The sequence below is a fragment of the Rhizobium sp. SJZ105 genome (genome assembly GCF_007828365.1).
GTDB lineage: Bacteria > Pseudomonadota > Alphaproteobacteria > Rhizobiales > Rhizobiaceae > Agrobacterium > Agrobacterium tumefaciens.
The window spans coordinates 173,014-221,568 of the sequence record NZ_VIUP01000007.1 but is presented as its reverse complement, the minus strand read 5'-3'; the positions used below and the strand labels follow the sequence as shown (position 1 = coordinate 221,568).

At 56.9% G+C, this 48,555-nt stretch carries 47 protein-coding genes and 1 other RNA gene (1 of these 48 only partly in view); 24 read left to right on the top strand and 24 right to left on the bottom strand.

Translation table 11 applies throughout. The features are described 5' to 3' along the window. Positions 1-201: 201 nt before the first annotated feature. A complete protein-coding gene (locus FB593_RS20280) occupies positions 202-2,127 on the top strand; it encodes a hypothetical protein (RefSeq protein WP_145166866.1) in 1,926 nt (641 codons plus the stop codon). A gap of 96 nt (positions 2,128-2,223) precedes the next feature. On the opposite strand, the gene FB593_RS20275 is transcribed toward FB593_RS20280, so the two are convergent. The 4 genes from FB593_RS20275 to FB593_RS20260 all read right to left on the bottom strand — a co-directional run bounded on the left by FB593_RS20275 (position 2,224) and on the right by FB593_RS20260 (position 6,078). Beyond that, complete coding sequence (locus tag FB593_RS20275; protein ID WP_145166865.1) at positions 2,224-2,970, bottom strand: hypothetical protein; 747 nt, start codon at positions 2,968-2,970, stop codon at positions 2,224-2,226. 636 nt (positions 2,971-3,606) lie between these two features. Next, positions 3,607-4,965, bottom strand: a complete 1,359-nt coding sequence (locus tag FB593_RS20270; protein WP_145166864.1) for a hypothetical protein — start codon at positions 4,963-4,965, stop codon at positions 3,607-3,609. Between the two features lie 61 nt (positions 4,966-5,026). Next, positions 5,027-5,359: a zinc ribbon domain-containing protein gene (locus tag FB593_RS20265; protein ID WP_137086399.1), complete on the bottom strand. Its 333-nt coding sequence runs from the start codon at positions 5,357-5,359 to the stop codon at positions 5,027-5,029. Positions 5,360-5,370: 11 nt separating this feature from the next. Next, positions 5,371-6,078, bottom strand: a complete 708-nt coding sequence (locus FB593_RS20260; RefSeq protein WP_145166863.1) for an FmdB family zinc ribbon protein — start codon at positions 6,076-6,078, stop codon at positions 5,371-5,373. Between the two features lie 80 nt (positions 6,079-6,158). Here FB593_RS20260 and FB593_RS20255 point away from each other — a divergent pair, with 80 nt between their 5' ends. Then, positions 6,159-6,482 (top strand): helix-turn-helix domain-containing protein, encoded by a 324-nt coding sequence (locus FB593_RS20255; RefSeq protein ID WP_145166862.1) that lies wholly within the window; start codon positions 6,159-6,161, stop codon positions 6,480-6,482. A 49-nt stretch (positions 6,483-6,531) separates the two neighbouring features. On the opposite strand, the gene FB593_RS20250 is transcribed toward FB593_RS20255, so the two are convergent. From FB593_RS20250 to FB593_RS20235, 4 genes are all read right to left on the bottom strand, one after another. Further along, positions 6,532-8,373 (bottom strand): DUF6538 domain-containing protein, encoded by a 1,842-nt coding sequence (locus FB593_RS20250; RefSeq protein ID WP_145166861.1) that lies wholly within the window; start codon positions 8,371-8,373, stop codon positions 6,532-6,534. A gap of 68 nt (positions 8,374-8,441) precedes the next feature. Continuing rightward, positions 8,442-8,600, bottom strand: a non-coding RNA gene (gene ssrS, locus FB593_RS20245) — 6S RNA. A gap of 78 nt (positions 8,601-8,678) precedes the next feature. Continuing rightward, a complete protein-coding gene (locus FB593_RS20240; RefSeq protein WP_003511406.1) occupies positions 8,679-9,056 on the bottom strand; it encodes a cell division protein ZapA in 378 nt (125 codons plus the stop codon). An 11-nt stretch (positions 9,057-9,067) separates the two neighbouring features. Then, positions 9,068-9,340: a DUF4164 domain-containing protein gene (locus tag FB593_RS20235; RefSeq protein WP_003511407.1), complete on the bottom strand. Its 273-nt coding sequence runs from the start codon at positions 9,338-9,340 to the stop codon at positions 9,068-9,070. Between the two features lie 324 nt (positions 9,341-9,664). On the opposite strand from FB593_RS20235, the gene tkt reads away from it, so the two are divergent. Both tkt and gap read left to right on the top strand, forming a co-directional pair. Next, positions 9,665-11,647, top strand: coding sequence for a transketolase (gene tkt, locus FB593_RS20230; protein ID WP_019564906.1), 1,983 nt, complete (start codon positions 9,665-9,667; stop codon positions 11,645-11,647). A 62-nt stretch (positions 11,648-11,709) separates the two neighbouring features. Then, positions 11,710-12,720, top strand: a complete 1,011-nt coding sequence (gap, locus tag FB593_RS20225; RefSeq protein ID WP_003511409.1) for a type I glyceraldehyde-3-phosphate dehydrogenase — start codon at positions 11,710-11,712, stop codon at positions 12,718-12,720. 200 nt (positions 12,721-12,920) lie between these two features. Here the strand turns inward: gap and FB593_RS20220 are convergent, their stop codons facing one another. Further along, positions 12,921-13,187, bottom strand: coding sequence for a hypothetical protein (locus tag FB593_RS20220; protein ID WP_003511410.1), 267 nt, complete (start codon positions 13,185-13,187; stop codon positions 12,921-12,923). Positions 13,188-13,573: 386 nt separating this feature from the next. On the opposite strand from FB593_RS20220, the gene FB593_RS20210 reads away from it, so the two are divergent. The 3 genes from FB593_RS20210 to FB593_RS20200 all read left to right on the top strand — a co-directional run bounded on the left by FB593_RS20210 (position 13,574) and on the right by FB593_RS20200 (position 17,926). Then, positions 13,574-15,439: a potassium/proton antiporter gene (locus FB593_RS20210; RefSeq protein WP_026330715.1), complete on the top strand. Its 1,866-nt coding sequence runs from the start codon at positions 13,574-13,576 to the stop codon at positions 15,437-15,439. A 68-nt stretch (positions 15,440-15,507) separates the two neighbouring features. After that, complete coding sequence (locus FB593_RS20205; RefSeq protein WP_003511413.1) at positions 15,508-16,710, top strand: phosphoglycerate kinase; 1,203 nt, start codon at positions 15,508-15,510, stop codon at positions 16,708-16,710. Positions 16,711-16,900: 190 nt separating this feature from the next. Then, the gene (locus FB593_RS20200; RefSeq protein WP_003511414.1) at positions 16,901-17,926 is read left to right on the top strand and encodes a class I fructose-bisphosphate aldolase; all 1,026 of its coding nucleotides are present in this window, start codon (positions 16,901-16,903) and stop codon (positions 17,924-17,926) included. A gap of 56 nt (positions 17,927-17,982) precedes the next feature. Here the strand turns inward: FB593_RS20200 and FB593_RS27580 are convergent, their stop codons facing one another. Beyond that, positions 17,983-18,138: a hypothetical protein gene (locus FB593_RS27580; RefSeq protein WP_013761835.1), complete on the bottom strand. Its 156-nt coding sequence runs from the start codon at positions 18,136-18,138 to the stop codon at positions 17,983-17,985. Between the two features lie 136 nt (positions 18,139-18,274). Between FB593_RS27580 and FB593_RS20195 the strand changes: the two genes are divergently transcribed. From FB593_RS20195 to FB593_RS20185, 3 genes are all read left to right on the top strand, one after another. Beyond that, on the top strand, positions 18,275-19,564 hold the full coding sequence (locus FB593_RS20195; RefSeq protein ID WP_003511417.1) for an MFS transporter: 1,290 nt from the start codon (positions 18,275-18,277) through the stop codon (positions 19,562-19,564). Next, complete coding sequence (locus tag FB593_RS20190; RefSeq protein WP_003511418.1) at positions 19,561-19,752, top strand: DUF1192 domain-containing protein; 192 nt, start codon at positions 19,561-19,563, stop codon at positions 19,750-19,752. The genes FB593_RS20195 and FB593_RS20190 overlap by 4 nt, the downstream gene beginning before the upstream one ends. A gap of 405 nt (positions 19,753-20,157) precedes the next feature. Next, positions 20,158-20,673: a DUF1465 family protein gene (locus tag FB593_RS20185; RefSeq protein ID WP_003511419.1), complete on the top strand. Its 516-nt coding sequence runs from the start codon at positions 20,158-20,160 to the stop codon at positions 20,671-20,673. A gap of 151 nt (positions 20,674-20,824) precedes the next feature. Here FB593_RS20185 and rpmE read toward each other — a convergent pair whose 3' ends face one another. Beyond that, positions 20,825-21,046: a 50S ribosomal protein L31 gene (gene rpmE, locus FB593_RS20180; RefSeq protein WP_003506183.1), complete on the bottom strand. Its 222-nt coding sequence runs from the start codon at positions 21,044-21,046 to the stop codon at positions 20,825-20,827. Between the two features lie 261 nt (positions 21,047-21,307). Here rpmE and FB593_RS20175 point away from each other — a divergent pair, with 261 nt between their 5' ends. Continuing rightward, positions 21,308-23,107, top strand: coding sequence for an ABC transporter transmembrane domain-containing protein (locus tag FB593_RS20175; protein ID WP_065704434.1), 1,800 nt, complete (start codon positions 21,308-21,310; stop codon positions 23,105-23,107). Positions 23,108-23,118: 11 nt separating this feature from the next. On the opposite strand, the gene FB593_RS20170 is transcribed toward FB593_RS20175, so the two are convergent. The 6 genes from FB593_RS20170 to FB593_RS20145 form a co-directional block, all read right to left on the bottom strand. Further along, positions 23,119-24,765: an FAD-binding dehydrogenase gene (locus FB593_RS20170; RefSeq protein WP_065704436.1), complete on the bottom strand. Its 1,647-nt coding sequence runs from the start codon at positions 24,763-24,765 to the stop codon at positions 23,119-23,121. Positions 24,766-24,854: 89 nt separating this feature from the next. Continuing rightward, positions 24,855-25,886, bottom strand: a complete 1,032-nt coding sequence (locus FB593_RS20165; RefSeq protein ID WP_035199659.1) for a peptidoglycan -binding protein — start codon at positions 25,884-25,886, stop codon at positions 24,855-24,857. Positions 25,887-25,888: 2 nt separating this feature from the next. Next, positions 25,889-26,908: a hypothetical protein gene (locus FB593_RS20160; RefSeq protein ID WP_035199661.1), complete on the bottom strand. Its 1,020-nt coding sequence runs from the start codon at positions 26,906-26,908 to the stop codon at positions 25,889-25,891. Positions 26,909-27,108: 200 nt separating this feature from the next. Continuing rightward, positions 27,109-27,909 (bottom strand): inositol monophosphatase family protein, encoded by an 801-nt coding sequence (locus FB593_RS20155; RefSeq protein ID WP_003511424.1) that lies wholly within the window; start codon positions 27,907-27,909, stop codon positions 27,109-27,111. A gap of 164 nt (positions 27,910-28,073) precedes the next feature. Next, complete coding sequence (locus FB593_RS20150) at positions 28,074-29,174, bottom strand: tetratricopeptide repeat protein (RefSeq protein ID WP_019564913.1); 1,101 nt, start codon at positions 29,172-29,174, stop codon at positions 28,074-28,076. Between the two features lie 8 nt (positions 29,175-29,182). Next, positions 29,183-29,836 (bottom strand): thiamine phosphate synthase, encoded by a 654-nt coding sequence (locus tag FB593_RS20145; protein WP_003511427.1) that lies wholly within the window; start codon positions 29,834-29,836, stop codon positions 29,183-29,185. Between the two features lie 103 nt (positions 29,837-29,939). On the opposite strand from FB593_RS20145, the gene FB593_RS20140 reads away from it, so the two are divergent. Beyond that, on the top strand, positions 29,940-30,704 hold the full coding sequence (locus tag FB593_RS20140; RefSeq protein ID WP_003511429.1) for a sulfite exporter TauE/SafE family protein: 765 nt from the start codon (positions 29,940-29,942) through the stop codon (positions 30,702-30,704). Between the two features lie 100 nt (positions 30,705-30,804). Here FB593_RS20140 and FB593_RS20135 read toward each other — a convergent pair whose 3' ends face one another. After that, a complete protein-coding gene (locus FB593_RS20135; protein ID WP_003511430.1) occupies positions 30,805-30,981 on the bottom strand; it encodes a YdcH family protein in 177 nt (58 codons plus the stop codon). Positions 30,982-31,217: 236 nt separating this feature from the next. On the opposite strand from FB593_RS20135, the gene FB593_RS20130 reads away from it, so the two are divergent. The 5 genes from FB593_RS20130 to FB593_RS20110 all read left to right on the top strand — a co-directional run bounded on the left by FB593_RS20130 (position 31,218) and on the right by FB593_RS20110 (position 34,129). Further along, positions 31,218-31,421, top strand: a complete 204-nt coding sequence (locus FB593_RS20130; protein WP_003511431.1) for a YdcH family protein — start codon at positions 31,218-31,220, stop codon at positions 31,419-31,421. Between the two features lie 154 nt (positions 31,422-31,575). Continuing rightward, complete coding sequence (gene purE / locus FB593_RS20125; RefSeq protein ID WP_034501985.1) at positions 31,576-32,043, top strand: 5-(carboxyamino)imidazole ribonucleotide mutase; 468 nt, start codon at positions 31,576-31,578, stop codon at positions 32,041-32,043. A gap of 11 nt (positions 32,044-32,054) precedes the next feature. After that, positions 32,055-33,143, top strand: a complete 1,089-nt coding sequence (locus FB593_RS20120) for a 5-(carboxyamino)imidazole ribonucleotide synthase (RefSeq protein ID WP_035199671.1) — start codon at positions 32,055-32,057, stop codon at positions 33,141-33,143. A 139-nt stretch (positions 33,144-33,282) separates the two neighbouring features. Next, positions 33,283-33,408 (top strand): type B 50S ribosomal protein L36, encoded by a 126-nt coding sequence (ykgO, locus tag FB593_RS20115; protein WP_003497670.1) that lies wholly within the window; start codon positions 33,283-33,285, stop codon positions 33,406-33,408. A gap of 100 nt (positions 33,409-33,508) precedes the next feature. Continuing rightward, the gene (locus FB593_RS20110; RefSeq protein WP_003511434.1) at positions 33,509-34,129 is read left to right on the top strand and encodes a tetratricopeptide repeat protein; all 621 of its coding nucleotides are present in this window, start codon (positions 33,509-33,511) and stop codon (positions 34,127-34,129) included. 69 nt (positions 34,130-34,198) lie between these two features. Here the strand turns inward: FB593_RS20110 and FB593_RS20105 are convergent, their stop codons facing one another. The 3 genes from FB593_RS20105 to FB593_RS20095 form a co-directional block, all read right to left on the bottom strand. Continuing rightward, positions 34,199-34,456 (bottom strand): DUF2312 domain-containing protein, encoded by a 258-nt coding sequence (locus tag FB593_RS20105; protein ID WP_006314683.1) that lies wholly within the window; start codon positions 34,454-34,456, stop codon positions 34,199-34,201. Between the two features lie 151 nt (positions 34,457-34,607). Then, positions 34,608-34,913: a DUF1244 domain-containing protein gene (locus FB593_RS20100; protein WP_035199673.1), complete on the bottom strand. Its 306-nt coding sequence runs from the start codon at positions 34,911-34,913 to the stop codon at positions 34,608-34,610. A 15-nt stretch (positions 34,914-34,928) separates the two neighbouring features. Next, positions 34,929-35,717 (bottom strand): N-formylglutamate amidohydrolase, encoded by a 789-nt coding sequence (locus FB593_RS20095; protein WP_035199675.1) that lies wholly within the window; start codon positions 35,715-35,717, stop codon positions 34,929-34,931. Between the two features lie 273 nt (positions 35,718-35,990). Here FB593_RS20095 and FB593_RS20090 point away from each other — a divergent pair, with 273 nt between their 5' ends. Next, positions 35,991-36,395 (top strand): DUF1036 domain-containing protein, encoded by a 405-nt coding sequence (locus tag FB593_RS20090; RefSeq protein ID WP_370647635.1) that lies wholly within the window; start codon positions 35,991-35,993, stop codon positions 36,393-36,395. Next, entirely contained in the window at positions 36,395-37,834 is a 1,440-nt protein-coding gene (gene pyk, locus FB593_RS20085; RefSeq protein WP_003511440.1) for a pyruvate kinase, read from the top strand. The genes FB593_RS20090 and pyk overlap by 1 nt, the downstream gene beginning before the upstream one ends. Before the next feature lie 85 nt (positions 37,835-37,919). Here the strand turns inward: pyk and FB593_RS20080 are convergent, their stop codons facing one another. Together FB593_RS20080 and FB593_RS20075 are read right to left on the bottom strand one after the other, a co-directional pair. After that, positions 37,920-39,827, bottom strand: a complete 1,908-nt coding sequence (locus FB593_RS20080; protein WP_003511441.1) for a DUF882 domain-containing protein — start codon at positions 39,825-39,827, stop codon at positions 37,920-37,922. 176 nt (positions 39,828-40,003) lie between these two features. Then, positions 40,004-41,548: a sigma-54-dependent transcriptional regulator gene (locus tag FB593_RS20075; protein ID WP_035199677.1), complete on the bottom strand. Its 1,545-nt coding sequence runs from the start codon at positions 41,546-41,548 to the stop codon at positions 40,004-40,006. A gap of 169 nt (positions 41,549-41,717) precedes the next feature. On the opposite strand from FB593_RS20075, the gene FB593_RS20070 reads away from it, so the two are divergent. After that, positions 41,718-43,568 (top strand): M3 family oligoendopeptidase, encoded by a 1,851-nt coding sequence (locus FB593_RS20070; protein ID WP_035199679.1) that lies wholly within the window; start codon positions 41,718-41,720, stop codon positions 43,566-43,568. A 42-nt stretch (positions 43,569-43,610) separates the two neighbouring features. Beyond that, the gene (locus tag FB593_RS20065) at positions 43,611-44,246 is read left to right on the top strand and encodes an aminotransferase class IV family protein (protein ID WP_035199681.1); all 636 of its coding nucleotides are present in this window, start codon (positions 43,611-43,613) and stop codon (positions 44,244-44,246) included. Here FB593_RS20065 and FB593_RS20060 read toward each other — a convergent pair. Beyond that, positions 44,243-45,151, bottom strand: a complete 909-nt coding sequence (locus tag FB593_RS20060; protein WP_003511446.1) for a sensor domain-containing diguanylate cyclase — start codon at positions 45,149-45,151, stop codon at positions 44,243-44,245. The two genes, FB593_RS20065 and FB593_RS20060, sit on opposite strands and share 4 nt — an antisense overlap. Positions 45,152-45,474: 323 nt before the next feature. Here FB593_RS20060 and FB593_RS20055 point away from each other — a divergent pair, with 323 nt between their 5' ends. The 3 genes from FB593_RS20055 to FB593_RS20045 all read left to right on the top strand — a co-directional run. After that, positions 45,475-46,920 (top strand): homospermidine synthase, encoded by a 1,446-nt coding sequence (locus tag FB593_RS20055; protein WP_019564920.1) that lies wholly within the window; start codon positions 45,475-45,477, stop codon positions 46,918-46,920. A gap of 148 nt (positions 46,921-47,068) precedes the next feature. Further along, positions 47,069-47,443 (top strand): outer membrane lipoprotein Omp10, encoded by a 375-nt coding sequence (gene omp10 / locus FB593_RS20050; RefSeq protein ID WP_003511448.1) that lies wholly within the window; start codon positions 47,069-47,071, stop codon positions 47,441-47,443. 217 nt (positions 47,444-47,660) lie between these two features. Beyond that, a protein-coding gene (locus FB593_RS20045; RefSeq protein ID WP_035199683.1) for a 5'-nucleotidase C-terminal domain-containing protein crosses the window boundary here: on the top strand, positions 47,661-48,555 show its 5' portion. It continues 1,037 nt past the right edge of the window; only the first 895 of its 1,932 coding nucleotides appear in the window; its start codon is at positions 47,661-47,663; its stop codon lies off the right edge, out of view.

Genomic DNA, 48,555 nt, shown 5'->3' with positions numbered 1-48,555 from the left:
TTGTTCTGGTATTAATGTCAGCACTAATGCTGGTTCGAATGCCAGAACATCGCCTGATTTTCCCGATCAGCAAAAACAGCTCACCGGACGCTCACGATTGAAAAGACGATCAAACTGAAATCTTCCCTTCAGATCGTTCAAAGCATCCTGCTTTCGTTGTTTCCCGATGACATCATTTCCGATAGCCATCTCTACTATAACATGACCTATACGCGAGAGATTGCCGACCTGCTTTCGACATTTGACGATGATGAAGCCTTCGTTCCATCTCAAAAGCTTCTCGAACTGTCTCAATTCATGAAATCAGCTGACTACGAGGTAGTTATTCGTGGATCGTCATTGAAAGCTTACAAGGACGCGCTGAAGGATAATCCTGAGACGGTCAAGGATATGAAGCTCCGCTTTCAAGTGATCATGCAGCCTTCCGTTCTATCGGGCTACAAATCCGTCACCATTATGAGCGCTGGTTTCGAACAATCTGAGATGTACTTCGCGTGGCATAAGAAGGTCGATTTCGTTGAAAATGAAGAAATGAAGCCTTTTCTTCGTTCTCTGCCAGAGGATCAAAAAGGGTTGGTTCATATCCTTTACCTATCCGACGAACTGGACACATGGGCGGACTATAAGAGGCTGGGCTATCAGGATTTTCTAAACCGTGTCGCCATGGCTTTTGATGCTGCCTTTCCGAATACGCCGCACATCTACTGTGTAAAGAAAGCCAAGGATGAGGAAGGCAACGCAACCACGCCTTATACGTGGCTCCACGATCAAACCGGCTTGTCGCAGCGCTTAGACCCTTCTGCAAAGGGCATTAACGGCTTCCAGCACTACAATGTCGCCATCCATCTCACTCCGATCAATCCGCCAACTTACGTCTACAACTTCAAGCGTGAGTTTTTCGAGATGCAATCCGATGACGTGAAGATGGCAGTTTCCTATGCCGCACAATACCAGTTCGCCTCCAGAACCAGCTACCGCGATTATTCCAGCACCAGCCACGTCACCATCATCGTGCTTGATCAGCGGTCAGCCATGGCGCTGCACGAGATGTTTGGTGAGGCATGTGCAGGCGAACCAGAGTTCTTCGACATCGGCTTAGAAGAGCTTCAGAGCGAGAAGCCAAAAGCGATGACCGCCAACGAAAGAAGTCAAAAAAGGAACAAGAAAAACAAAATGGAAAGCAACGAAGCGAAAAACCAGTACCAGTACGAAAACTTCCTCATTCGTCAATGGAGCCGCGCCAATTGCGAAGAGCCGATTATCGTTTCTGCGTCATGGCAGGAACTGGTCATGACCATGCAGCACTACTCCAAAAACATCGTGCTGAAGTCGAAATCAGCATGCGCTCAATTGCGAGAAGGCTATTTCATCGATCCAAGCAATCACAAGCTTGTCAGCAACATCCAGACGACGAAGCTCATTCAAATGGATGTGGACAAAGCTAAATGCGACCCGAGCGAACTAAGCGCATTCCTCAAGAAGAACAAGCTCTCGCACATCATCGCCAATAGCTTCAGCAGTCAGCCACTGGACCAGCGCTTCCATCTGTTCATTCCGCTCAATCGGGCTGTGAATGGTGATGACTATCAGAAGATATTCCGCCTCATCAGTGCTGATATCTATCAAAAGTTTGTTGACGCATATGAAATCGATCCAAGTTTCAAGAGCATCAACAAGCGGATTAGCATGCCGTGTGTATCGAATTTCAAAGGTGATCTGTTCATCGACGGGACTGTGTGGACAGACATGATGACGTACAAGGTGTCGTTTCTCGATGTGGAAAGATATCTCAACCGCGTTCAGATCGAATTCGGCTATTCCACGGAAGATGCGGTTTCTTCAGGCAAGATCGCAGACAAGGAAACTGTCGAAGACATCCTGCAAAAATGGTCGATTGCTCCCGGCTTGGGTAAAGGCAGTACGCATTTCTATCAGGCTGGCGTTGATCTGAGGAAGTCTGGGTGTTCCTATGGTGAAGTCATCCAAATCCTAACGGCGAATCGCCACATGTTTGGGCATGGGCAAGACAGAGACGCTGTTCGGGTTGCAGATCATGTCTTCAAGAACAGCAAGACGATTGGGAGCGCGAACGACAACAGTGCCTGTCCCATCGTCCAATCAGCATAGTCAGCCGCGATTAGGTAGTATAGCCAAAACAGCCGTGGGTGTCTCATACCCCCTGCTGCACTTCGCGCTTATTTTCACATGGGTGTCCTGCTGTTTTTATGCGTTCAGGTTTTCCGAAGGAACTTCAGCATCCTCAGTTGCCGAAACCCCAAAATTGAGCGGTGGCAACATATGTACCAGCTTCGGGAACGCCGAATAAATCAGTGCCACTACATCATTCAATCGCTGACGAGCTTCCTCGGTGAGCGGCACTTTGAGCAGCTTCTTTTCAAACGTCGCGACGTAATCATCGCCCCGAACATTCCCGATTATGAATTGCTGCCCGCCATCGATATCGATTGCATGTAATTTGACCTGCTCCAGTGAACCGACTGCTTCAGCTCTATGACCGGCGGCATGGCGGGCGACATTGTAGTGTGGAAACGCCCGTTCCAATTCCCCCGAAGCCTTTCGCAGGTTCTCCGAGAGAGAACCCGCCTTGATGGTTTCGGTGAAGCGCATATTGGTTTTGATGTGCAGCAAGGCTTTACCAACATGAAACAACGTCATGGCTGCGTCTCTGCCTGCCATGTTCTGCCACTGCTGGAGCAGGTGCATGTTATTGTTGAAAACCAGCGTGTTGGGTTCGCTTGTTCGCAGGACGCTCTCGCGAAGGTCGTGTACGTGCCGGTGCAGCGCGACAGCAGACGCGTAGTCGTTCACATACGAACTGAGATTTTGGAGATTGAGCAGAGTAATCATTGACCGTTGCTGCTCTTCCTCAGTGGGAAGTGTTGCAACGAACTCTTTGAGTTCAGCGGCGTCATAAACACCGGGCGTACCGGGCACAAAGCTATGATTCATATTCAATCCCTGTCATTTCGAGATGCAGCCCGTTGTGCGAGCCGATTCACAAGGAATAATAAAAAGGGCAATTACGCCGAAATCCCGGCATGTTTTCCCGGCTCAAATCATATGCCATTATCGGCACAATCGCCGTGTTCTTGGCTCTAACCGAGGCTTTCTCTATTACGGGCTTGGATGCAGAGCGCTTTCCAAATCGCTTATTGAGTTGAACAAGACCAACCGAGCGATTGAGGAAAGCCACGCCAAGGATGTTCGTGATTGATCAACTGGACGCCCTGAGCGGAGAGAGGACGAATACAGCGCGTAGGCATTTTATGGAGAATCGTATGAGTTTAAATGCTCCTAACCGTTGGAAGCAAAAGATCGCCATTTCCGTCGATCAACAATACAGCACGACAGCCGCAAAGCTTTTCGGAACGCCCGCGATACCTACTCAAGGTCGACACAACTTCATATGGGCACGATTCACGTCTCATCGTGGAGACGATGAAAGAGTAGTTTGGAATTTGTCCACCCTGCTCAACGACCTTCCAGAAGACGCTTGGTACATCGACTGGAAAAACTCACGATATTAATCAGCAATCGGTAATCTACCGCATTCAATCGCCATGTTTGCTTTTGGTGTATGGAAGCTTATCTGAAGCGTGGGTCCTGCGGCACTATCAGCCCACCAGCCGTATTTTTCTTTCCAATGACTTCGCGCTTTTTCAATCTCGCGTTTTCGATACCGGGCGGAAAAATAGATGCCAGCATTCGGCACGCCTTCCAGTGTTCATAATTCATTTCTGTCATCCCTGTCAGAACAACAGCCATTGTAAACAGCGTGTTCAACTCGTGCGCTCTTCGAGAAACGGCTTGTTTATCAATCCTTGGATCGCGCTTTAAAATTTCCGCCTCATCCTTCAGGAAATCCGCCTCGGCTTTTTCCATCTCTTGTCGCGACAAATAAGCCGGGAACTGATTTTCTCTGGCTTTGAAGCACGCAAGGAGCAAATCGTGGGCTTCGTAAAGGTCCAGCAACGCCGCGACATTGATGTTGTCGTATTCGGTCATCCCCGCGCCGGTTGCGACGCTGGCGGGCTGTTGCTGATCTTTCTGCGCTTTAGCGTGATCAGTCTTAGCGCTTTTGTTTCCTGAAGCGGGAACTTCGTTTGCGCCGCGTATTTCTCGTTTGTTTTTCAAAGCACGGATATTTTCATCAATGTCTTCATAGCAGGCGTCTGGATCGCCAATCGGATGCTTCGCCAAAGAGTCCCAGGTTCCGGCATTGAAGATCATTGACTCAAGTACACATTGATCGCCATCGCGCCTCGTTGCGATCAGAAGCCGACTGTCCGCACTGTGCTTTAGCGTCATGGGTCCAGCTTCTTCACCGCCATAGGGAAAGCGAAACTGTTGACCGGTCTTGAGATCGCTTACAAAGGCAATAGAACAACTCGACCCGCAGCCGATTTGCGTAATCGCGTACTGACCAGAGAAATTGACGCCTGCCTTCATACCGTTGGAAATGCGAGTGCGAAAAGTGGCGAAGTCGCGGTCCCGCCTGTTGAAATCGGGCAGCCTTACTGGACCCGAGTAGATGCCGGATACAGGGAATCTGTCCATCGATAGGAATGGCAGATCGGAATCCGAGACTACTTCAGTGTCGTCGCCTTCATCCATTCCTTCGTTGTCGAGAGCTTCCTCTTGAGCAACAGCGCGCTCATCCCAGAGCGAAGCCATGAGATCGTATCTTTGATCCAACTCGTCAGCGCTCAGGACCTTAATAGTCGCAATACAGCGGTTTTGACGAACGACCTCGACAAAGCGTGCGCTGCCCTTTTGTCGATAGATGGAAACGATACTGCCGTCTTTACGTCCGACATTCTCCGAATGGGATTTCAAGTCCGCTTTGTGACGCTGAACATCTGCTTCCTTGAGACAAGCAGAATTGGCGGTTATCGCCGATGCGACAACCGCAAAAAACGAAATACCAGAGAGTTTCAAAAACATTGGCGATCTACCAGTTGATCCAAACGTAGAGGCTCATACGGGCGAACATTTCGCCATCAAATTAGACGACCTTCGGTCTGGTGAAGAGTACGAACATCCCAAGAACGATCGCGCCTAGTACCCACACAGTCAGCACCATCGCCATACCGATACCTGTTCCGATTGCCGCTCCGGCTTGTTCCGCACCAGTAAGAGACGCCATATCCTTCGTGGCGGCATTGAAGCCTGCAACAGCCCAGAGCAGCATCAGGGCATTGAAGCCGATGAAGGACCATTTAAACAACTTGCCAAAGAAACCGCGCTTCGGCTTCCGAAGCTGTGTACCGCAAGATGGGCATTTGAATGCCGCATCGCTGACGTTATTATTGCATTCAGGGCAGCTAATAAGCGCCATGGTAAATTCTCCTATTTGGAAATGTCAGTGAATTTGAAAAGGAATTCTGGAGCGGTCATCGCCCCGCGAATGGTGATGCTTTGTTCGAACAAGCCGTCCGATTCAGCACGGATGAAGTTGCCGGAAACTTTCACCTTGTCGCCAGCCGACATGTTCACGAGGGAAGCGTAAAGCGGCGTTCCCTTGTCAATCAGGGTCGAATGCAGGACATCAGAGATCGCGTTGTTCCATGTCGCCAGATCGATGTTTGGCGCGATACGAACGGTGACGACCGCATTGCCGTCACCGTTGGTTTCCAGCGTGCGAAGAGTGCCTGACCATCCATCAACACGAAGCTGTCCACCCACTACTTTCAGGATCGCCATACGACGTTCGTCTCGTAGAACACTTTGCTGAAGCTCGTTTCCAGCAGAGTCGAAACGCTTTTTGTAATCGCTGATTGCCGCGATGAAGCTTGCCTGCTGTTCTGGCAAAGGCGCGGCGGCGGATTTGGCGGCTGATGCAGACGCGGCGGTACTGTTGCCAACCAGTGCGCCTTTCTCTGCTTCACCTGAACCAAGAATTGCGCTGGCAATCCCCAGCACGACGAAACCGCCGACCATCCATTTCAATTTCGAGAAGCGCTTGCCACCCTTACCGCAATGCGGACACGACTTCGCTTTCACCGAAAACTGCTTTCCGCAGTCTTCGCATGTTTTCCATAAACTGTCTGATTTCACTTAGCCCTCTTAAGTCCCTTAAATGCAACCAGTCGTAGGCGGAGTCGCTTGCGCCTTCCCACCATGCAGACACCTCTAATATGGAATTTTTCCATATCGGATTTTTCCATATACTTAAAGAGCCCTTTCAACCGAAGAGGGCTTTTTTCTTGCAAAAAACGATCTGGTCCAAAGGACATCGCGCTCTCATTGACCTCATTATCGAGAAACGGAAAGCGGCTGGGCTAAAGCAAGAAGACGTAGCTAAAGCACTTGGGCTAACACAGCCTTGGGTGGCGCATCTCGAAAGTTACGAACGGCGTGTCGATGTGATTGAGTATGTGCAAATTGCGCGCGTCATCGGATTTGATCCGAGCGCAGAGTTGGCGGCGCTCGCTCCAGTCATTTTAAGTGAACAACCTTAGCTTCAACTCTGCCCGAAGGCAGATAAGGACGCAATTGCCGAGCAAGGCGTTAAGATATGGATCGAAAATCCAGTGGTTCAAAAGGTCGGATATGGTTCACCTGTAATCTCATATACGAAATTGACCGTATACCTTCATACAGCGACGTAAGCCCATACCCGTCACCATAGACCCCACGCATTCCTTTTTGCGAATGTCCCTGTAATTGATCCATAATAGCGCTATCCACACGGCTATCACGACATGCCTGTTCAAAAGAATGCCGCAGCGAGTGCCAGACCTTTTTTGGTCCTTTGATACTTGCCTTGCCCAGAAGCTTGTTGAACATCTTCGACGCATGGCGGTGCCTTTGAGTCGCTGGGCCTATCGGAATGTCCGGAAAGAGCCGGCTTCCGTTTGGAATAGTTTGTACGAAATCTATAAAACCGAGTTCGATGAGCGTCGGATGAGCCGGAATCCGGCGAAGTGAAGATTCGTTCTTAACCCTTTTTCCAGTCTGCTCTTCTTCGTGGTCATTGATGTCGATAAACCAGATGCCGTCCTCACAACCAATATCTTCCCGCATTAGCTGGACGGCTTCCATCAACCTTGCCCCCGCGAACAATGCCAGCAGAGGAACCCAAAAGCGCCCGTGGGAATGCATCGAGATGTCACCGGCATCATACCAAGATTTTTCGGTTCTAACGCCTGTGAAAACCGGGCTTCGGAGGAGCTTATTCAATTCATCAGATGTGAATCCATGCCGCTTGTCTTTCTTGCTACCGTTGCGTGAAGGGGGCGGGATCATTGGCTGCACGATATTCTGGAGAGCGTGATCATATTCGGTACGTGACCAACCGAAGACGATGTTCGCGGCAGTCATGATCTGCCTCACACTTTCGGAAGACAAACCGGATAAACCGAGTTTCTTTGCCTGCTCAGCAATCTGAATTCTGGAAAGTCCCTTTAGCTCCTTCCGCCCATGTGATTGCGGTGGCACAGCAAAAAGCGTGCTCTTCAGAAGACGGATATCGTTCTGGGTATAACGGTTTAAAGGCTTGTCACCGCAGATGTCGATGAATTGTTTGATTTGCGACCGACGAGTAGCATCGGTCTTCGCGCTCCATTTTTTCTCACGACCGACCAGATTGAAGCATTCATTCGAGATGATCGACATAAGGGGAAGATCGCTCGAAGTTGGCTTGCGCATGGAAACTTCAGTTGTACAGAGGCTAATCATTTCATGCGGGAGAAATTCCTGCCATGCATGAAGCGCCTTTAGTTCGGCGTCCATCAACGCTTTAACAAGTGTCGCGCGCCGAACAGTCGACAAATCGGGCATCTGTCGTTTGGCAATTGTATCCCACTCGTGAAAAGCCCCAGTTTCCTTTGCTTGTTTAATAGCTGCCATACGTGCGGTCACGTGAAGCCGATTCACGAGAGACAGAAGGGACGCAAGGTCGTTCTGTTTGCGGCAATCCTCAATGAAGGCATTGTAGCCAATAGGAACGCTGATCTGATGCAGATAGGCTTCAAGATCATCAGAGGCAGCCCGAAAAGCCGCCGATCTTCGTTCCATTTCCTCCGCTTCGACCGAATTAGCATGATCAGCGACAATACGTTTGAAGGCAGGCTTACCCTTCACTCGCGATCCACTGCTCGAAGCGAATAACACCAAATCATCGTTATGGTCAGTCCGAAACTGAGCAAAACCATTATCCACATCAACAATTACTGCAGGAAGCCGCCGAACAGCGTCTCTAAAATCGCGTGTCTTGAGGGATATTTGCTCGATCTGCTTGCCATACAAAGAACGAATGTCAGCAGGCACCTTGACCCGATGATAATAATAGCCATTCGGATGCAAATAAAGGCGATGACGTTTTAGCATTTCGGACCGAATGACTTTCACACCGGTATCAAAATCGGTGTGAAAAAGCTGCGTTAAGATCCGAAATTCAACAAAATCAAAGCAAAAGAGTGCGATCCACGGCGACCGATGGAGATTTACGATCCTGGGTGCCTACAAATGTAGGTGGGCGCCATGTGTCCAGCCCCACGGGACTGGCCAGGGACAGCTCCCTTTGGATCGAGTATGGCCCCAGGGATTGTGGTTCCTGTCGGGAAGCGCAGAACGCCTCTTAGATATAGGACGTATCCAACCAAACCACCAGAGGGCCACGAACGAATTTTGTTGCTGGAAAGCTTTGCCGGCGATCAATGCGCCGCAGGCTTTGGCCGCGCCAGGAGTTTTTCGGTAATACCGTTCAGACGGTCGGCCAGATCGCTGATGGCAACGGCAACCATCTCGTCCGATCTTGCCTTGTGTTCGGCCATACCGTCGCGGTTGCGAGAAAGGGACGCTATTTCCCCCTCCAGCTTTTCGATCTTGCGGTTGAGCTCGGAAAGTTCGTCCATCACCATGATGCCCGACATGACGGTCAATCGCAGATCACCGATTTCGCCGAACTGGCTCTTTAGATGCCCCACATAACGGTCAAAACGGGTAGCGAGGTCGGTCAGGTGCTCTTCCTGCCCTGCCTCGCAAGCCATGCGGTAGGCCTTGCCGTCGATCATAACAGTAACTTGCGCCATGAAACCGCTCCCTATCGATCCAGCACCGCGCGAATCGTCTCCATCGCCGTCACCAGACGGCGGGAAACCTCGCGGTTGACTTCTTCGAGACGATTGGCGCGAAACTCGGCCTGGTCCAGCTCGTGCGCGAGCCTTGCGCGATCGACATGGACCCGCTTGACCTCGTTATCGATTTCGCCCGTCTCCCTTTGCCGTTCGATACGCATATCGATGGCATTTTCGAGATTTGTGATGGCAGCGCTCAGCTCCGTCACCGCAGATTGTACGGTCTTCTCAGCCGACATCGTTTTTTCCAACTCGCAAGTAACCGGCCGAATCGTCCGGTTTCAGGCCTTTTCAACATCCAAGAGGTTATTACCCGATTTATCATCACGTCAATCAAACCAGTGCATTGAGGCGTTTTGCTCTGTGGATGAACGAGGAAACGGCGACACATATCGCACGATTTTTCTCGAGACACCCGTTTTGCTAAACGATTTTTATCCTTGAGAGAACCGCAATTGCCCGTGGATTTATTGACTTGCCTGCCTCACCTGCTATGGATCAACCCGCTTTTTGGATAGTTGCGTAAAACTATCTCCCTTCACCCGGAAACAGACGGAAAAGCCATGATTTCTCGCGACAAACACGACCGGATGGCCAATGCAATCCGCTTTCTTGCCATGGATGCAGTAGAGAAGGCCAACTCCGGCCATCCCGGCCTGCCGATGGGCGCAGCTGATGTCGCCACTGTTCTTTTCACCCGCTTTTTGAAGTTCGATCCCAAGAGCTCGTTGTGGCCGGATCGTGACCGCTTCGTGCTGTCTGCGGGCCATGGTTCGATGTTGCTTTACTCGCTGCTCTATTTGACGGGCTACGAGGACATGACTATCGACGAGATCAAGCGTTTCCGTCAGTTCGGCTCCAAGACCGCCGGCCATCCCGAATATGGCCACGCGACCGGCATCGAAACGACGACCGGCCCGCTCGGCCAGGGCATCGCCAACGCCGTTGGCATGGCAATCGCCGAACGCAAGCTGGAAGAAGAATTCGGCTCCGATCTGCAGAACCACTTCACATATGTGCTGTGTGGTGACGGCTGCCTCATGGAAGGCATCAGCCATGAAGCCATCGCGCTTGCCGGCCACCTGAAGCTCAACAAGCTCGTTCTGTTCTGGGATGACAACAACATCACCATCGACGGTGAAGTTGGCCTTTCCGACAGCACCGACCAGATCGCCCGCTTCCAGGCTGTTCACTGGAACACCATACGCGTCGACGGCCATGATCCGGATGCGATTGCCGCCGCGATCGAAGCTGCACATAAATCCGACCGCCCGACCTTCATCGCCTGCAAGACCGTGATCGGTTTCGGCGCACCCAACAAGCAGGGTACCCACAAGGTTCACGGCAACCCGCTGGGCGCCGAAGAAATCGCCGCCGCCCGCAAGAGCCTCAACTGGGAAGCCGAAGCTTTCGTCATTCCGGAAGACGTGCTGGATGCATGGCGTCTCGCCGGCCTGCGCTCGACCAAGACCCGTCAGGACTGGGAAGCCCGTCTCGAAGCCACTGAAGCCGGCAAGAAGGCCGAATTCAAGCGCCGCTTCGCCGGCGATCTGCCCGGCAACTTCGACAGCGCGATCGATGCCTTCAAGAAGAAGATCATCGAGAACAACCCGACCGTTGCGACCCGCAAGGCCTCGGAAGACTCGCTTGAAGTCATCAACGGCATCCTGCCGGAAATGATCGGCGGCTCGGCCGACCTGACGCCGTCCAACAACACCAAGACCAGCCAGATGAAGTCCATCACGCCGACGGACTTCTCCGGCCGGTACCTGCATTACGGCATCCGCGAACACGGCATGGCAGCAGCGATGAACGGTATCGCACTGCATGGCGGTCTCATTCCCTATGCCGGCGGCTTCCTGATCTTCTCGGACTATTGCCGTCCGTCGATCCGTCTGGCTGCCCTGATGGGCATCCGCGTCGTCCACGTTCTGACGCATGATTCCATCGGCGTCGGCGAAGACGGCCCGACCCACCAGCCGGTGGAGCAGATCGCCGCGCTGCGCGCCATCCCGAACCTGCTCGTCTTCCGCCCGGCGGATGAAACCGAGACGGCGGAATGCTGGCAGCTGGCGCTTGAGCAGAAGCATCGTCCTTCGGCACTGGCGCTCACCCGCCAGAACCTTGCGCCTTCGCGCAAGGAATACGAAGAAAAGAACCTTTCCGCTTACGGCGCCTACGAACTCGTATCCGCAAGCGATGCCAAGGTTTCGATCTTTGCATCCGGCTCGGAAGTGGAAGTAGCGCTCAAGGCTGCAGCGACGCTGAAGGACAAGGGCGTTTCCGCCCGCGTCGTTTCCGTTCCCTGCTTCGAGCTCTTCAAGGAACAGCCGGAAACCTACCGCAACGCCATCATCGGCAAGGCTCCGGTCAAAATTGCGGTGGAAGCCGCCATCCGCCAGGGCTGGGATTACTTCATCGGCTCCGACGGCGCTTTCGTCGGCATGCATTCCTTTGGTGCGTCCGCGCCGGCGAAGGATCTCTTCAAGCACTTCGGCATCACGGCGGAAGCTGTCGTCGCCGCAGTCGAGGCAAAACTTGCATGAGGGCTTCCCAAGCCCTCACATTCCGCAAAGACCAAGCACATATCTTGTTCGGGAGACTATAAATGACTGTAAAAGTTGCCATTAACGGCTTTGGCCGCATCGGCCGCAATGTTCTGCGTGCCATCGTCGAATCCGGCCGCACCGATATCGAAGTCGTTGCCATCAACGACCTCGGCCCGGTTGAAACCAACGCCCACCTGCTGCGCTACGATTCGATCCACGGCAAGTTCCCGGCAGATGTGAAGGTCGAAGGCGACACGATCATCGTTGGCGGCGGCAAGCCGATCAAGGTTACGGCCGTTCGCGATCCGGCAACGCTGCCGCACAAGGAACTGGGTGTCGACATCGCGCTCGAGTGCACCGGCATCTTCACCGCCCGCGACAAGGCCGCTGCCCACCTGACGGCAGGCGCCAAGCGCGTCATCGTTTCCGCTCCTGCTGACGGCGCTGACCTCACGGTTGTCTTCGGCGTCAACGACGATCAGCTGACGAAAGACCATCTGGTCATTTCCAACGCGTCCTGCACCACCAACTGCCTCGTGCCAGTTGTGAAGGTTCTCGATGACGTCGTTGGCATCGATCACGGCTTCATGACAACGATCCACTCCTACACGGGCGACCAGCCGACGCTGGACACCATGCACAAGGATCTGTACCGCGCCCGCGCCGCAGCCCTTTCCATGATCCCGACCTCGACGGGTGCAGCCAAGGCCGTTGGCCTCGTTCTGCCGCACCTCAAGGGCAAGCTGGACGGTACGTCGATCCGCGTTCCGACCCCGAACGTTTCGGTCGTCGATTTCAAGTTCATCGCCAAGCGCGACACGACGGTTGAGGAAGTCAACGAAGCAATCAAGTCCGCTTCCAACGGCAAGCTGAAGGGCATTCTCGGCTACACCGAAGAGCCTTTGGTCTCCCGCGACTTCAACCACGACAGCCACTCCTCGATCTTCGCGATCGATCAGACCAAGGTCATGGAAGGCAAGTTCGTGCGCGTTCTTTCCTGGTACGACAACGAGTGGGGCTTCTCCAACCGCATGTCGGATACGGCCGTCGCATTTGCGAAGACCATCTGAACAAGCACCACGGTTCGCGAATTACGAAAAACCGGCAGGCGCAATCCTGCCGGTTTTTCTTTGCCAAAAAATTGCCGGCGGGACGAGGGACCCGCCGGTATCGCTCCTGAAGCAAGGCGGGGCGTTTCGGATCGAAAACCATCGCCCGGCAAGAGGCGCATGAGACCAAACCGACCAAGTCTGATGAACTGCACAACCCGTTATTTCTTGTTGTTGATGATAATCTGATCCGAACTGCTACCGCTCCAGATCGTATCGAAAGTCTGTTGCCTCAAATCGCTTTGCTGCATGGAAAGCTTCATCATGCAGTCAGCGAAATCACGCGAACCTTCAGGGTAACCAAACACCCGGCAACGCTCGCGTTGGGCGGCCATGTTTTCAGCCGTCTGTTCCGTGCTAGAACAGCCCGAAACAATTGGGCCGACCGCCAGCAAGGCAATAAATATAGTAATGGATTTCCGTTTCATCCGATCGCTCCGGTCATGGTGAAAGCAACTCGGACGCGACAACTAACGTAGCTGCATTGTCTCTATGTTACGTCGAAACGCCGGCATGCGAATTGTTTGCGCGAAACATCCACAGCACTACACGCCATGAACGTTTCGTCCGGGCGCCGAAAAAAATCCCATTTCCTGCCTTCGTCTGGTCCACTTTGAAACGGACAAGAAGAACAGGGACAACGGTCGTGCGCAATGCACTTCGGCCCTGCCGTATCATTCGATACACCCCGCCTTGCGTCGCCTTTCATCGCCACCCACAACAGCGCTGACAGACCGCAACCCGTGGCGCATTGACTGCAAACGTGCAGGGCATTGATTGCGACGGCCAGCGCGGTTTGAAAGAGGCGGTGGACGTGGAATCATTTTATCTTCTGTTGCTGGTGGCAACTGTTCTGGTTCTCGTCGCAGCGTTCTCAAGCCTCATCGCCTTCCGGTTCGGCGCACCGCTCCTGCTGCTCTTCCTGATGATTGGCCTTGCGGCAGGCGTGGATGGCCTCGGTATCCAGTTCACCAACAATCCGCTCGCCTATATGCTCGGCTCGCTCGTTCTCGCCGTCATCCTTTTCGATTCCGGTTTCGGTACGTCGATACAATCCTTCCGGCTTTCGGCAGCGCCCGCCGTCGCCCTCGCCACCGTCGGCGTCATCCTCACATCCGTGTTTTTCGCAGGCGCTGCCGCCCTGCTGCTCGGACTGTCGTGGCTGGAAGGCCTGCTGCTCGGCGCCATCGTCGCTTCTACGGATGCGGCAGCCGTATTCTTTCTCTTGCGCATCGGCGGCATTCATATCCGCGATCAGGTCCGCTCAACGCTTGAGGTCGAATCCGGCACCAATGATCCCATGGCGATTTTCCTCACCGTCGCGCTGGTCGAGATCATCGCCAAGGGACAGGGACTGGCCGGCATCGACACCGGCTTCCTGCTGCTGTTCGTCGAGGAAATGGGTCTCGGTGTTATTTTCGGCCTGCTCGGCGGCGTCATGATCGCAACAGTCGTCAACCGTTTCGCTGCCGACCGCGGGCTGGCGCCGATCTTCGTGCTGGCTCTTGCCCTGCTGGTCTTCTCCTTCACCGGCGCTATTGGCGGCAGTGGATTTCTTGCGGTCTATGTGGCGGGCATCGTTGCCGGCAACCGCCGGATTTTTGCGAAGGAGACCATCCGCCGTTTCCATGAAGGGCTGACCTGGCTTGCCCAGATCATCATGTTCCTGATGCTCGGCCTTCTGGCAACGCCATCGCAATTTCCAGCGATTGCCATTCCGGCCGTGCTGCTTGCGCTTTTCCTGATCTTTGTCGCCCGCCCGCTTGCGGTGTGGCTCAGCCTCATGCCCTTCAACTATACCCAGCAGGAAACCTCCTTCGTGGCATGGGTGGGCCTTCGTGGAGCGGTTTCCATCCTGCTTGCCATCATGCCCATTCTTGGCGGGCTGGACGATGCGCAAATCTATTTCAATGCCGCCTTCATCATCGTGCTCGTGTCGCTTCTGCTGCAAGGCTGGACCATCAAGCCGGTGGCAACACGGCTCGGGCTGATCGTGCCGCCGCGCATGGGTGATGTCGACAAACTGGAAGTGGACCTTCCCGGCACTGCCAATCACGAACTGATTTCCTACCGCGTGGCCAAAGGCAGCGCCATCATGCAGGGCGAGCGAATTCCCCGCTGGGCGATGCCTTCGCTCGTCGTGCGTGATGGCAAATCCATTCGCTACCAATATGCCGGGCGCCTGCGCGAGAATGATCTCGTCTATCTTTTTATCGCGCCCGGTTATACGCGGCTGATCGACCGGCTGTTTGCAAGCGCCCTGCCGGTTGCGGATGACGACGCCGATTTCTTCGGAATCTTTGCAATCTCTCCCGCGCGTCCGGCCACGGAGCTTGACGCCGCCTACGGCCCCGGCCTTATTTCGGCCAACGAGCATGCCATGAGCATCGCGGAACTGATCGAGGCGCGCCTTTCTGGCAAGGCAGATTATGCCGACCGGGTGCGCCTTGGTTCTATTGTTCTCATCGTTCGGGCGCTGGACGAACATGAGGCGATTACCGGGATCGGAATTTCGCTTGAGCCGGTCGAACCGGCTATCGGCCTACCGATCTTTATCAGCTTTTCGGAAATTCTCCGCCGCGTGCGCGCTTATCTGGCGCAGCGACGCCAGTCGGGCTCCACCGCTGCCGGCAAGGGCATTTCCGCGCCTTCAGACGAGGCAAGAGAAAATGAGGCCTGACCGGCTTGCGTCGGCAATCAGGCATAGTATGGTCCGTCCCGAACTCGCAACGAAATCAGGATCGACCTATGCCCGCCTTCAAGACCATCGATGACCTTAACGATATTGCCGGAAAGCGCGTCCTTGTCCGTGTTGATCTCAACGTGCCGGTTGCGGATGGCAAAGTGACGGACAGCACCCGTATCGAGCGGGTTGCACCGACCATTCTGGAGCTTTCCGAAAAAGGCGCAAAAGTCATTCTGCTCGCCCATTTCGGTCGCCCCAAGGGTGAACCTGTCGCCGACATGTCGCTCTCCCAGATCGTGCCTGCGGTCGAGGAAGTGCTGGATCACGCCGTTTTCTTCGCATCCGATTGCATCGGTGCGCCGGCAGCCGACGCAGTCGCGAAAATGAATGATGGCGATATCCTGCTTCTGGAAAACACCCGCTTTCACAAAGGCGAAGAGAAGAATGACACCGCCTTCGTCGAGGCTCTGGCAGCCAATGGCGATATCTATGTGAACGACGCCTTCTCTGCCGCGCACCGTGCGCACGCCTCCACCGAGGGCTTGGCGCGTCATCTGCCCGCCTATGCCGGTCGCACCATGCAGGCCGAGCTTGAGGCGCTGGAAAAAGGCCTTGGCCAGCCTGTTCGCCCGGTCGTCGCCATTGTCGGCGGCGCCAAGGTTTCCAGCAAGATCGATCTCCTGATGAACCTCGTCAAGAAGGTCGATGCCCTCGTCATCGGCGGCGGCATGGCCAATACCTTCCTTGCCGCGCGTGGCGCACAAGTCGGTAAGTCCCTCTGCGAGCACGACCTTGCCGAAACCGCAAAACAGATCATGATCGAGGCGGCGACATCCGGCTGTGCGATCGTACTGCCGGAAGACGGCGTGGTTGCCCGCGAATTCAAGGCCGGTGCGGCAAATGAAATCGTCGATATCAACGCCATTCCCGCTGACGCCATGGTTCTCGATGTCGGCCCAAAATCGGTCGAAAGCATCAAAGCCTGGATTTCGCGCGCGGAAACGCTGGTCTGGAACGGCCCGCTTGGCGCCTTCGAAATCGAGCCCTTCGATGCGGCAACCGTTGCTGCCGCAAAACATGCCGCCGAATGCACGAAGGCCGGCAAGCTCGTCTCCGTCGCCGGTGGCGGCGATACGGTCGCGGCACTCAACCATGCCGGAGTCTCGGACGATTTCACCTATATCTCGACGGCAGGCGGCGCCTTCCTAGAATGGATGGAAGGCAAGGAATTGCCGGGCGTTGCCATCCTGACCGCCGCCAAGTAGACTTCCCACACTTGCCTGACACGAGGCCGGACAAGCGATGCTTGGCCGGCCTTGTTTTTTGGTAAGTGCGCATGGGAGGAAAGTTTCAAACGATTGAAATGATTTCAATCGTTTCAATGAGTTAGCATGCCATTTCCCTGCCCTGGAACTTCTGTTATCGGGAATTTATTGTGCCTTGGGAGAATAGCAAATGACCGAACGTCTCGAAGACATCGCAATCAAAATGGTTGCAGACGGCAAGGGCCTGCTCGCCGCCGACGAATCCACAGGAACGATCAAGAAGCGTTTCGACAGCATCAACCTGGAATCAACCGAGACCGCCCGCCGCGATTATCGCGAAATGCTGTTCCGCTCCGACGACGCCATGAAGAAGTGCATCTCCGGCGTCATCCTTTACGAAGAAACCTTGTTCCAGAAGGCCGCCGACGGTACGCCATTCGTGGACATCATCAAGGCCGCCGGCAGCCTGCCGGGCATCAAGGTGGATATCGGCGCCAAGCCGATGGCTTTCCACCCGGGTGAATTCATAACCGAAGGCCTTGACGGCCTGTATGAGCGCCTGCGCAAGTACCATGAAGCCGGCGCGCGTTTCGCCAAGTGGCGCGGCGTCATCACCATCGGTGATCAGCGTCCGAGCTGGGGTTCGATCAAGGCAAACTCCCAGTCGCTCGCTCGTTACGCTGCCCTCTGCCAGCAGGCAGACATCGTGCCGATCGTGGAACCGGAAGTGCTGATGGACGGCGAACCCGGTACGCACGATATCGATCGCTGTGCGGAAGTCACGCAATGGGTTCTCCAGACCGTGTTCGCGGATTTGTTCGACGCCCGCGTCAACCTTGAAGGCATGATCCTCAAGCCGAACATGATCATCGACGGCAAGAATGCCCGCAAGGCTTCCGTTGATGAAGTGGCGGAAAAGACCGTGAAGGTTCTGAAGGCGACCGTGCCTTCTGCCGTTCCCGGCATCGCTTTCCTTTCCGGCGGCCAGTCCTCCGAAGAGGCGACGGCACATCTCTCCGCCATGAATGCCGGTTACGACCTGCCCTGGTCGCTGACCTATTCGTACGGCCGCGCCCTTCAGGACACCGCACTCAAGGCGTGGGGCGGTAAGCAGGAAAATGTCGCGGCCGGCCAGCGTGCTTTCACACACCGCGCGATGATGAACACCCTGGCTGCCAAGGGCAACTGGAAGCAGGAACTCGAAAAGGCTGCCTGAGGCATAGCCCCAGGCATTTATAAAAAATTGAAGCCGCCCCTTGGGCGGCTTTTTCTTTATGGGCGCAAAAGCAGCGTCGCCGACCAGATGACGAAGGCGGCAACCGCTATCTTCCAGCAATCGCCTCTTTTCTTGAGGCCGGGCAGGCCCAAGGGGCGGATGATCTGCACAATCATCGCCAGCAGTAAAAAAAGGCCGATCGCCTTTGTCATTTATTGAGCCTTTTCTTTATTTCTGCATCGTCACAGGCTGGACATTTTTACCGTTCACCAGAAGAGTGCAACTCATTCGGGTAACCCCCGTCTTATGGCCTGCCGACCATACGTTCGAACGCATGAGAGTGTCTTCATGAGCAGAAATCTTCTACCCGTATTCGCTCTTTTATCCAGCACTCTGTTTCTTTTTCTCGGTAACGGCCTTCAGGGTCTCGTGCTACCCATGCGCGGTTCGGCGGAAGGCTATTCCAATGAAATTCTGGGCTTTCTCGGCACCTCCTGGGCGGCAGGCTTCGTCATTGGGTGTTTTGTGGCGCCCGCCATCGTGCGACGTGCGGGGCATGTGCGGGCATTTGCCTCCTTCGTGGCGCTTGTCTGCCTGACCGTGCTGATGACCGGCCTCGTTATCGATGATGTCTGGTGGATTACGCTCCGCGCGCTTACAGGGTTCTGCACCGCCGGCACTTCCATGATCATCGAGAGCTGGCTGAACGAGCGCGCGACCAATGAGAGCCGCGGCATGATCTTTTCGCTCTATATCGCCATAACGCTGCTTGGCGTCGTGGCTGGGCAGATGATCGTGCCGATGGGCGATATCAGCAATAGCTCGCTGTTCATGATCTGCGGCATCATCTATTGCATCGCCATTCTGCCGGCCACGCTTTCTAAGGCTGCCAGTCCCCAGCCCTTGCAAAAGGTGAAGCTGGACTTACCCGCCCTCTATCGGAATTCGCCGGTCTCCTTCGTCGGTATCCTGATGATCGGCATCGCCAATGGTGCTTACGGTACGCTTGGCGCCGTTTTCGGCGCGCGGGCGGGCCTTGATCCGACCATGATCGCCATCATGGTTTCAGTCACGATTTTCGTCGGCGCGCTCGCCCAGTTTCCAGCAGGCCGCCTTTCGGACCGGATTGACCGCCGTTATGTGCTTGCCGGACTGGCGGGGCTTGGCGCGGTTGCGGGCTTGGCCGTGGCGGCCGTGCAGCCGCATGATGTCTATGTCCTCATTCCGATGATCGCCATTTACGGCGCCGCCGCCAACGCGCTTTATCCCATCGCCGTGGCGCATGCCAACGACTTTGCGGCATCGGAAGACTTCGTCAAGGTTTCCGGTGGACTGCTACTGCTTTATGGCATCGGCACCATCATCGGCCCGACGCTCGGCGGCGCGGTCATGACCTATTCCGGCCCCTATGCGCTGTTCCTGGTGACAGCCGTCGCCCATGTGCTGATCACGGCCTATGCCATCATCAGAAGCCGTCAGCGCGCCACGCTTTCGAACGCCGAAAAGGACAATTTCTCGACGATGATGCCGACAACGCCCTCACCGCTCGTGACACCGGAAAGCATTGCGCTTGACCCGCGCGCGCCGCAATATCCCGAGGACGATGGCGACCATGTTGAAAAAGGAGCAGGCATATGAGCCTCTTGGACGATGACCGTCCGCAAAAACCGGTAGCGCATGAGATCGGCAGCGATCTCAGCCTTCTTTCGGTGGACGAGCTGAGCAACCGCATCGACATTCTTCAAACCGAAATCACCCGACTTGAAGAGGAGAGGAAAAGGAAGTCTGCCGGCCGGCTTGCGGCGGAGAACCTCTTCCGGTCCTGACAGGCGGCCTTCAGCAAAACCTCCGGCCAAGTCTTAACTCGATAAGCTGCTGCCGGAAAGGCATACGAGATTAACGATTCTGATGCAGTCTTTCGTTTACCATTAACCAAAAATTAAGCTTTCTGAGAGATTACTATACATGTCCAGTTCTTCTGGGCCTCAGGCATCTTCTCCATACGGCGAATTGGTCTGATTTTTCTCCCTGTTTTACCTTGAGAGCCGCTTTCGCGGCTCTTTTTTTACCGATCACCGGATTTCGTAAAACTGTGGGTATTAACCCTTCTTTAATAATTGCCTTGCGCATTTCAGGTAAAGATACCATCCTGAAAACACTAAAGGCCGGAACAAAATATTACCGGTCGTCGTTGCCTGACAGTGTGGTGCGTGAGCAGGGATTCAAAGAAAATGTCGGAACAGGTTTTAAATACCATTAGCTTTGCGGGTCGCGCGGCTGCTTCCAACCAGTTCAAGACCCTCTATACCGAAGGCATGACCTTGGTTGAGGAAACGGCGAGCTATCTTGATGGAGCCGGTCGTACCGCTTCAAAGGTTCTGCCGCGCATGGCGTCTGTCCTTTACGCGGCAGAATCGATGCGCCTCACCACCCGCCTGATGCAGATGGCGTCCTGGCTGCTTCTGCAGCGCGCCGTCAACAATGGCGAGATGACACGCGATCAGGTTCTCAGCGAAAAAAGCAAGGTGCGGCTCGACAGCTTCAACGTCGATCGCAACGCTCCGGGCTGGAACGACCTGCCTGAGTCCTTCCGTGACCTCATCGAGCGGTCGCTCCGCCTCCAGAACCGCGTTGCCCTTCTCGACCGTGAAATTTACCGCCCGTCCGAAGCCACCAAGGTACCTGACAACGAAAACAGCGTGCAGGCGCAGCTTAACCTTCTGCGCACGGCTTTCTCGATCAACTGAGAAAAGACGACCTTATCCGGACAATTTGAAAAGCAGGCTCATGGGCCTGCTTTTTTGTTTTGGCCTACAATGGGCTCGTTTCACCGGATCGACAGACAACAAAAAAGCCCGGTAAAACCGGGCTTTTTTAAATGATCCGTCCACAAGTGGATTAGAGGCCGAGGCCGCCGAAACGCTTGTTGAACTTGGAAACGCGACCGCCGCGGTCCATAAGCTGCTGGTTGCCGCCCGTCCATGCCGGATGGGACTTGGGGTCGATTTCAAGGTTCATGACTGCGCCTTCCGAACCCCAGGTCGAGCGGGTTTCGTATTCGGTGCCATCGGTCATGACGACCTTGATCGTGTGATAAGCGGGATGGATATCAGCCTTCATGACAATCTTCCTGGTTAAGTGACGTGCGGTCCATTTGCCGCAATTGCGTCAACTGAGCCATTTCAATAAATGAAGCCATAGTCCTGATGGGCTATGGCTTCCCAATTCGATGCGGAGCCTATACATGAAGGTCGCCCAGATAACAAGAGCCTGCTATCCCCTTGTGAAAGGAGATGGCCGCAGGGACTAGAATTTTACCGCGCGCCGGAAATTCACCCGCAAAAGGCCGAAAAACGGCACGGAACGAGGAGTGTAGCGGACGTGGCAGACATTGAAGAGCAGAAAGCGGCTAAACAGAGAAACCTGAAGCCGCTGCTTGGCCTGTTTCCCTATCTCAGGCGGTATCGCGGCCTGATGGCGGCGGCCCTGTTTGCGCTTGTGCTTTCTTCCGCCACGACGCTTGCCTTGCCGCTTGCCGTTCGCCGCATCATCGATCACGGTTTCCAGACGCCGGACGGTGGCATGATCAACAGCTACTTCGCTGTGCTTCTGGCCATTGCCGTCCTTCTCGCTCTCGCCAGCGCCATGCGCTATTATTATGTCATGACCATCGGCGAAAGGGTCGTTGCCGATCTGCGCCGGGATGTCTTTGCTCATCTCACCACGCTGTCGCAGCAGTTTTTCGATGCCAACCGCTCGGGAGAGCTGACCTCGCGGTTGACCGCGGATACCGTACAGATTCGCTCGGCGTTCGGTTCCTCAGCTTCCGTTGCGCTGCGTAACATCATCATGTGTTGCGGCGCGGTGGCGATGATGATCTATACCAGCCCCGGCCTTTCCGGCCTCGCGCTCCTGGCCATCCCGTTCATCGTTTTTCCTTTGATTGCTTTTGGGCGCTCGGTTCGTGCCCGCTCCCGCAATACGCAGGACACATTGGCCAATTCCGCCGCCTATGCCTCGGAAACGATCGGGGCGAGCCGCACCGTGCAGTCCTTTAACGCCGAGGCGCTTGCAAATGCCCGCTACGGCGCCTCCGTAGAAGCGGCCTATCAGGGTGCGCGGGCGGCGATAGGCGCCCGCTCCATCCTCACCGCCGTCGCCATCGCGCTCGTTTTCGGCAGCGTCGTCGGCATTCTCTGGTATGGCGCGCAAAGCGTTTTGTCCGGCGGCATGACAGCGGGTACGCTTGGCCAGTTCGTGCTTTATTCGGTCATCGCGGCAAGCGGCCTGGGCCAGCTCTCCGAAGTCTGGGGTGAACTGGCGCAGGCGGGCGGCGCGGCTGAACGGCTTTCCGAACTGCTGAACGAGCGCTCGCCCGTTGCCGAGCCGTCAGCACCCGTTTCGATGGTTCAGCCGCCGCGCGGCGAAGCGACATTCGAGAATGTCGGTTTCATTTATCCACTCGCAACCGGTGGCCCGATCATCTCCGGCCTCTCCTTCAAGGTCAATGCCGGCGAAACCGTCGCCATCGTCGGCCCTTCCGGGGCGGGAAAAAGCACGGTCTTTTCGCTGCTGATGCGATTCTACGATCCGCAGGAGGGCCGCATCACCATCGATGGCGTCGATATCCGCGATGTTAGCCTTGCCGATCTGCGCGCGCGACTGTCCATTGTTCCACAGGATGTGGCGATCTTTGCCTCCTCCATCCACGATAACATCGCATTCGGTCGTCCGGCTGCGACACGCGAAGAAGTGCGCACGGCCGCTATCGCCGCTCAGGCAGACAGCTTCATCGCCCGGCTGAACGATGGTTATGACACGCAGGTGGGCGAGCGCGGCGTAACGCTTTCCGGCGGTCAACGCCAGCGCATCGCCATTGCCCGCGCCATCCTGCGTAACGCCCCTATCCTGCTTCTTGACGAAGCGACCTCCGCACTGGATGCCGAAAGCGAAACGCTGGTGCAAAAGGCGCTCGATGAGCTGATGAACACCCGCACCACCATCGTCATTGCCCATCGCCTCGCCACTGTGCTGAAGGCTGACCGCATTCTGGTGATGGATGAGGGCCGTATCATCGAGGAAGGCACGCACCAGAGCCTTATCCGCCAGAACGGCCTTTATGCGAGACTTGCCCGGCTGCAATTCCAGACAGGGCCGGACGAACTGCGCGCTCAAGCGTGAGCCGTGTGGGCTTAAGCCATCACGCTACCCCCCGCGACACGGCCCGAAAACAGGCAACCGCCGAGGAATGTGCCCTCCAGCGCATTATATCCGTGCATGCCGCCTCCGCCGAAGCCTGCCACCTCTCCGGCAGCATAAAGGCCCGGAACAGGGTTGCCGGCCGCGTCCAGCACCCTCGCCTCTAGGTCCGTATGCAAACCGCCAAGCGTCTTGCGAGTCAACACATGCAGGCGCACCGCAATCAGCGGCCCTTTTGTCGGGTCTAGCAACCGATGGGGTTTTGCAGTGCGCATCAACCGATCACCAAGATAACGCCGCGCTCCGTGGATCGCCGTAACCTGCGCATCCTTGCTGAAACCGTTTTCGATCTCCCGGTCTCGTGCCTCTATTTGATAGCGGATGTGGTCAATATTCAGCCGATTGTCCCCGTTTATGGTATTCATCGCCGCCACGAGTTCTTCCAGCGTATCACGGACGGCGAAATCCTCGCCGCGTTCCATGAAAGCCTGCACCGGCCCCGGCGGCTCCTTGCCCAACCGTTTAAGCAGTAGCCGCACATCCTTGCCCGTCAGATCCGGATTTTGCTCCGAACCAGAAAGCGCAAATTCCTTCTTGATGATTGCCTTGGTCAGAATGAACCAGCTGTGACCGCTGCCGCGTTCGCCCAGCATCTTAAGCGTGCCGAGTGTATCGAAGCCCGGCATCGCGGGTGCTCCGAGCCGGTTTCCATCCGCATCGCACCAGAAAGACGAGGGGCCGGGCAAAATACGAATGCCATGGTCCGGCCAGATCGGATCGTGATTTTTCACGCCCTCGGTATAATGCCACATACGGTCGCGATTGATGACCGTTCCGCCCGCTGCTTCCGTAATAGCGATCATACGGCCATCCACATGCGCAGGCACGCCACAGACCATGGTCGCGGGGGGCTTTCCCAGCCGCTCCAACGGCCAGTTGCGCCGCACCAGTTCCTGATTGCCGCCGATGCCACCGGAACTGACGATGACCGCCGAGGCCGAAAGGACAAAATCACCCTGCTCTTCCCGGCTGCTTGGTTGCCCGCGCAACACCGGATCCCTGGCAAGAACAACACCGGAAATGCCCGTCACCCTGCCGTCGGTGATATCCAGATGATCGACGCGGTGGCGGAACCGAAAGGTGAGCCGACCGCTTGCCGTCATGATCTTTGCCTTTTCAACGAAAGGCGCCAGCACACCGGGGCCAGTGCCCCAGGTGACATGGAAACGCGGAACGGAATTGCCGTGGCCATGAGCAAGGGCACCGCCACGCTCGGCCCAGCCGACCACGGGAAACCAGCGCATGCCCAGCCGATGCAGCCATTCACGTTTCTCGCCTGCGGCGAAATTGAGATAAGCCTCCGCCCAGCGGCGCGGCCAATGATCTTCCAAGCGATCAAAACCGGCGGAGCCGAACCAGTCCTGCCTTGCAAGATCGAGATTGTCGCGCACCCGCATTCGGCGCTGTTCGGGACTATCAACAAAAAAAAGACCACCCAGCGACCAGAAGGCCTGCCCGCCAAGGTTCTGCTCCCCCTCCTGATCCACAAGGCAAACACTGAAACCGCGCTCAACAGCCTCTGTCGCTGCGACCAGACCGGCAAGCCCCGCGCCGACAACGATCACATCATATCGCTCCATCAGCTCCTCCCAGATGCGACAGAATTACGTTTACGCGAACGTAAATTCACTTGCAGCTCAAGGCAACCGCTATGATACGGCTTAAGGTGTCAGCGCTCGGTGAGCTTCAGTTCGATACGGCGGTTCTGCTGGCGTGCTTCCGGCGTGTCGCCTTCGGCAATCGGCTGATATTCACCGAAACCGGCAGCGACCAGCCGGTTGGCCGAAACACCCTTGGAGATCAGGAACTTCACCACGGAGGTTGCGCGTGCCGAGGAAAGTTCCCAATTGTCACGGAAGCGGCCGGACCCGGAAAGCTGGACATTGTCCGTGTGGCCATCCACGCGCAGAACCCAGTTGATCTCGGTGGGGATTTCCTTGGCAAGATCGATCAGCGCGGCCGCCAGCTTCTCCATCTCCGCCTGCCCTTGCGGATTGAGGTCGTTGCCACCGGATGGAAAGAGCACTTCGGACTGGAAGACAAAGCGGTCGCCGACGATGCGAATGTTTTCGCGATCCGAGAGGATTTCACGCAGACGCCCAAAAAAATCAGAACGATAGCGGTTGAGTTCTTGAACCCGCTGCGCCAGCGCAACATTGAGACGGCGGCCGAGATCGGCGATCTTGACTTGTGATGAGGTATCCTTGGCTTCCGACGCCTGCAGGGCGGCTTCCACCGATGCGATCTGCGCCCTGAGCGCCGCAATCTGCTGGTTGAGCAATTCGATCTGTGCGGAGGCGCGGGAATTGGCCTGTCTTTGGTCATCCAGCTCGCCGGTCAGGCTGCCAATCCGGGCATTGGCGCTTGCATTGTTGCCCGATCCCGCATCGAGAAGCGACTGCAGGCGTGAGCGCTCGCTTTCAGATGCGGCAAGGGTTGATTGCAGGCTCGCCAGCGCGTCCTCGATATCCTGCTTGCTGCCCTTTTCCATGGCCAGAAGTTCGGTCAATTCGGCAATCTGGCTGTTGAGGCGGGTCAACACCTCGTCCTTGCCACTAATTTCCCGCGACAGAACAAATTGCGCCAGCACGAAGACCGTCAGCAGGAACATGATGGCCATGAGCAGCGTCGACAGCGCATCGACGAAACCCGGCCAATAATCCACACCCCTGTCGCGGCGGCGGTTGCGCGCAAGCGCCATGGCTACTCGCTCCCGTTATCGTGCCGGGTGCGTCCGGAGGATTTTGTCTCGCCGTCGATACGTGTCGACAACCGGTCGAGCGTGCGGCGAAGCGATTTCGATTCCTCCTGCTGCGCCTCGATCCAGTCACGCAACATCTGCTGCTCGCTGCGCATGTTCTTGACCAGACCTTGAATGCCTTCAGCAAGACTCGTCATGGCGGCGAGCGAGCGCTCAGTGCTGACCATTGCGCCGGGTTCAGCGTTGAATTCCTTTGGCCCATCCGCCGACGTATCCGTCACCGACGACAGCCAGTTTTCGAGCTGGGTGTAAAAACGGTTCTGGGCACGGCCGGCCTGAAGATCGAGGAAACCGAGGATCAGCGAGCCTGAAAGGCCGAGGAGCGACGAGGAAAACGCCGTTCCCATGCCAGAAAGCGGCGCGGTGAGACCGGACTTGAGCGAGCTTAGAATATCGTTGCTGGTGCCGGCGCTGGGATCGAGCGACTGAATGACATTGCTGATGGCGCCGATGGTGCCGATCAGACCCCAGAAGGTGCCGAGCAGGCCGAGAAACACCAGAAGGCCGACAAGATAACGTGAAGTATCGCGCGATTCATCAAGGCGTGTCGCGATGGAATCGAGAATTGTCCGCTGCGTAACTGCAGAAAGCCGGACTTCGCCACGCTTGCCGATCAACGTGCTCATGGGGGCCAGCAGTTTTGGAGCGCGGCCGACTTTCTCGGCGCTGCCGGCGGCCCGGAATGCGTTAAACCAGCGGACTTCCGAACGCAGGCTCATGGTCTGGGTGAATACCAGAATGATGCCGATGACGAGAACGCCGAGAATGAAGCCGTTCAAGCCCGGATTCGTCATGAAGGCCGTGTGCGCCTGCCGGTAAAGAATGGCCGCCAGAAAGCCGACGAGGATCAGAAACAGAACCATCGTCCACAGAAACGGTGTGGGGCTGGACAGCTTGTGGCTGTATTGCCGTGTGGTCACCGGCTTCTCCACGCCGAGATCGAGCAACTCCGAATCCGCCATAACGTTCGCATTCCCTTCGGTCACGTATCAACCGGACGCTATTTGAAAATTGCGACGATTTGAAGCGAAAAGCCTGTCTTTCGTCACAGGCATTTCACGAAAGCCGGCTTGACCGAAGACCGAAAAAACAAAAACGCCCGGCGATAGTTCGCCGGGCGCCTAAAACCTGGATTAAACGGCAGGTTTTCTGCCGAAATCGATCAACGACCCGGAATCGGACGGTTGGCAACTTCCACAAGTGCCTTGTGGATATATTCGTTTCCGGCAGCAACACTGCCGCTGCCGAAGATATCCGCGCCGCCCTTGGCGTCGGAGGTGAACCCGCCAGCTTCGCGAATCAGCACCAGACCGGCCGCCATATCCCACGGCGAAAGCTCTGCTTCCCAGAAACCGTCGAGGCGACCTGCTGCAACATAGGCAAGGTCGAGTGCTGCAGCACCCATGCGGCGGATGCCGGCTGCTTCACCCATGACATGGCGAAGTTCGACAAGGAATTTGCCGTGATTGCCGCGACCGAGATGCGGCACACCGCAGCCGATGACGCAATCCGTCAAGGCCTTCCGCGCGGCAACGCGGATACGACGATCGTTAAGGAACGCGCCGCCGCCACGCTCGGCGGTGTAGAGTTCGTCGGTCGCGGGATTGAAAATCACGCCGGCTACGACTTCTCCGTTACGCTCGAGCGCGATGGAAACGGCGAAATGCGGAATGCCGTGCAGGAAGTTGGTCGTGCCATCCAGCGGGTCGACGATCCAGCGATGCGCACCATCACTGCCCTTTTCCTCGCCGCCTTCCTCACCCAGAAAATCGTAGGTGGGGCGGGCTTTCATCAGCTCGTCGCGCACGATCTTTTCAGCCTTGAGGTCCGCCTGCGATACGAAATCGCTCGGTCCCTTGACCGAAACCTGAAGGTTCTGCACTTCACCGAAGTCACGCGACAAAGACTTACCCGCCTTGAGGGCGGCCTGAACCATCACATTGAGAAGGGCTGAACGTGCCATCGAATTTGTTTCCTGGAAAGCTTGCGAACCACCCGCAAGCTAGCCGGGCAGGAACGTCATTATTTTCTTGAATTGAAAGTTTGCGGTTCAAGACCACAAAACGCGCGGAAATTCAAGGCAAAAAGCCTGCACATGCACGCTGGCGCCGAACAACCGGCCTTGCATCACATCGGACGGAAACGATTTGCCGCCTCGATAGCCTTTTTCTGCTGCTCGTCGGTGATCCCGAGATAAAAATCCTCGAGAGACGGATCCTTCAGCCCGGCGCGGCGGGAAAGCACGTACCATTTGGCCGCCTCCACCGGATCGGGCCGTGTGCCGAGCGCCTGAATGTAAAGATGCGCCACCTTGTTCTGCGCCACGACATTGCCGCGCTGCGCAGCACCGTAAAGCCAGCGGAAGCCTTCATCCAGATTTCGCTCGCCGCCAAAACCGTTGACCAGCCAGATGCCGAGATCGACCTGCGCGGTATCGTAGCCTGCCTTTGCGGCCCGCGTCAGCCAATCGCGCGCCTTGGCCTTCTTTTCGGCCGGCACATCCTTGACCGAGTGGTAGATCTGCGACACCGCATATTGCGCGTCGGCAATGCCCTGCTCGGCGGACTTTTCATAATACGGCATGGCCATCAGCAATCCCTTTACGCCGGGATTTTCCGAAACCAGTATCTGCCCCCAGTTGAACTGAGCCGAAGCATTGCCGGCTTCCGCCGCACGGTGCATGTAATCGTCGGCCTTCGCCTTGTCGCGGGTAACGAACTTGCCCTCCATCAAAATGAGGGCGAATTTGAACATCGCGACGGGATCGCCACCCTGTGCCGCCTGCTGGTACCAGAAGGCCGCGGTCTTTTCGTCGCGGGCGATGCCGAGACCACGCGACATCATTTCCGCCACCAGCGTCTGGGCGGCCGCATCGCCGTTCTGCGCACGGTTGAGCGCCTTGTCGAGCGCCTGGACATATTCGCCGCGCTGGAAATGCCCATAGGCCTCATCCACCCGGCCCTTGAACTCCTTTTCAGGCGGCAAGGCCGGCAGGTCCGCGCCCATGCGCTGATAGACGTTGACGCCCTGCGACGGTTGCAAGTCCTTCTGCTCTTCGGACTGCACCCTGCCCTGACGGGAAGGCTGCGCCTCATCCTCCAACTGGCGGGAAAGCGCGTTGCTTTCGCTTTGCGGTCCGGATTGGGCAAAAGCAACGCCCGCCGGCGCGCCTAAAGACAGCGCCAGCAGCGAAATAGAAAGGCAGACGTGAACCGAGCGCATCAACATCGCCTGTATCAACCGTCAAACCGTGGCGCTTTTTCGTCAAGCAACGCGTTGATTTCAGAAACGGCCTGGGCAGCACCCGAGGCATTGTCAAAAACGCCGCTGCGCATCGCCACGAATTCCACGCCGGCTTCGGCCACGGCAACCACCGACGAGATATCGGTGCCGCCCATGACGATGGATGGAATCTCGATCATCGATGCCCACCATTCGCCGAGTGCCAGATTTTTGGGATGCGCTTCCGGCTTGATGTCGCCTTCGAGCTTTCCAAAAAACACGTAGTCCGGATTGGACTCACCCATCTCCAGAGCCTTATGCCGATCATCGGCATTGCCACCGCCAACGATCAGCTTCGGCGCGAAATTTTCCACGGCCTCCGCAAGCGCCTCGGCATTGCCCGCCACATGCAGGCCATCCGCCTTCACCCGGCTCGCAACGCGGCTGTCGCCCGCGATAAGGGCAGCGGCACCAGCCTCCTGCACCATCGGCACGATCAATTCGGCGCGTTTCTGGAAAGTGGCGTCATCCAGATCATATTGCGGAATGATGACCGAAGCCACATCGCCGCCTCGCAGTGCTTCTTGCAATTCTGTCGCCTGCTTTTGCGCGTCGTCCAATTGCGGGACGATCAGAACAAGGCGGCAACGGTTATCAACTTTGGTCATCGGTTCGTCCATTTCAGGCAGAAGACACTTTCGGCGTTATCTGCACTCGTTTTGATATGATAAATCCGATAGACCGGACCGGCGAAAGGATCAACCTTCATCCATGCTGACCGATTTTCATTTTTTCCTCGTCGCCATCCCCGCAGTCGTGCTTGTCGGCCTTTCCAAGGGCGGGTTGGGCGGTGCGCTGGCACTGATGGGCGTGCCGCTGATGGCGCTTGCCATCCCGCCCGTGCAGGCGGCGGCAATCTTCTTGCCGATCCTGATCGTGATGGATCTTGTGGCGCTATGGGCCTGGCGGCACCACAACCACCGGCAAACGCTCCTCATCATGCTTCCGGGCGCGATTGCCGGCATTACTCTCGGCTGGGCGACCTCAAGCCTCATCTCGGCAGACGCCATGCGCCTCGTCGTCGCCTCGGTGACGATCCTGTTCGTACTGCGTTATTTCCAGGAGAGCTTCAAAAGCCGCAAAGGGCAGGAGATTCCGGCCAGACCGCAGCGTCCGGTGGCTGCAACACTCTGGTCCAGCCTGTCCGGTTATGCGAGTTTCGTGGCCCATGCGGGTGGCCCACCCTTCCAGATCTATGTTCTGCCGCTGAAGCTCGATCCCAAGACCTATACCGGCATGAGCGTGCGTTTCTTCGCGATCATGAATGCAATCAAGCTCATTCCCTATTTCGCGCTCGGCGCGCTTGATGCCACCAACCTCAAGACATCGGCCAGCCTGTTGCCGGTGGCAATGCTGGCGACGCTTGCCGGCGCAAGGGTGGTGAAATATCTGAAACCATCAGTGTTCTACCCGCTGATGTATACCATGGCGCTGATCGCGGCGCTGAAACTGCTGTGGGACGGGCTGCCTTTCTAGACCCAAGGCGGCCACTAAAAAGCCCTGGCAGCACGCACGTACCGCCAGGGCCGAAAAAGAATCCGTCAGTCCTTCATCGAAGGCTGGGGAATGGCATCAATCAATGCCTTGTGGAGGCGCGAAGCCTCTGTAGTTCATCCTTCAGGCGCAGTTTACGGCGTTTGAGATCGGCGATCTCTCTATCGTCAGAGGACGGGGAAGCAAGAATACTTTCGAGCTCCTCCTCCAGAGCACCGTGTTTCTTTTCGAGCGATGCAATATGAGCCTGAATGGTCATGCGGCACGTCCTTCCATTTTTAAGCCTACCTCCAGCTCTCCATCGCTGGAGTTTCAGGTTTGCGACGACAATGTGACATGGATCGTTGGTCTTGTCGAAGGCGAAATGAAGGCAATAAGTGGGCAATTTGGTCGCAAGGGATAACTTCCCGTTACCGCGATTTGATGATAGAGGCTCGAGAACCGATGACATACGCGCCGGAGGCTCTCCGGCTGGCATAAAATGGGGATGACAAGATGCCCGATCAGGACCAGGCGGACATCAGGCTTACGCTGGCGCGGCTGCGCCAGGAGCATGAGGATTATGACGCTGCGATCAACGCGATGATCCAGACCAACTGCGATGCGCTGAGAATACAACGCATGAAAAAGAAAAAGCTGGCCGTCAAGGACAAGATGACCCAGATCGAAGATCAGGTCATTCCCGATATCATTGCCTAGAGTGGCTTCCGTGCTTCCTGCCGGATGCACGAGAGACGCTCTAATCTATTGAATTTACGCATCGTGCCTTGCAGAAATCAAAATCGATTTTTGCGCCTATGCTGTAAGCCGGAGAAGCGAAGTGACAGCAGAGACACCCCCCGTCGCCATCATCATGGGCAGCCAGTCCGACTGGGAGACCATGAAGAATGCCGCCGATACGCTGGATGCGCTGGACGTGGAATACGAAGCCCGCATCATTTCCGCCCACCGCACGCCTGATCGCCTTTATGATTTTGCCAATGGCGCGAAAGACGAAGGCTTCAAGGTCATCATCGCGGGTGCCGGCGGCGCCGCCCATCTGCCGGGCATGACCGCCGCCATGACCCCGCTGCCGGTTTTCGGCGTCCCGGTACAATCCAAGACGATGTCCGGGCAGGACAGCCTCTATTCCATCGTCCAGATGCCCGCTGGCATTCCCGTCGGAACGCTTGCCATCGGCAAGGCCGGCGCTATCAATGCCGCACTTCTGGCAGCTGCGGTTCTGGCGCTGGGCGACGAGGACCTGGCAGACCGGCTCGATGCATGGCGCGCGCGCCAGTCAGCGGCCGTTGCCGAATATCCCATGGACAGCGCCCAGTGACAGCCTCTAACATGACGATGAATACGAACAATCTCACCATCGGCATCATCGGCGGCGGGCAGCTTGGCCGCATGCTGGCAATGGCCGCCGCACGCCTCAACCACCGCACCATCGTTCTCGAACCGCAAGCCGATTGTCCGGCGGCGCAGGTCTGCAACAGCCAGATCGTCGCGGAATACGGTGACGAGACGGCGCTTGCGGAACTCGCTCGCCTTTGCGATGTCGTGACCTACGAATTCGAGAACGTACCCGTCACCGCAGCCGAGACGCTGAGCGCTTCTGTTCCCGTTTATCCCCCGCCGCAGGCTCTCAGCGCCTCGCAGGATAGGCTGACGGAGAAACGCTTCCTCAACGGTTGCGGCATTCCGACCGCCGATTTCCGCGCCGTGGATAATCAGGAAGAACTGGAGGCGGCATTGGCCGCTTTTGGTGGCAAGGGTGTGCTGAAAACCCGCCGCATGGGCTATGACGGCAAGGGCCAGAGGCTTTTCAAGGGTGGTGAGGACATCGCAGGCGCCTTCGCAACACTCGGTGGCGTGCCGCTCATCCTCGAAAGCTTCGTCGCTTTCGAGCGGGAAATCTCGATCATTGCCGCCCGTTTCAGGGATGGCACCGTTACCTGCTACGATCCGGCCGAAAACATTCATCTGAACGGCATTCTGCATACATCCACGGTGCCGGCAGCACTCTCCGATGCGGCGAAGGCGGTTGCCGTGCAATCGGCGGAAAAGCTTCTGGCTGCGCTCGACTATGTCGGCGTGATCGGCATCGAGTTTTTCGTCCTGACCGATGGTTCGCTCGTTGCCAATGAAATGGCGCCGCGCGTGCACAATACCGGCCACTGGACGGAAGCGGCCTGCGTGGTCTCGCAATTCGAACAGCATATACGAGCCGTCTCCGGTCTTGTCCCCGGCAGCACGGCCCGCCATTCGGATTGCGTCATGACGAACCTCATCGGCGATGACATCAACGATGTGCCAGCATGGCTTTCGAAAAAAGACTGTCTCGTGCATCTTTACGGCAAGACACAAGCACGGCCTGGCCGCAAGATGGGCCATGTGACCGAGCTTTTGCACACAGGAAAAGCCTCAGTCTTTTAAGGCAAAGACGTCTGGAAGTGTTGACAGGCAGGGGTCAAACGGGTATTTGCCTGCCAACCGAAAAGAGCGCGCCCCGTTGCGCGCTTTTGATTGTTTGAATAAGCACGGTAAAAGCCGTGCAAAACTGCGGACCAGTAAAATGAAAATCAAGAATTCGCTTAAAGCGCTTAAGGCCCGTCATCGCGATAACCGCCTGGTTCGCCGCAAGGGCCGCGTCTACATCATCAACAAGCAGAACCCGCGCTTCAAGGCTCGTCAGGGCTGATTGAGTGCCACTGCGGTTCGCGATCACATCGCGGATCACTTTGTTGACAGTGCAGAACTTTGCATTTGATATTGGGCGCAGTCGGGTTAAGCTTTAACCCATGCGCCCAAATCGTTTTTGCACGGCTATCATCGTCGCTCAGGGTTTCCTGCTTTCGGGCCTCCTGCTTTCAGGAATGGCGTCCCTTGGTCATGCGGCAGATGGTCAGCCTCCCGCAGCCCTGGAGGCTGCGCCTTCACCTGCAAAGACAGTTGACAGTCTTTTCGCATCGCTGAAAAAAGAGCGGAATGCGGTCAAGGCGCGCAGCATTGCCAACCAGATCGCTTCCGAATGGAACGATTCCGGCAGCGCGACAATCAATCTCCTGATGCAATGGGCAGGCGAAGCCGCAGACGAGAAGCGCAACGCCGCCGCTTACGATTTTCTCGACCAGGCTATTTTACTCGATCCGGACTACGTGCAGGCGCCCTATCGCCGCGCCATGGTGCATTTTGCGGATGGCGACACCCGAAAGGCGATGGCGGATATCAATCTGACGCTGGAGAAGGAGCCGCGCTATTTTCCGGCATTGGCGAGCCTTGCAAACATCCTCGAAGCCTCAGGCCGTGACGATCTGGCGCTGAAAGCCTGGGAACGCTATCTCGCGCTCTATCCCGCGGACAAGGACGCCCGCAAAGAGGCCGCTGACCTTTCTGAAAAGCTGGCTGGCACTCGCAGCTGAATATCGCAGACGATCCAAACAAAAATCGCCGCAAAAGCGGCGATTTTTCATTGTGGGACCGTCAACCGATCATTCCATGCCAAGCGCAGCCATATAGGTCTGAAGAATGGTTTCTTCCTCGATACGCTCGTTGGCGTCCTTCTTGCGCAGGCGGATGATGGTGCGGATCGCCTTGGTATCGTAGCCACGACCCTTCGCCTCACCCATGACATCCTTGATGTCTCCCTGAATGGCGGCCTTTTCCTCTTCGAGACGCTCGACGCGCTCGATGAATTGACGCAGTTCGGCGGCGGCGACGGTTTCGGTGGTGCTCGTTTCGTCCATCATATCATCCTTCATTGGTAGCAGCTCGGGTGAGCCTTGTTCATTAAATCCAGGCGAAGCCTTCGCCGGTCGCCGCCAGCCGGGCAGCAAAAATTCCGGCCTGTGACCTGCCCACTGACGGGCCTCACGTCAAGTCGTTTCCGTCGATCGGGGGTTATTCCGTTGGCTTGTTCTGCTCAAAGGCAGCTTTCTGGGCGTCGCTCGCCTCCGCCTGATATTTTTCCTTCCACTCCTCATAGGGCATTCCGTAGACGATTTCCCGGGATTGCTCCTTGGTGAGTGCAACGCCGGCCTCGTTAGCGGCATCCCCATACCAGTTGGAAAGGCAATTGCGGCAAAAGCCCGCGAGATTCATCAGGTCGATGTTCTGCACATCGTGACGCTCGCGAAGATGCTCGACGAGACGGCGAAATGCGGCGGCCTCGAATTCAATCTGCTGTTTGTCATTCGGTGTCGTCATGGGGCAGCTCCAGGCTCAGTAGGGGCCGGTGCGAGAGGTGAACAGCTCATATTCATGCAAAATGGGATCGTCGTTCATTGCGGCGAAAATGGGAGCGAGCCGGTCCGACCATTCGGCAATCCCTTCCTCATCCGCGATCAAATCCTGCCGAACTTCAAGAAGCGCATGCGGTATGCCCTTCATCATGCAATGGCGATACATGGTATCGCCCTTCAGCGCCCCGTCATAGGGTTCGTTGTCACCAACGAGAATGTCGCCGGTCGCGCGCAGATGCGCCAGAAGCGGATCGACCGCACGATTATCCGTGTCCCACAGAACCGCCGCATGCCAGGGACGCGGTGTTTCTTTCCAGAACGGCGTGTACGAATGCAGCGACAGAACAAGCGGCGCTTCCCCCGACGACTGCGCTACACCGGTGAGCACGCGATCGACGGCATTGTGATAGGGACGATGAAAAAACTCGATCCGTCTTTGCCATTCATCATCCGAAATCGGGTGGTTGCCGGGGATGATCGCCCCGTCCGAAATCTTCATGATAAGGGTCGGATCGTCCTCGCCGCGATTGGGGTCGATCAGGAGGCGCGAAAATCGTCCAAGCACGGCCGGCACGCCGAGGCGGGCCGCAAGAGAGCGCGTCAGCCCTTCAATGCCAATATCAAATGCGATGTGACGATGAAAAGCGGTTTGCGGAAGGCCAAGTTTGCCGTAGTGTGCCGGCAGGAGGTTCATGGCATGGTCCGCCAGAAGAACCATGCCTTTGTCATAATCGCCTTCTATGATTTCATAGGGTATGAAGTCGTTCATCGATAATTTTCTGGGGCAGGATTGAGGAGAAAAGCTTGATGGCATGGCTTGAGGCCGGGCGCAAGTTTCGGCGACAGAACAGCCATCTACCTTATCGCACTCACGATCCCACGAACAATATAATCGATTAAACTCGCGTTGACTTTCTTTGGCGGCCACGCCAAGAAGTGTGTTCATTATAACCATGGAATCCGGATGGAAGCCGTGACTCAGTCATCTCTCGCTCTTCCTCGCCACTTTCGGCATCTTGCCCGTCTTTTCTCCGCAGCGGCATTGTTTCTGACCCCGTTTGTCTTCGTGGAGGCCGCGCATGCGGATTTCCGCGTCTGCAACAGCACGCAAAACCTCGTGGGGGTCGCAATCGGCTACCGGGCGCAGGACGGCTGGGTCAGTGAAGGTTGGTGGCAGGTCCCCTCCTCTACCTGCGCAACGCTGATAGAGGGTGAGTTGCAGTCGCGTTATTATTATCTTTATGCCGAGGACGCCGCTCACGGCGGCCGCTGGACCGGTGACGTCAACATGTGCGTGGCGGAAAACGAGTTCAAAATCGCCGGCGTAGACGATTGTTATGCCCGCAGCTTCCAGAGAATGGGTTTCAAGGAATATGACACGGGCAGACAGGGCAGCTGGATGGTCCAGCTTTCCGATACGCCAGGCACACAGGGAAATCAAAACTGATGAAGCGTAACCGCAAAGTCAAAATTCTTGCAACTCTCGGCCCCGCCTCTTCCGACGAGGCAATGATCGAAAAGCTGCATCTGGCCGGCGCCGATCTCTTCCGCATCAACATGAGCCATGCGAGCCACGACGTGATGCGGACGCTGATTGAGCGTATTCGCTCCGTCGAAAGCCGTAACGGCCGTCCCATCGGCATTCTGGCCGACTTGCAGGGTCCCAAGCTGCGCGTCGGTAAATTTGCCGAGACCAAGGTTGATCTCGTTCCCGGCCAGACGTTTACGCTGGACAATAACGATACGCCCGGCGACAACACCCGCGTTTTCCTGCCGCATCCTGAAATTCTCGAAGCGGTCAAGCCTGGCCACCGCCTGCTGATCGATGACGGCAAGCTGCATCTGCGCGCTGAGAAGAGCGACGGCAAGAGCATCGTCACCACTGTTGTTTCGGGCACCCGGATTTCCGACCGCAAGGGCATTAGCCTGCCCGACACCCTGCTCGGCGTCGGCGTTCTGACCGACAAGGACCGCGTCGACCTCGACGCCGTTCTTGCAACCAACGAAGTGGACTGGGTTGCCCTTTCCTTCGTTCAGCGCCCGGAAGACCTGGCCGAAGTGCGCAAGATTTCGCGCGGTCGCGTTGGCCTGATGTCCAAGATCGAGAAGCCGCAGGCTATTGAGCGCATCGAAGAAATCATCGAGCTTTCCGACGCATTGATGGTCGCACGCGGCGATCTCGGCGTGGAAATGCCGCTGGAAGCAGTTCCGGGCATCCAGAAACAGCTGACCCGCGCCTGCCGTCGTGCCGGCAAGCCGGTTGTCGTTGCCACACAGATGCTGGAATCGATGATCACAGCTCCGGTTCCGACCCGTGCGGAAGTTTCGGACGTTGCGACTGCCGTATTCGAAGGCGCCGACGCCATCATGCTCTCGGCCGAGTCCGCTTCCGGCGATTATCCGATCGAAGCCGTATCGACCATGGCATCCATCGCCAGCACGGTGGAACAGGACCCCTATTATTCCAACATCATCTACGCGCAGCGCCCACAGCCGGAAGCGACGGGTGCAGACGCCATTTCGCTTGCTGCCCGCCAGATTGCCGAAACGTTGAAGCTCGCCGCGATCGTCACCTACACCTCGTCCGGCACAACGGGTCTGCGCGCCGCGCGCGAGCGGCCACAGGTTCCGATCATTGCGCTTTCGCCGATCATCCAGACCGCACGCCGCCTGTCGGTCGTCTGGGGCCTGCATTGCGTGGTTACCGGTGACGCCAGCGATCTGGACGATATGGTGAACCGCGCTTGTCGCATCGTCGTGTCCGAAGGTTTCGGCAAGCCGGGCGACCGCATCATCATCTCCGCCGGCGTGCCGCTCGGCACCCCGGGCGCGACCAACATGGTGCGCATCGCCTATATCGGTTCGGACGGCCAGAGCGGCGTCTGATATCGCGATATCAAGCATAATAAAAAACCCGCCGTCACCGGCGGGTTTTTTGTTGGCCTTTCGGCCGCATTGCAGAAAGCGGGGCTCAGTGCATCTTCACCGGCGTGCTGAAACGGCTGGACTCGATCGCCGCTGCACCGGGCTTGAAGCTAGCCGATGTGGCGGAAGCCGACATGTCGTGGCTGAGCATACGGTTGGCGACGACGCGCGGCGCCTTCACCGAACGGCCGGTCGAGCCCTTGTTCTGGTTGAGCGCCCAGTCAGAGATCAGATCCTGCGTCAGACGACCACCGCCGACCATGGCCTGATGGGAAACGGCGGCATCCTGCCTGCTCGGGCGTGAGCCCTTGGTCGGTAAGCCGGCCGTCAGCCCACCATTGATGGAAGGTTTCAGATCAAAGGCGTCACCGAAACCTGCCTCTGGCTCAGCCTTAGCCGTTTCGGCGGGCGCGACTGTAACCTTGTGGTTGACGGCAGCCGGGAACGGCGCGGCTGTCGGCACGGTAGCGGAATTGATCTGCGAACGGGCGGCCTGACCGCTCTGTTCCAGAGCAGCAACCACAGTCGGCGAAAGCGTATCTTTCCGCTCTTCGGCGAGATCTTCGTCGCCTTCCGGATCAGCATTGGCCTGTGCCAGCAGGGCTTCCGCCACAGCCGGACGATTGGCCGGCACCGGAATAGACGCAAGTTCGCCCGTCGCTGCGGGTGTCGCACCATCTGCGGATGCGGTCAGGATCGATCCTTCAGCGTCGCCACGCATGCCACGCGGCCCAAGAAGCGTCGGCACAGGCACGGATACCTCAGCCAGATCGGCAAACTGCTGACGCTCGGCCGGAGCAGAGGTTGGCGTCGGTGTTGTCGCAGCCTGGAGTGCATCCTGCGCCGCATTACGGGCTGGAGAATAAAGCGCGGTGGCAAGGCCCGTATTGGCCGGAGGCTGGTTGCCGAAAGCTGGACGTGCAATGGGCAGCGGCGCAGTGCTCACACCGGGAAGCGGTTGGGCGGAAGCAACGGCGATCGTCGGTTCTGGCTCAGGTGCAGCAGGCGGTGGCGTTGCAGGGCGAGCGACAGCCGGACGTTCTGCGGGCTGCGGCGTAGCGATGCTATCGGGATCTTCATCCTCGTCGCCTCCGCCAAAGAGCGCCTGCAACAGTGTCTTGCGCTTGCCGCCACCACCGGAGGACGCAGGGCCGGCACCGGCGCTGGAAGCAACCTGAATGGAAGAGGAATTGACGCGCTTCTTGTAGTCAGCCAAGGCCTGTTCATAACCGGGAAGCGGATTGCCATCGGAAGGAACGTGCAGCGTATTGCCCTTGGGGAAGATACGCACGAGTTCCTGACGGCTCATGCGCGGCCAGGCACGAACGCCGCCGACATCCATGTGCACGAAGGGAGAACCCGAGGTCGGGTAGAAACCTACGCCGCCAATCTGCATCTGCATGCCGATTTCGCGCAGTGTGGAAAGCTTCACGCCCGGAATGTAGAAATCCATTGCCTTGCCGAGCATATGCTGGCTTTTTTCCGCCACGCCCTTGGTGCGCGTGCGCAGGAGGCCGTTAGTCTCAGGCGAACGGAAGGCCGACACAACGTTGATGTAATCGGTCGCGCCACTGCGGCGGTAGACTTCCCAGACAAGATCGAAAAGACGCGGATCCATCCGCGTCGGCTGGTTACGACGCCAGTCACGCAAAAAGCGGTTCAGCTCCTGCAGACCCTTCTGGTCGTATTTTCCGTTGCGCTTGAAGGTTATGACCGCCTTCTCGCGTGTATGGATATAATACAGTTTAAGACTGCGCGTTTCGGCGAAAGCTTCCGTCGCCGAGACACCTGCGAATGGCATTGCGGCGAGCATCAAGCAGGCAAAAGTGACAGCGCGTGCCGACAGCTTCGTGCATATATCCTTGATCAAGCCGCGCGCGATCTTGGTCGACAGCGCGATATTTCGATGCAGATATGGCAATTCGATCCCCGCCTGGAAGACAATTTCTGTCACATTGCCTCAAATGAACGTCAAATACGGTGACACGATGGCAAAATTGCCACACAGATGCAACCTTCCTCTATATAGTGAATCAGCCACTAACAAGAGGTTTATAGACGGTAAGCGGATATCCTTGCTCAGAAGTTAACGAATCTTGCTATCTGCCGTCGAACAGGCGGTTTGTGCAATCAGGCCGCATCCCGCAACGGATCGTCCGGATCAATGCCATAGTCCTTCAGCTTGCGATAAAGCGTCGAGCGGCCGATACCAAGTTTCCTTGCGACCTGACTCATCTGCCCGCGATAAAAACGAAGGGCAAAACGGATAAGCTCCTCTTCGATCTCGGCCAGCTTCCTGATATTGCCTGAGTCGTCCATGCTGGAGATCAGGTTTCCTCCCCGGTATATCGTGGTGGAAATATCTGACGCCTCATCCAGAATGGCGTGACTTTCGGCGACCGGCGGCGGCGGAGAATATGCGGCGAGTTTCAGCGACGATCCAGACGGCGACCGGATCGACTCACCCGCATCGTCCCCACCTGCGAATTCTGGCAATTGCAGCGCGATTTGCGGAAAATCGGAATCAGCCAGTTCCTCGCCCTGCGACAGCACGACGGCGCGGAAGACCGCATTTTCAAGCTGGCGGATATTGCCCGGCCAGTCATAGGCCGTTAGCAGTGCCAGCGCGCTAGCATCGAGGCCGACGGGATTTGGCAATTTCTGTTCCACCGAAAAACGCTCCGCGAACACCCGTGCCAGATGGGGAATATCCTCCTTGCGCCGGCGCAACGCCGGAATGGTGATAGGAAAGACGTTGAGGCGATAATACAGGTCCTCGCGGAAGCGGCCTTCCTTCACCTCTTCGATGAGATTCTTGTTGGTGGCGGAAATCAGGCGGACATTCACCTTCTGCACACGCGCGGAACCGACAGTTTCGATTTCGCCCTGCTGAACCGCCCGCAGTAGCTTTACCTGCACGTCGAGCGGCAGATCACCGATTTCATCGAGGAACAGCGTTCCGCCATCGGCTTCCATGAACTTGCCAACGTGTTTTTCCGTGGCTCCGGTAAAAGCGCCCTTCTCGTGACCGAAAAGAATACTCTCCACCAGATTGTGCGGGATAGCGCCGCAATTGACGGTGATGAATGGTTTGTTCGCCCTGTCGCCAGCCGACTGGATTGCACGGGCGACCATTTCCTTGCCGACGCCGGATTCGCCTTCCAGTACCACGGGAATGCTGGACTGGGCGGCGCGCTGCGCCAGTTCTATCACCCTCAGCATGGCCGGGCTTGCGGAAACGATATCAGTAAAATTCACGGCATTGCTCCGTCCGCGCCTGCCCGTGCGGGCCTTTGCCTCTCTCCTGTCGAGCTTGAGGGCATTGGAGATGGCGGCGCCGATCCGTTCCGGCGAGACCGGCTTGACGACGAAATCGAAGGCGCCGGCGCGCATGGCCTGCACGACGGTATCGATGCCGCCCTGCCCCGTCTGGACGATGACCGGGACGTCGGTGCCGAGTTCGCCAACGGCTTTCAGGAAGGCGAGGCCATCCATTTCCGGCATCATCAGGTCGAGGACGACAACATTGATCTCGCCGCTATATTGCTTGAGCAGCTCCAGCCCCGCCCTGCCGTTTTCTGCAAGCAAGGCCAGATGCCCATAACGTTCCACCGCATTTTTGAGCAGGCGGCGCTGGACGGGATCATCGTCTATCACGAGAACATGCGCGGTCATTTTTGGCTCCGGTTTCCGGTTTATGGACCTGCGTCATGCGGTCCCTTGTGGCGCACTCTGGCACGGGAGATTTGAACATCCAGTTTTGAGATTTGCTTGCATTTTATCCATTGCTGCGGGAAACAAAGGCCCCATATGCTGCGCAGGCATAACGACAAGGACGCGTTCGATGACCCTCAATCGCCCAACACCGCACCCCGTATTTTCGCTTGCCGAAACCTCCGGCCCTGCCCTTGGCGACCTGCCCGGCTGGAAACTCTCGGATCTCTATCCCTCGGGCGATTCGCCGGAATACAAGGGCGACATTGAGAAGGCGGCGGCGCTGGCGGCGGCTTTCGAGGATAAATGGAAGGGCAAGCTTGAAGACGCTGCAAAGGCGACGGGCGCCAACGGCATCGGCGCTGCTCTCAAGGAATATGAAGCGTTGGACGATCTTATCGGCCGCATCGGTTCCTTTGCGGGGCTGACGTATTTTTCAGATACCTCCAACCCGGCAAACGGCAAGCTTTACGGCGACGCCCAGGCGAAACTGACGGATATTTCCGCCCATCTGCTGTTCTTTACGCTTGAACTGAACCGCATCGACGACGCCGTAATGGATGCCTGCATGGCAAACGATGCCTTAGCTGGGCACTACAGGCCGTGGCTGGTGGATTTGCGTAAGGACAAGCCGCACCAGCTCGATGACCAGCTCGAACAGCTATTCCTCGAAAAATCGATGACGAGTGCCAGCGCGTTCAACCGCCTGTTCGATGAGACGATGGCCGACCTGCGCTTCGACATAGACGGCGCAAGCCTTTCGCTGGAAGTAACGCTCAATATGCTTCAGGAGCCGGAGCCGGAAACTCGCAAGAAGGCAGCGCAGGCGCTCAGCACCACCTTCACCAATAATCTGCGGGTCTTCACCCTCATCACCAACACACTGGCCAAGGACAAGGATATTTCCGACCGCTGGCGCAAGTTCGAAGACATCGCCGACAGCCGCCATCTGGCAAACCGTGTGGAGCGCGAGGTCGTAGACGCTCTGGCTGCCGCCGTGAAAAACGCCTATCCGCGCCTTTCGCATCGTTATTACGCCATGAAGGCGAAATGGCTCGGCATGGAACAGATGAACTACTGGGACCGCAACGCGCCGCTTCCCGATACATCGAATACGATAATTCCCTGGGATGAGGCGAAGGACACCGTGCTGTCCGCCTATGGTGATTTTGCGCCGGAGATGGCCGATATTGCCCGCCGGTTCTTCGATGAGCAATGGATCGACGCCCCCGCCCGGCCCGGCAAGGCGCCGGGCGCCTTCGCGCATCCGACCGTGCCTTCGGCCCATCCTTATGTCCTCGTCAACTATCTCGGCAAACCGCGCGACGTGATGACGCTTGCCCATGAGCTTGGCCACGGCGTGCACCAGGTGCTGGCCGGCGACCAAGGCGCGCTGATGTGCGCGACGCCGCTGACGCTTGCCGAAACTGCCTCCGTTTTCGGAGAAATGCTGACCTTCCGCAAATTGCTTGACGACACGAAGGACGTCAGGGAACGCAAGGCCATGCTCGCCCGCAAGGTCGAGGACATGATCAACACGGTCGTGCGACAGATCGCGTTTTATGAATTCGAACGCAAGCTGCACACCGCCCGCAAGCAGGGTGAGTTGACCTCCGAACAGATCGGTGAATTGTGGCTTTCCATTCAGGCCGAGAGCCTCGGCCCGGCGATCAAGATTTCCGAAGGGTATGAGACCTGGTGGACCTACATCCCCCATTTCATCCACTCTCCCTTCTATGTTTATGCCTATGCCTTCGGTGATTGCCTGGTGAACTCGCTGTATGCCGTTTACCAGAAGGCCGAGACCGGCTTTCAGGAGAAATATTTCGAGCTTTTGAAAGCAGGCGGCACCAAGCACCATTCGGAACTTCTGAAACCATTCGGCCTCGATGCGACAGACCCTTCCTTCTGGGACAAGGGTCTTGCCATGATCGAAGGGCTGATCGACGAACTGGAAGCGCTTGACAGCAAACAGGCCTGATTGCCTCCGAAAAATACCGATGACAGGCGACGAGCAAAGGCAATGAAACGCAAACCCGCCGATCTGACCTTGAGAGAAACGCTGCGCTGGGAGCCGCAATCGGGTTTTCAGCGCATTGACCAGCATATGCGCCGGTTATTGCGCTCAGCCGATGCGCTCGGTTTCCGAGCACCGGTCAACGCGGTTCAGGTACTGGAGAAGAAGGTGGGCGGCGAAAGTCCGCTCTGCGTGAAGCTGGTCATGAACTACAAGGGTGAGCTCGATATCGAAACGGCCGAGTTTCGGCCGTTGCAGGAGGGAACCGTCTGGCGGATCCGCATCGCGACGCAAACCAGGCTTGATTCCACCGACACCTTCTATCGCCACAAATCATCGCGCCGGGAACCCTATGATGCCGCCCGCGCCGAATTTTCAGCCGGGGATGCAGACGAGGTTCTGCTGCTCAACGAGCGCGGCGAGTTGTGCGAGGGATCATCGACCAGCATCTTCGTCGAAATGCCGGACGGGCAATTGCTGACGCCGCCGCTCGACAGCGGTATTCTGCCGGGCGTTCTGCGTGCCGATCTCATCCGCCAGCGCAAGGCACGCGGGCAGGCATTGAAGCCGGAGGATATTGCCGGTCGACGGCTGTTCGTGGGAAATTCGCTGCATGGGCTGATTGCGGCGGAGCTGGTCTAAACCGTCACCGCCAAAAGCCGGTCGCGGCCCTTTTCCTTGGCAGCGTAAAGCGCCTGATCGGCGCGCATGAAAACATCGTCGGCACTTTCTGCCATCCGATAGGTCGTCATTCCAGCGGAACAGCTATAGGAAAAATCCGGAAACTCGGCCAGAGGTCTGGAAAGACGCACCTTTTGCAGTAGCCGCTCGACGATCTCCCGGCTCTCAACAACCGAACTGCGCGGCAGGATGAGCATGAATTCCTCACCGCCGATCCTGCCAAAACAATCCACCCGCCGGACGACGGAATGGGCGATCCCGACAAAATCGCGCAGCACCGCATCGCCGCATTTGTGGCCGAAACGATCATTGATGTGCTTGAAAAAGTCGATGTCGAGCGTGCAAAGGCAAAAGGGTGCTTCAAGCCCCTTGCCGACCCGCTCCACCTGTAGCGCGAGTTTGGCGAAAACAAAACGCCGGTTCGCCGTTCCCGTCAATTCGTCGGTCTGCGAGGCGCGCACCGCCAGATCCCGGTCCTGCCGCAGGGTTCTGTAGCCCTGGCGCAATTCGGTGACATCGCTTGCGACACACAGCATCCAGCCATCCTGCTGCACCGTCTCCGTCATCCAGAACCAGCGGCCGTCATACATGTCCATCTCGAAGGCACGATACGGCAGCTTGCCGCGCCGGGACTGCGCCGACAAAAGCCAGCCCTCGAAATCGCTGTTTCTGACGACCACGCCGGTTCGCAGACGGTGGTTCAAGCGCATGATTTCCGCCCAGGTCGAAAAATCATCGTCGGCAAGCTGAAAGCTCTGCCGAAACGACGGGTTGGCATGCCGCAACCGGTCTTCGGAATCGTAAAGTGCAATAAGAACGGGGGTGGCGCTCTGAAGCGCTGCGACACGCTCGATAAGACTATTCAACAGGCAACACTCCTGTGATGACGAAAAGCCCCCTTTTCGTCATCTTGCAAAAGCCCCCAAGCCCTAGGGCATATACACGAAAAGAAGAACTTGATTATAAACGTAGTCTCTAAAATGCGAAGGGGAAGAATGCGGTCGGAAGGTCTCGACTTCAATCTCGCCGGATCGCAACCGCGCAGAACGGGATCACCACACACCAACCCGTCACAACTTTCGCATCCCGGGCTTGCGCCACCGTCATATGTCCGTCATGCACCTGCCCTTTATTGTGGCACGCTTTTATGATCTAGCTTACTTATTGGCTTAAAAAGGAAAAATGACGAATGACGGACGCAAACCATCCGATTTACGGCGATATTGACGGCCCCATCATCATGATCGGCTTCGGCTCCATCGGGCGCGGCACTCTTCCGTTGATCGAACGTCATTTCAACTTCGACAAGACCAGGCTCGTCGTCATCGACCCGCGCGAGGATATCGCAGCGTATCTGGCCGAGAGAAACATTCGCCATATCCGTACGCATCTGACCAAAGAAAACTACAAGGAGGTGCTCAAGCCACTCCTTAAAGGGGTTCAGGGTCAGGGCTTCTGCGTCAATCTTTCGGTCGATGCCGCATCCGTCGATCTGATGAGGCTCTGCCGCAAACATGGCATGCTCTACATCGACACCGTAGTGGAGCCGTGGCCCGGCTTTTACTTCGATGCAGACGCCGACAATGCCTCCCGTACCAATTATTCGCTGCGCGAGACCATGCTGAAAGAAAAGGCTCGGAAACCGGGCGGCACAACGGCCGTTTCCACCTGCGGCGCAAATCCCGGCATGGTGTCCTGGTTCGTAAAACAGGCGCTGGTCAATCTCGCCAAGGATAGCGGTCTCGACATCGAAGAGCCGCGACCGCATGACCAGCAGGCATGGGCAAAGCTCATGCAGCAGCTCGGCGTCAAGGGCGTGCATGTGGCAGAGCGCGATACGCAGCGGGCAAAAAATCCCAAGCCATTCGGCGCATTCTGGAACACCTGGTCCGTCGAGGGTTTTATCGCCGAAGGTTTTCAGCCCGCCGAACTCGGCTGGGGAACGCATGAAAACTGGATGCCAAAAAACGCGAAAAAACAAAAAAAGGGCAGCAAGGCAGCGATCTATCTCGATCAGCCCGGCGCCAATACGCGGGTACGGACATGGTGTCCCGGACAAGGGCCGCAATATGGATTTCTGGTCACCCACAACGAGGCGATCTCGATTTCCGACTATTTCACCGTCCGCAATGACGATGGCGATCTGATCTACCGGCCCACCTGTCACTATGCCTACCACCCCTGCAACGACGCCGTCCTTTCCCTGCACGAACTTTTCGGTAATGGCGGCACGCCGCAGCCGATCCAGCATGTGCTTGGCGAAGACGAGCTTGTCGATGGTGCCGACGAGCTGGGTGTTCTTCTCTACGGCCATGACAAAAATGCCTATTGGTATGGCTCGCGGCTAACCTTGCAGGAGGCACGGGCGCTCGCCCCCAGCCAGAACGCGACCGGATTGCAGGTCAGCTCCGCGGTACTGGCCGGAATGGTCTGGGCGCTGGAAAATCCGCAAGCCGGCATCGTCGAGGCGGATGAAATGGATTATCGCCGTTGCCTTGAGGTGCAGCGTCCCTATCTTGGACCGGTCGAAGGACATTACACGGACTGGACGCCGCTCGACGGTCGCCCGGGACTGTTTCCAGACAATATCGACACCTCGGATCCCTGGCAGTTCCGCAACATCCTCGTGCGCTGAGGGCATGGCGTCTCATATTTGTCACGCAGGTGTTTTCATGACGGATGTCAGGAACCCGGGAGAGCAAACAACGTTGCCTTGAAATAAATAACGCTTCACGGCATGGTCGAAACATCAGGGTTTCATCGAATCGCAGGAGAACAGGCTCATGAACTTCAAGACAAGCGCTGCTTTGCTTTGTGCCGCAATCGCGGTGTCTTCATGCGTTGCGCCGGGTCCCTCCCAGCAGACGTCGATGGCACCCTCGCTTGCCCGCGGCCCGGCCGTGGATGGCCGCTGGATCGACCGCAACGGCATCGTATCGACATTCCAGAACGGTGCTTTCTCCACCCGTTCGACCGATACCAACACGCTTCTCGCATCCGGCACCTATGTTACGATTTCGCCGACGCTCTATGAGATCAACATGACGTCATTGGTGCGCAACACGCAATCGCGCGTCAACTGCGCGCTCGTCTCCCCGTCGCAACTGAATTGCACGACAGACAGCAACAGCCAGTTCTCGCTAACGCGTCAGGGCTGATAACACAGACTTTTCAATGGCATGAGCTTTTAAAACGCACGCCTCAAGTGTGCGTTTTGCTTTATTGCGCCACTGTCACAATTTCCGCTTGCGGCAGCTGCCGCTAAATGGAAACATCGCGCTTTGAAAGACTGACATACTTTCAGACTAGAGAATGAGCACGGCCTGATGATGATCGACCGGCCAAGGCTTCCGCTTTGAACAGGAGAGAGGGACCATGAAGAAAATTTTGAGACTGAGTATGCTGAGCGTTTCCGCGATAACGCTTTCAGCCGGAGCGGCTCTGGCCGACTACGAACTCAACATTCTTCACATTAACGATTTTCACTCCCGTATCGAATCGATCAATAAATTCGACTCGACCTGCTCAGCGGAAGAGGAAGGCAAAAACGAATGCTTTGGCGGCGCCGCGCGCCTCTTGACCGCAATCAACCAGACAAGGGACGCGCTCAAGGCTCAAGGCAAGAACGTTCTCCTGCTCAATGCCGGCGACAATTTTCAAGGCTCGCTGTTCTACACCACCTACAAGGGTACCGTTGAAGCCGAAGTGCTGAACGCCATGAAGTTCGACGCCATGACCGTCGGCAACCATGAATTCGACGATAGCGAAGACGGGCTTGCGGGCTTCCTCGACAAGGTTCAGTTTCCGGTCGTGACCGCCAATGTGGTTGCCAGCGCCGCCTCGAAAATCGGCGATCGCGTCAAGCCGTCCATCGTCCTTGAAGTCGGCGGCCAGAAAATCGGTATTGTCGGCGCTGTCGCCAACGACACGGCGGAACTTGCGACCCCCGGCCCCAACATCACCATTGCGGAAGATGTCGCGAAAATCAGCGAACAGGTGCAGAAGCTGAAAGGCGAGGGTGTCAACAAGATCATTGCCCTGACCCATGTCGGATATCCGCGCGACCTCGAATTCATCGCGAAAATCCCGGATGTGGACGTCGTTGTCGGCGGCCACTCGCATACGTTGCTCTCCAACACCGATCAGAAGGCCGAAGGGCCTTATCCGACACTCGTCGACAATCCCGGCGGCTACAAGGTTCCGGTCGTTCAGGCAGGGCAATACAGCAAATACCTGGGTGACCTGCGCGTCGTCTTCGATGACAGCGGCG

Bases quoted from the DNA above. Each gene is read 5' to 3' on its own strand.
- FB593_RS20280 (WP_145166866.1), top strand. From the start codon at position 202: ATGACCTATACGCGAGAGATTGCCGACCTGCTTTCGACATTTGACGAT.
- FB593_RS20275 (WP_145166865.1), bottom strand. From the start codon at position 2,970: ATGAATCATAGCTTTGTGCCCGGTACGCCCGGTGTTTATGACGCCGCT.
- FB593_RS20270 (WP_145166864.1), bottom strand. From the start codon at position 4,965: ATGTTTTTGAAACTCTCTGGTATTTCGTTTTTTGCGGTTGTCGCATCG.
- FB593_RS20265 (WP_137086399.1), bottom strand. From the start codon at position 5,359: ATGGCGCTTATTAGCTGCCCTGAATGCAATAATAACGTCAGCGATGCG.
- FB593_RS20255 (WP_145166862.1), top strand. From the start codon at position 6,159: ATGGAATTTTTCCATATCGGATTTTTCCATATACTTAAAGAGCCCTTT.
- FB593_RS20240 (WP_003511406.1), bottom strand. From the start codon at position 9,056: ATGGCGCAAGTTACTGTTATGATCGACGGCAAGGCCTACCGCATGGCT.
- FB593_RS20235 (WP_003511407.1), bottom strand. From the start codon at position 9,340: ATGTCGGCTGAGAAGACCGTACAATCTGCGGTGACGGAGCTGAGCGCT.
- tkt (WP_019564906.1), top strand. From the start codon at position 9,665: ATGATTTCTCGCGACAAACACGACCGGATGGCCAATGCAATCCGCTTT.
- gap (WP_003511409.1), top strand. From the start codon at position 11,710: ATGACTGTAAAAGTTGCCATTAACGGCTTTGGCCGCATCGGCCGCAAT.
- FB593_RS20220 (WP_003511410.1), bottom strand. From the start codon at position 13,187: ATGAAACGGAAATCCATTACTATATTTATTGCCTTGCTGGCGGTCGGC.
- FB593_RS20205 (WP_003511413.1), top strand. From the start codon at position 15,508: ATGCCCGCCTTCAAGACCATCGATGACCTTAACGATATTGCCGGAAAG.
- FB593_RS20200 (WP_003511414.1), top strand. From the start codon at position 16,901: ATGACCGAACGTCTCGAAGACATCGCAATCAAAATGGTTGCAGACGGC.
- FB593_RS27580 (WP_013761835.1), bottom strand. From the start codon at position 18,138: ATGACAAAGGCGATCGGCCTTTTTTTACTGCTGGCGATGATTGTGCAG.
- FB593_RS20195 (WP_003511417.1), top strand. From the start codon at position 18,275: ATGAGCAGAAATCTTCTACCCGTATTCGCTCTTTTATCCAGCACTCTG.
- FB593_RS20190 (WP_003511418.1), top strand. From the start codon at position 19,561: ATGAGCCTCTTGGACGATGACCGTCCGCAAAAACCGGTAGCGCATGAG.
- FB593_RS20185 (WP_003511419.1), top strand. From the start codon at position 20,158: ATGTCGGAACAGGTTTTAAATACCATTAGCTTTGCGGGTCGCGCGGCT.
- rpmE (WP_003506183.1), bottom strand. From the start codon at position 21,046: ATGAAGGCTGATATCCATCCCGCTTATCACACGATCAAGGTCGTCATG.
- FB593_RS20170 (WP_065704436.1), bottom strand. From the start codon at position 24,765: ATGGAGCGATATGATGTGATCGTTGTCGGCGCGGGGCTTGCCGGTCTG.
- FB593_RS20165 (WP_035199659.1), bottom strand. From the start codon at position 25,886: ATGGCGCTTGCGCGCAACCGCCGCCGCGACAGGGGTGTGGATTATTGG.
- FB593_RS20160 (WP_035199661.1), bottom strand. From the start codon at position 26,908: ATGGCGGATTCGGAGTTGCTCGATCTCGGCGTGGAGAAGCCGGTGACC.
- FB593_RS20155 (WP_003511424.1), bottom strand. From the start codon at position 27,909: ATGGCACGTTCAGCCCTTCTCAATGTGATGGTTCAGGCCGCCCTCAAG.
- FB593_RS20150 (WP_019564913.1), bottom strand. From the start codon at position 29,174: ATGTTGATGCGCTCGGTTCACGTCTGCCTTTCTATTTCGCTGCTGGCG.
- FB593_RS20145 (WP_003511427.1), bottom strand. From the start codon at position 29,836: ATGACCAAAGTTGATAACCGTTGCCGCCTTGTTCTGATCGTCCCGCAA.
- FB593_RS20140 (WP_003511429.1), top strand. From the start codon at position 29,940: ATGCTGACCGATTTTCATTTTTTCCTCGTCGCCATCCCCGCAGTCGTG.
- FB593_RS20135 (WP_003511430.1), bottom strand. From the start codon at position 30,981: ATGACCATTCAGGCTCATATTGCATCGCTCGAAAAGAAACACGGTGCT.
- FB593_RS20130 (WP_003511431.1), top strand. From the start codon at position 31,218: ATGCCCGATCAGGACCAGGCGGACATCAGGCTTACGCTGGCGCGGCTG.
- purE (WP_034501985.1), top strand. From the start codon at position 31,576: ATGGGCAGCCAGTCCGACTGGGAGACCATGAAGAATGCCGCCGATACG.
- FB593_RS20120 (WP_035199671.1), top strand. From the start codon at position 32,055: ATGACGATGAATACGAACAATCTCACCATCGGCATCATCGGCGGCGGG.
- ykgO (WP_003497670.1), top strand. From the start codon at position 33,283: ATGAAAATCAAGAATTCGCTTAAAGCGCTTAAGGCCCGTCATCGCGAT.
- FB593_RS20110 (WP_003511434.1), top strand. From the start codon at position 33,509: ATGCGCCCAAATCGTTTTTGCACGGCTATCATCGTCGCTCAGGGTTTC.
- FB593_RS20105 (WP_006314683.1), bottom strand. From the start codon at position 34,456: ATGATGGACGAAACGAGCACCACCGAAACCGTCGCCGCCGCCGAACTG.
- FB593_RS20100 (WP_035199673.1), bottom strand. From the start codon at position 34,913: ATGACGACACCGAATGACAAACAGCAGATTGAATTCGAGGCCGCCGCA.
- FB593_RS20095 (WP_035199675.1), bottom strand. From the start codon at position 35,717: ATGAACGACTTCATACCCTATGAAATCATAGAAGGCGATTATGACAAA.
- pyk (WP_003511440.1), top strand. From the start codon at position 36,395: ATGAAGCGTAACCGCAAAGTCAAAATTCTTGCAACTCTCGGCCCCGCC.
- FB593_RS20075 (WP_035199677.1), bottom strand. From the start codon at position 41,548: ATGACCGCGCATGTTCTCGTGATAGACGATGATCCCGTCCAGCGCCGC.
- FB593_RS20070 (WP_035199679.1), top strand. From the start codon at position 41,718: ATGACCCTCAATCGCCCAACACCGCACCCCGTATTTTCGCTTGCCGAA.
- FB593_RS20065 (WP_035199681.1), top strand. From the start codon at position 43,611: ATGAAACGCAAACCCGCCGATCTGACCTTGAGAGAAACGCTGCGCTGG.
- FB593_RS20055 (WP_019564920.1), top strand. From the start codon at position 45,475: ATGACGGACGCAAACCATCCGATTTACGGCGATATTGACGGCCCCATC.
- omp10 (WP_003511448.1), top strand. From the start codon at position 47,069: ATGAACTTCAAGACAAGCGCTGCTTTGCTTTGTGCCGCAATCGCGGTG.